Annotated in this window: 46 protein-coding genes, 3 pseudogenes and 1 riboswitch (1 of these 50 running past the window's edge); of the genes and pseudogenes, 8 read left to right on the top strand and 41 right to left on the bottom strand. The window is 35.6% G+C overall.

Annotated features, from left to right (window positions below; all coding sequences use genetic code 11):
- Nucleotides 1–125: 125 nt before the first annotated feature.
- Entirely contained in the window at nucleotides 126–830 is a 705-nt protein-coding gene (locus IAE51_RS02470) for a hypothetical protein (protein ID WP_058212106.1), read from the top strand.
- Between the two features lie 370 nt (nucleotides 831–1200).
- On the opposite strand, the gene mutY is transcribed toward IAE51_RS02470, so the two are convergent.
- The 6 genes and pseudogenes from mutY to mnmA all read right to left on the bottom strand — a co-directional run bounded on the left by mutY (nucleotide 1201) and on the right by mnmA (nucleotide 8881).
- Nucleotides 1201–2340 (bottom strand): A/G-specific adenine glycosylase, encoded by a 1140-nt coding sequence (gene mutY, locus IAE51_RS02475; RefSeq protein ID WP_200094671.1) that lies wholly within the window; start codon nucleotides 2338–2340, stop codon nucleotides 1201–1203.
- A gap of 235 nt (nucleotides 2341–2575) precedes the next feature.
- A pseudogene (gene uvrC / locus IAE51_RS02480) lies at nucleotides 2576–4510 on the bottom strand (excinuclease ABC subunit UvrC); the annotation flags it as partial.
- A gap of 94 nt (nucleotides 4511–4604) precedes the next feature.
- Nucleotides 4605–5318 carry a nicotinamide riboside transporter PnuC gene (gene pnuC / locus IAE51_RS02485; protein WP_012897492.1) on the bottom strand — a complete coding sequence of 238 codons (714 nt, stop codon included), beginning with the start codon at nucleotides 5316–5318 and terminating at the stop codon, nucleotides 4605–4607.
- Nucleotides 5319–5446: 128 nt separating this feature from the next.
- The gene (locus IAE51_RS02490; RefSeq protein WP_064973681.1) at nucleotides 5447–6163 is read right to left on the bottom strand and encodes a nucleoside phosphorylase; all 717 of its coding nucleotides are present in this window, start codon (nucleotides 6161–6163) and stop codon (nucleotides 5447–5449) included.
- Nucleotides 6164–6313: 150 nt separating this feature from the next.
- The gene (rpsA, locus tag IAE51_RS02495; protein WP_003132594.1) at nucleotides 6314–7540 is read right to left on the bottom strand and encodes a 30S ribosomal protein S1; all 1227 of its coding nucleotides are present in this window, start codon (nucleotides 7538–7540) and stop codon (nucleotides 6314–6316) included.
- 210 nt (nucleotides 7541–7750) lie between these two features.
- The gene (gene mnmA, locus IAE51_RS02500; RefSeq protein WP_003132592.1) at nucleotides 7751–8881 is read right to left on the bottom strand and encodes a tRNA 2-thiouridine(34) synthase MnmA; all 1131 of its coding nucleotides are present in this window, start codon (nucleotides 8879–8881) and stop codon (nucleotides 7751–7753) included.
- Nucleotides 8882–9156: 275 nt separating this feature from the next.
- Between mnmA and IAE51_RS02505 the strand changes: the two genes are divergently transcribed.
- From IAE51_RS02505 to IAE51_RS02515, 3 genes are all read left to right on the top strand, one after another.
- Complete coding sequence (locus IAE51_RS02505) at nucleotides 9157–9942, top strand: DUF4931 domain-containing protein (protein WP_029343656.1); 786 nt, start codon at nucleotides 9157–9159, stop codon at nucleotides 9940–9942.
- Nucleotides 9943–10012: 70 nt separating this feature from the next.
- On the top strand, nucleotides 10013–12664 hold the full coding sequence (locus tag IAE51_RS02510) for a YfhO family protein (RefSeq protein WP_014570486.1): 2652 nt from the start codon (nucleotides 10013–10015) through the stop codon (nucleotides 12662–12664).
- The gene (locus IAE51_RS02515) at nucleotides 12654–12797 is read left to right on the top strand and encodes a hypothetical protein (protein ID WP_003132587.1); all 144 of its coding nucleotides are present in this window, start codon (nucleotides 12654–12656) and stop codon (nucleotides 12795–12797) included. The genes IAE51_RS02510 and IAE51_RS02515 overlap by 11 nt, the downstream gene beginning before the upstream one ends.
- Before the next feature lie 53 nt (nucleotides 12798–12850).
- On the opposite strand, the gene IAE51_RS02520 is transcribed toward IAE51_RS02515, so the two are convergent.
- The 18 genes and pseudogenes from IAE51_RS02520 to IAE51_RS02605 all read right to left on the bottom strand — a co-directional run bounded on the left by IAE51_RS02520 (nucleotide 12851) and on the right by IAE51_RS02605 (nucleotide 34311).
- Entirely contained in the window at nucleotides 12851–15013 is a 2163-nt protein-coding gene (locus IAE51_RS02520) for a heavy metal translocating P-type ATPase (RefSeq protein WP_200094672.1), read from the bottom strand.
- Between the two features lie 185 nt (nucleotides 15014–15198).
- A complete protein-coding gene (locus IAE51_RS02525) occupies nucleotides 15199–15399 on the bottom strand; it encodes a heavy-metal-associated domain-containing protein (protein WP_021722979.1) in 201 nt (66 codons plus the stop codon).
- Nucleotides 15400–15414: 15 nt separating this feature from the next.
- Complete coding sequence (locus IAE51_RS02530; protein WP_003132584.1) at nucleotides 15415–15870, bottom strand: CopY/TcrY family copper transport repressor; 456 nt, start codon at nucleotides 15868–15870, stop codon at nucleotides 15415–15417.
- A gap of 121 nt (nucleotides 15871–15991) precedes the next feature.
- Nucleotides 15992–16855 (bottom strand): L-serine ammonia-lyase, iron-sulfur-dependent, subunit alpha, encoded by an 864-nt coding sequence (sdaAA, locus tag IAE51_RS02535; RefSeq protein ID WP_200094673.1) that lies wholly within the window; start codon nucleotides 16853–16855, stop codon nucleotides 15992–15994.
- Nucleotides 16856–16874: 19 nt separating this feature from the next.
- On the bottom strand, nucleotides 16875–17546 hold the full coding sequence (gene sdaAB, locus IAE51_RS02540; RefSeq protein ID WP_012897487.1) for an L-serine ammonia-lyase, iron-sulfur-dependent subunit beta: 672 nt from the start codon (nucleotides 17544–17546) through the stop codon (nucleotides 16875–16877).
- 113 nt (nucleotides 17547–17659) lie between these two features.
- Nucleotides 17660–19663: an NAD(P)/FAD-dependent oxidoreductase gene (locus IAE51_RS02545; RefSeq protein ID WP_015426135.1), complete on the bottom strand. Its 2004-nt coding sequence runs from the start codon at nucleotides 19661–19663 to the stop codon at nucleotides 17660–17662.
- 161 nt (nucleotides 19664–19824) lie between these two features.
- Nucleotides 19825–21066, bottom strand: a pseudogene (locus IAE51_RS02550) (NAD(P)/FAD-dependent oxidoreductase); the annotation flags it as partial.
- A 130-nt stretch (nucleotides 21067–21196) separates the two neighbouring features.
- The gene (locus tag IAE51_RS02555) at nucleotides 21197–21559 is read right to left on the bottom strand and encodes a hypothetical protein (RefSeq protein ID WP_003132576.1); all 363 of its coding nucleotides are present in this window, start codon (nucleotides 21557–21559) and stop codon (nucleotides 21197–21199) included.
- Nucleotides 21560–21718: 159 nt separating this feature from the next.
- Nucleotides 21719–22522, bottom strand: coding sequence for an alpha/beta fold hydrolase (locus IAE51_RS02560; RefSeq protein ID WP_129881521.1), 804 nt, complete (start codon nucleotides 22520–22522; stop codon nucleotides 21719–21721).
- 251 nt (nucleotides 22523–22773) lie between these two features.
- A complete protein-coding gene (locus IAE51_RS02565; RefSeq protein WP_012897484.1) occupies nucleotides 22774–24135 on the bottom strand; it encodes a glycoside hydrolase family 1 protein in 1362 nt (453 codons plus the stop codon).
- Nucleotides 24136–24219: 84 nt separating this feature from the next.
- Complete coding sequence (locus IAE51_RS02570) at nucleotides 24220–25638, bottom strand: PTS sugar transporter subunit IIC (RefSeq protein WP_010905577.1); 1419 nt, start codon at nucleotides 25636–25638, stop codon at nucleotides 24220–24222.
- A gap of 413 nt (nucleotides 25639–26051) precedes the next feature.
- On the bottom strand, nucleotides 26052–26807 hold the full coding sequence (locus IAE51_RS02575) for a MurR/RpiR family transcriptional regulator (RefSeq protein WP_058218006.1): 756 nt from the start codon (nucleotides 26805–26807) through the stop codon (nucleotides 26052–26054).
- Between the two features lie 265 nt (nucleotides 26808–27072).
- Complete coding sequence (gene leuS, locus IAE51_RS02580; protein ID WP_003132571.1) at nucleotides 27073–29562, bottom strand: leucine--tRNA ligase; 2490 nt, start codon at nucleotides 29560–29562, stop codon at nucleotides 27073–27075.
- Nucleotides 29563–29632: 70 nt separating this feature from the next.
- Nucleotides 29633–30304, bottom strand: a complete 672-nt coding sequence (locus IAE51_RS02585; protein ID WP_023188835.1) for a helix-turn-helix domain-containing protein — start codon at nucleotides 30302–30304, stop codon at nucleotides 29633–29635.
- 72 nt (nucleotides 30305–30376) lie between these two features.
- Nucleotides 30377–31351 carry a ribose-phosphate diphosphokinase gene (locus IAE51_RS02590; protein ID WP_011835531.1) on the bottom strand — a complete coding sequence of 325 codons (975 nt, stop codon included), beginning with the start codon at nucleotides 31349–31351 and terminating at the stop codon, nucleotides 30377–30379.
- A gap of 176 nt (nucleotides 31352–31527) precedes the next feature.
- Nucleotides 31528–32895 carry a signal recognition particle-docking protein FtsY gene (gene ftsY, locus IAE51_RS02595; RefSeq protein ID WP_200094674.1) on the bottom strand — a complete coding sequence of 456 codons (1368 nt, stop codon included), beginning with the start codon at nucleotides 32893–32895 and terminating at the stop codon, nucleotides 31528–31530.
- Between the two features lie 45 nt (nucleotides 32896–32940).
- On the bottom strand, nucleotides 32941–33492 hold the full coding sequence (locus IAE51_RS02600; protein ID WP_003132565.1) for a hypothetical protein: 552 nt from the start codon (nucleotides 33490–33492) through the stop codon (nucleotides 32941–32943).
- Nucleotides 33493–33501: 9 nt separating this feature from the next.
- Nucleotides 33502–34311, bottom strand: a complete 810-nt coding sequence (locus IAE51_RS02605) for a Cof-type HAD-IIB family hydrolase (RefSeq protein ID WP_011835534.1) — start codon at nucleotides 34309–34311, stop codon at nucleotides 33502–33504.
- 375 nt (nucleotides 34312–34686) lie between these two features.
- On the opposite strand from IAE51_RS02605, the gene IAE51_RS02610 reads away from it, so the two are divergent.
- A complete protein-coding gene (locus IAE51_RS02610; RefSeq protein ID WP_003132560.1) occupies nucleotides 34687–36027 on the top strand; it encodes an amino acid permease in 1341 nt (446 codons plus the stop codon).
- Nucleotides 36028–36076: 49 nt separating this feature from the next.
- On the opposite strand, the gene IAE51_RS02615 is transcribed toward IAE51_RS02610, so the two are convergent.
- The 17 genes and pseudogenes from IAE51_RS02615 to metG all read right to left on the bottom strand — a co-directional run.
- Nucleotides 36077–36838 (bottom strand): YibE/F family protein, encoded by a 762-nt coding sequence (locus tag IAE51_RS02615; protein WP_033900327.1) that lies wholly within the window; start codon nucleotides 36836–36838, stop codon nucleotides 36077–36079.
- On the bottom strand, nucleotides 36835–37953 hold the full coding sequence (locus tag IAE51_RS02620; RefSeq protein ID WP_015426122.1) for a YibE/F family protein: 1119 nt from the start codon (nucleotides 37951–37953) through the stop codon (nucleotides 36835–36837). Before IAE51_RS02620 ends, IAE51_RS02615 begins: the two co-directional genes overlap by 4 nt.
- 90 nt (nucleotides 37954–38043) lie before the next feature.
- Complete coding sequence (locus IAE51_RS02625; protein ID WP_200094675.1) at nucleotides 38044–38454, bottom strand: EbsA family protein; 411 nt, start codon at nucleotides 38452–38454, stop codon at nucleotides 38044–38046.
- A 90-nt stretch (nucleotides 38455–38544) separates the two neighbouring features.
- Nucleotides 38545–40713, bottom strand: coding sequence for an LTA synthase family protein (locus IAE51_RS02630; protein WP_012897477.1), 2169 nt, complete (start codon nucleotides 40711–40713; stop codon nucleotides 38545–38547).
- Nucleotides 40714–40954: 241 nt separating this feature from the next.
- Nucleotides 40955–44479, bottom strand: coding sequence for a chromosome segregation protein SMC (gene smc, locus IAE51_RS02635; protein WP_058206151.1), 3525 nt, complete (start codon nucleotides 44477–44479; stop codon nucleotides 40955–40957).
- Nucleotides 44469–45164 (bottom strand): ribonuclease III, encoded by a 696-nt coding sequence (gene rnc / locus IAE51_RS02640; RefSeq protein ID WP_010905569.1) that lies wholly within the window; start codon nucleotides 45162–45164, stop codon nucleotides 44469–44471. The genes smc and rnc overlap by 11 nt, the downstream gene beginning before the upstream one ends.
- Before the next feature lie 172 nt (nucleotides 45165–45336).
- A complete protein-coding gene (gene argF / locus IAE51_RS02645) occupies nucleotides 45337–46338 on the bottom strand; it encodes an ornithine carbamoyltransferase (protein ID WP_012897474.1) in 1002 nt (333 codons plus the stop codon).
- A 27-nt stretch (nucleotides 46339–46365) separates the two neighbouring features.
- The gene (gene argB / locus IAE51_RS02650; RefSeq protein ID WP_011835542.1) at nucleotides 46366–47217 is read right to left on the bottom strand and encodes an acetylglutamate kinase; all 852 of its coding nucleotides are present in this window, start codon (nucleotides 47215–47217) and stop codon (nucleotides 46366–46368) included.
- Complete coding sequence (locus IAE51_RS02655; protein ID WP_200094678.1) at nucleotides 47214–48347, bottom strand: acetylornithine transaminase; 1134 nt, start codon at nucleotides 48345–48347, stop codon at nucleotides 47214–47216. Before IAE51_RS02655 ends, argB begins: the two co-directional genes overlap by 4 nt.
- A 12-nt stretch (nucleotides 48348–48359) precedes the next feature.
- Complete coding sequence (argJ, locus tag IAE51_RS02660) at nucleotides 48360–49550, bottom strand: bifunctional glutamate N-acetyltransferase/amino-acid acetyltransferase ArgJ (protein ID WP_058212115.1); 1191 nt, start codon at nucleotides 49548–49550, stop codon at nucleotides 48360–48362.
- Nucleotides 49551–49561: 11 nt separating this feature from the next.
- Nucleotides 49562–50584, bottom strand: coding sequence for an N-acetyl-gamma-glutamyl-phosphate reductase (gene argC, locus IAE51_RS02665; RefSeq protein ID WP_058212116.1), 1023 nt, complete (start codon nucleotides 50582–50584; stop codon nucleotides 49562–49564).
- Nucleotides 50585–50723: 139 nt separating this feature from the next.
- Nucleotides 50724–51356 carry an NAD(P)-dependent oxidoreductase gene (locus IAE51_RS02670; RefSeq protein WP_058206147.1) on the bottom strand — a complete coding sequence of 211 codons (633 nt, stop codon included), beginning with the start codon at nucleotides 51354–51356 and terminating at the stop codon, nucleotides 50724–50726.
- Between the two features lie 103 nt (nucleotides 51357–51459).
- The gene (locus tag IAE51_RS02675; RefSeq protein ID WP_023188848.1) at nucleotides 51460–51969 is read right to left on the bottom strand and encodes a QueT transporter family protein; all 510 of its coding nucleotides are present in this window, start codon (nucleotides 51967–51969) and stop codon (nucleotides 51460–51462) included.
- A riboswitch (PreQ1 riboswitch) is annotated at nucleotides 51967–52072 on the bottom strand. It overlaps the preceding gene by 3 nt.
- Before the next feature lie 300 nt (nucleotides 52073–52372).
- On the bottom strand, nucleotides 52373–53104 hold the full coding sequence (locus IAE51_RS02680) for a 3-oxoacyl-ACP reductase (protein WP_109990742.1): 732 nt from the start codon (nucleotides 53102–53104) through the stop codon (nucleotides 52373–52375).
- A 16-nt stretch (nucleotides 53105–53120) separates the two neighbouring features.
- Nucleotides 53121–53360 (bottom strand): DUF2829 domain-containing protein, encoded by a 240-nt coding sequence (locus tag IAE51_RS02685; protein WP_011835550.1) that lies wholly within the window; start codon nucleotides 53358–53360, stop codon nucleotides 53121–53123.
- Between the two features lie 245 nt (nucleotides 53361–53605).
- Entirely contained in the window at nucleotides 53606–53740 is a 135-nt protein-coding gene (locus IAE51_RS12335) for a hypothetical protein (RefSeq protein WP_255528840.1), read from the bottom strand.
- Nucleotides 53741–53876: 136 nt separating this feature from the next.
- Nucleotides 53877–55874, bottom strand: a pseudogene (metG, locus tag IAE51_RS02690) (methionine--tRNA ligase); the annotation flags it as partial.
- Nucleotides 55875–56046: 172 nt separating this feature from the next.
- Between metG and IAE51_RS02695 the strand changes: the two are divergent.
- The 3 genes from IAE51_RS02695 to IAE51_RS02705 all read left to right on the top strand — a co-directional run.
- Nucleotides 56047–56904, top strand: a complete 858-nt coding sequence (locus IAE51_RS02695; protein ID WP_021722957.1) for an exodeoxyribonuclease III — start codon at nucleotides 56047–56049, stop codon at nucleotides 56902–56904.
- Nucleotides 56905–56986: 82 nt separating this feature from the next.
- Nucleotides 56987–57550 carry a GNAT family N-acetyltransferase gene (locus IAE51_RS02700; protein WP_050573391.1) on the top strand — a complete coding sequence of 188 codons (564 nt, stop codon included), beginning with the start codon at nucleotides 56987–56989 and terminating at the stop codon, nucleotides 57548–57550.
- A gap of 94 nt (nucleotides 57551–57644) precedes the next feature.
- A protein-coding gene (locus tag IAE51_RS02705; protein WP_017864323.1) for a DeoR/GlpR family DNA-binding transcription regulator crosses the window boundary here: on the top strand, nucleotides 57645–57671 show its 5' portion. 717 nt of this gene lie beyond the right edge of the window; the window shows 27 of its 744 coding nt (coding positions 1–27); the start codon lies at nucleotides 57645–57647; its stop codon lies off the right edge, out of view.

Consider the following 57671-nt stretch of genomic DNA (forward strand, 5'->3'; position numbering starts at 1 on the left):
ATAATTATTTTATTATCCACCACTTGTAAAATATTAAGCCATTCAATTATGAATGAAATCGTTCGCAAAATGAAAATAAATATATTATAATAGTTTTATTAAAATAAGAAGGAGAGTTTTACTCTATGAAAAAAATTATACTCTTAACAGCCTCCACTCTAGCACTAAGTTCAATATGTCCTCTGGCACTTTCACCTTTAGTCCAAGCAAACACTTTTTCTGGAGAAACAAGTTCTTCGCTAGTAAAAAATAAAAATAATGATTCTGAAATAGTTATATTAGATAAAGGAGAATTTAATTCTCCTATACTTCTTGACCCATATGACTTTTCACTTAATTCTATTGGATTTAATACGGGAAAAATTGTTTTTAATTATAATTCTACAAGTTTAACTGATCTGGATGAAACAACAGCTAAGTATTTTAATTTAAAGCTCCCAATAGAGTTTAATAATATTTCTAAAATAGATCACGGAGAGGCAATAAAAGAGGCAATTACAGCTTCTTATAAACTTCCTGGGCAAACAGATTATAAAAATATCTCTATGCAAGACATTGATACTACACACAGCGGACAAGTAAATTTTAAGCTCCCCACCTCTGCTATTATTTCGAAAGGGGAAGTTACGACTTTTAGAGTTCAGATAAATTTCGGAAAAATATTAGATAGTATGAACTTAGGAGAAGATTATGATTATACCCAACAAATCTCAAACGCAACAGGGAATTCTTACAACTTCAAAGGAGCCCTAACGTCTACAGATTATTTCACCTCTCTTCCTGAAAGCGCAGCTATTGGTTACACAGATGGAAATCAAGCAGTTCATTAATATCTATGAAAGATTGTCACTAGCATGATTTTTTAGATAACCTATCATCAATATACTATACTAATTGTTGATTTTGAAAAGGAAGAAATTTTTCAATGTCACCATTTGGATCAAATATCTAATATGCATCTCCAAAGCTCTGCTTCTGGTAATAGTTTTTATTTCAGGTAAGGTGTTCCAATTCGAATATTTTTGGTCTTCAAAAGAAGACCATTTTTTATGTTTTCACCTATTGAATTATAATTTTTTCTCAACCAAATCTCCGTTTTTATTTTTTTCTTCTCTCTTCTCAAAGTTACTCTCTTTAACCATTGTTTGTAGAATAAATTATCCCTATTCGCATATAAAATAGAATACTTGTACCAGTATTCTATTTTATATCTAAAATCTCAAACATCTTCACTTGTGGCCCAGCAAGTGGAATTTGTGAACGACTTACTTTTGGTTGGCCATTTTCTGTCAGTACTTTTGAATCAAAATGAACCCACATTTTGTCTTCTGATAATAATTCATCAGCAACTTCAAAGGTCTCTTCTGGTTTTAATTTAATGATTGCCAAATGCCATTTTTGATGAGAAAAAATGTGAGTAAAATTAGCTATATATTCCATTTTTGAAATACTTTCCGGAAGTTCTGGAATGACAATATTTTTACTGACAGAGCCGTCAGTAATCATTTTTTCAAAATCTGCTGCTGGTAATTCTGTCAGTGGAAATGTCCACATGTCTGCTAACAAACCTTTTGATGGACGCTTTTCTAAATAATATTCTCCTAATGAATTTTCTAAGGCAAAGGCTGTAAAATACAAATCTTTTTGTTTTATCTTTTTTGTTTTTACTGGATAATTTAATTGTTTTCCTGACGCTGCTGCTGCACAATAGTTTAGTAAGGGACAAGCTTCACATTTTGGACTCTTTGGGCTACAAACTAAAGAACCTAAATCCATCAGCGCCTGATTGAAATCACCTGGTCTTTTTTTACTGATGAGCTTTCTTAGGTAGCCATCAAAAATTTTCCTTGAACTACTTTTAGAAATATCACAATCTAATTCAAACAGCCTGCTGGTCACGCGCATTAGATTTCCATCAATTGCTGGCTCAGCGAGTCCAAAAGAAATTGAGGCAATTGCAGCGGCTGTATAAGGTCCAATTCCTTTTAATGATAATATATCGGCTAGATTGTCAGGAAATTTTCCATCATATTTATCAACAACTTCTTGCGCTGCGATTTTTAGATTACGAGCGCGAGAATAATAGCCCAAGCCTTCCCAAAGTTTTAGCAGTTCAGCATCATCAGCTTGAGCTAAAGTTTCAATCGTCGGATATTTTTTCATGAAACGTTCATAATATGGCATGACAGTTTCAACCTGTGTTTGTTGGGACATGATTTCTGAAATCCATATTTTGTAAGGTTCAGTTGTTTTTCGCCAAGGGAGTGGCTTTTTATTATCATCATACCAAGAAAGTAAATCTTGCTGAAATTCCTTTATTTGATTCTTAGACCAGTCCATCGATTCTCCAATTACTTTCTTAATTCCTAGTTTGTCAGTAAATATTTACTGACAGACTTGCAATAACTACTTTATTTTACTGACAGAATTTCTGTCAGTAATTTTTATGTTTTTTCAAGAATCAAAAGAACTGACAGATTTACTGACAATTCTTTTGATTACTTTATTTTTTACCTTCTAAAAGAGGAACATTATCCTTGAGTGATTCCCAATTTTCATTTTCTTGAATTGGTCCAGACAAAGTTGTTTTCACACGTTCTGCTACTTCATAAGGAATGCCAGCTTCTGCCACTTCTTGTACACTTGCCTCTTCAATTGCTTTCAAATTTTTGAAAGTTGTCAGTAACTTTTGTTTTCGTTTTGGACCAAGTCCAACAATACCGTCCAATTTACTTGAAAATGTATTTTTACCACGTAGTTGTCTATGGAATGTAATCGCAAAACGGTGAACCTCATCTTGAATTCTGGTCAGCAAAAAGAATTCTTGAGATTGTCTTGACAAGGGAACCACGTCTAAAGGGTCACCAAAAAGTAATTCTGACGTTTGGTGCTTATCATTTTTTTGCATCCCAGCAACCGGAATCGATAGCCCAAGCTCTTTTAAAACTTGCTTGGCAATGTTAACTTGACCAGCTCCACCATCCATTGCAATCAAATCAGGAAGAGCCGTTTCTTCTTTTAAAGCTCGCGAATAACGTCTCGTCATCACCTCGCGCATTGAAGCATAGTCATCCGCACCAACCACTGTTTTAATTTTATATTTCCGATAATCTTTTTTTGAAGGTTTTCCATCAATAAAAACAACCATTGCAGATACTGGTGAAGTCCCCATAATATTTGAATTATCAAAAGATTCAATTCTTACAGGTTTTGGTATTCCCAAAATTTTACCCAAGTTTTCAACTGCTTTAGTCGTTTTCAAAATATCACGTTCAGCCACATCAAATTTCAATTGTAATTGACTTTGAGCATTCTTAGTTGCCATATTAACCAATTGTTTTTTCTCACCACGGCTTGGTTGAACAATCTGTGTTTTAGCTAAAAGTGATGATAAACGTTTTTCGGCTGATAATTCTTTATCAAGTTTAACAATTGATTGCTCAACATCTTTTTGATCAGAAAATTTAAGCGTCTTGGCCGTAAAAACTTTTGCATCCACTTCTTTAGCTTGAGCTTTAGTTAATAAATTTCCCTCTTGGCTAGCTGCAACTACTGCTTCCACAGATTCCTTATCGATGTCTTGCGGAATAAAAATTTCCCTTGGCATCATATGATTATTATCTTGATAGAATTGTCCAATGTAAGTTAAAAAATCCTCTTCAGCATCATTATAGTAAGGAAACATATTCACATCACGCTGAATCAATTTTCCTTGGCGCACAAAAAATACTTGGACACACATCCAGCCTTTATCAACATAATATCCAAAAACATCGCGGTCTTTCAAATCTTGATTCATCACCCGTTGTTTTGTTCTTAAAGTTCCAATTGCCTTAATCACATCCCGATACTCAGCAGCTTGCTCAAATTCCATATTATCAGAAGAAATCATCATTTTTGCTTCAAGTTCTTTAACAATTTTTTTATCAGAACCTGTCAGAAATTCCTTCACTTCTTGAGTCATATCCTTATAAACTTGAGGATCAACATGATTAACTACTGGACATAAGCACTGATGAATATGAAAATAGAAACATACTTTTTTCTCGTGTAAGCCACATTTTCTAAATGGAAAAATTCGGTCTAAAAGGCGTTTAACTTCATTGGCAGCTTTGACATCTGGATAAGGTCCAAAATAAGTCGCACCATCTTTTTGAACTTTACGGACGACCAACAAACGAGGATATTTTTCATTTGTTATTTTTAGGAAAGGATAATATTTATCATCCTTAAGCATAATATTATATTTAGGCTTATAACGTTGAATGAGATTGATTTCCAAAACTAAAGATTCAATATTTGAACCTACAACAATCCATTCCAAATCTTCAATTTCAGAAACTAGTAATTCTGTCTTGGTATTATGAGAACCATGAAAATAAGAGCGCACTCGATTTTTAAGATTCTTTGCCTTTCCGACATAAATAACTGTCCCATTTTTATCTTTATGTAAATAACAGCCAGGACTATCTGGTAATAGTTCTAACTTTGCTTTTATCGTTTGATTCATATTGTTTATTATAGCAAAAAAATGTAGGAGCTGCTCTTCTTTTGGACGTTTATAAAACAAAAAATGACCCATTTACTTGAGTCATTTTCACTTGTTATTTAGTTCCGCCTTCATTATCAGCTTCACCACTTGCCCAAACTCGATTAGCGTAGATTGCATTGAAGAGCAGGGCTCCTTGTAAGGCAACCTGCGATAAATACATTCCTAACTGCCCTTGGGTGTTTACTCCCATAATAAATTGTACCGTTAAAATTGTCCAATAAATTACTGCTGCCGTGTTAACCACAATCCACAGCGACCAATTTTCTTTATATTTCAAAATATACAATACTTGTGCAATGAGTGGAATAATTAAATTTAGAGCATCAAAATAAGGAAGTTGCCCATTTAATAGGGCATCTATGCCCCAAACGACCAACCAAGCAATAAAAGCACCTAGAAAAATTAGACGACGAGTTTTTGGTCTAAATTCATGGATAGCATCATCCTGTCCCCAAAAAAACCACCCCACAGGTTGAGATAAGACATAAAAAATTCCCATAACAAAACTCATCCATGAGTGAGTCTGATAAGCAATTAAAGTCATCGCTAAGGTCTGAACTAAACCAAATGCAAAATTAATTTTACGGCCTTTCATCCCATAAATGAGACAAAGTACACCAAATACACCAGATATCATTCCAATGAAAGAATCAGGGGCAATGATATATACAATCACTTGTAAGAACAATAAAATTAAGATATATGTGATTTCAAATTTCTTCCAATTTGCAAAAAGTTGCTTAAAAAGCCAAGAATCTTTTGTCATTTTTTCTCCTTTTTATCCTAACGCTTAAAAGCAGTCAAGAATAACGCTTACCGCTTTATTAATTTAAAATATGATGGTAATTTCAGTTCTATTTTTCAACTTTAATCAATTTACAAGTAATATTTATATTAGCGATTTAAAATTTCTAGAGCAATCTCAATTGTCCGAAGCTCACCTTTATTAACTTTATCATTTCCTGAAACTAAATCATTGACTCCCGCTTGTAAATCTCCTCCGTAAGCAACAACATTATTCAAAATGGATAAAGTTTCTATTCCTCGTAAACGTCCGACTGTAAACAATGCACCAGATTCCATATCTTCGCCCACAATTCCAAATTTAGACCAATATGCTTGAGTTTCTTCATGATTATCCATATAAAAACCATCATGAGAACGAATAATTCCATAAAAACCATCAGAAGCAATTTCTTTTGCTTTATTTAACAAATCAGTAGATGGAACTGCTGGATATTGTTCGGGTACATACATTTTTGTCAAACCGTCATCTCGTACTGCTCCTTCTCCAATAATTGGACTTCCTAAATCGATCCCTAACTGCAAAGCACCCGCAGAACCTACTCTGATAATTCTCTTAACTCCAATATTATGAAGCTCTTCAATCGCAATAGCAGCTGACGGTGCACCTACACCTGTTGACAAAACTAATAGTTCCTTACCTTTATAAGTTCCACAGATTGAGCGAAATTCTCGATTGTATTTTAAATTTTTTACATCGGTCAAAAATTTTGCGACCTGATCTATTCGAGCTGGATCACCTACAATAATTGCATCAAGTCTAGCATCAGTCTTCTTTAATTGAATATGCGCTTGTCCTTCTTCCATTTTTCCCTCTCTTTTTAATAAACAAATAATCCTTAACTATTAAACAATTAAATTATAGCAAATATTTCAGACAATTCAAAGTCGATTTGACTGCCTTTATGTACAAAAAAAGACCCAGCGGGTCTTTTAGAGGATATTTTTGAATTTTTCTTACAAATCGTTAATATCGAAGTCTTCACCGAGGAAATCAGCAAGTGAGAAGCCTTCTTGTGTTTCAGGCAAATCGTATGAAGGTTTAGCTGCTTTACGTGGTGCGCGTGGTTTGCGATCACGTTTTTCACCGTCGTTGTCGTTGTTACGAGCTGGACGAGCTGGAGCTTCTTCAAGCGCTTTGATTGAAAGTGAGATACGTTCTTCAGCAGGTTTCACGTCAAGAACTTTTACGTTCACAACTTGACCAACTTTAAGAACATCTTTTGGATTTTCAACACGTTCCCATGAAATTTGTGAAACGTGAACAAGTCCTTCAACACCTGGATAAAGTTCAACAAAGGCACCGAAGTCTGTCAAACGTTTAACAGTTCCTTCAACAGTTGATCCAACTGGTGCTTTTTCTTCAACTTGTTCCCATGGTCCAGGTTGTGTAGCTTTAAGTGAAAGTGAAAGACGTCCAGCTTCTGGGTCGAGTTTCAAAATCTTAACGTTAACAACATCGCCAGGTTTTACTGCGTCTGATGGACGTTTGATACGGCTATGTGAAAGTTCAGAAACGTGAACCAATCCGTCAATACCACCAAGGTCAACGAATGCTCCGAAGTTAGTTACGCGTGAAACTGTACCTTCAACGATATCGCCTTCTTGAAGTTGTGCAAAAGCTTCTTTACGCATTTCGATTGCTTCAGCTTCAACAACTGCACGACGGCTAAGGATGAAGCGGTTTTCTGAAGCGTTAACTTCGATAATTTTAGCTTCGATTTCTTCGCCAACAAATTTCTTAGTATCTTTAACAAAGTAAGTGTCAATCATAGATGCAGGGATAAATCCACGAACACCGTTATAGTCTACTGAAAGTCCGCCTTTAACGTCTTTAGTAACTTTAACTGTTACGATTTCGCCTTCTTTGCCTTCCAATTGAGTCCAAGCTTTACGAGCTTCAAGACGTTTCAATGAAAGGAGATATACGTTTGCACCTTCGGCTTCTTTACCAACGATTTGTTTGATAACAAGCAAATCAAGAACATCTCCAGGTTTAACGAATGTATTGATATCAGCATCTTTATCGTTAGTGATTTCGCGAAGTGTAAGGACACCCTCAACACCAGTTCCTACGATGGCAACAGTTGCTTGCCCGTTTTCAACTGAAAGGATTTCACCCTTAACGACGTCACGTACTTTAACGTCTTCAACGCTGTTTAATAATGTTTCAAATTCGTTCATTTGTAAAAAAAATTCCTCCAACAATTTGGCTGGTACACAGCCTTACAAAACATTATACCATAAAAAATCGCTTAGGGAAAGCTTTTTTCTCGATTTATATTAAAAAAGTTATAAGTATTTTATTATGTACAGAAATATTATCGACAAGTTATGAAAACCGTTTCTTTTTTTGTTCAAAAAAACCTGTCAAAACTTTGACAGGTCAATATTTTATTGATATTGCATTACTTTTTGTGCTTTGTAGGCTACGTCAATCATCGCACCACCAAGACATTCTTCTCCATCATAGAAAACAACAGCTTGTCCGGGAGTAATTGCTCGAACAGGTTCGTCGAAATCAACGGTTACTTTATCACCATTAACGTGAATAGTTACTCCTGTATCTTCTTGGCGATAACGGAATTTTGCTGTACAGTGAAGGTCAAAAGTTTCTGGCATTTCTCTGGTAAAGCTCAAATCGCTTGCGTCAAGACTTGTTGAATAAAGGTGTTCATGATGGAAACCTTGTCCAACATAAAGGGTATTAGTAGTTAAGTCTTTACCAACAACAAACCATGGGTCACTTGTTAATTGACCGTGTTGTCCACCGATACCAAGACCACCACGTTGACCGATTGTATAATACATCAAACCGGCGTGATTTCCCATTTCGATACCGTCAAGTGTCATCATTTTACCTGGTTGAGCTGGTAAATATTCTCCAAGGAACTTTTTGAAATTCTTTTCACCAATGAAGCAGATTCCTGTTGAATCTTTCTTCTTAGCAGTTGCAAGTCCTGCTTTTTCAGCAATCTTACGTACTTCAGGCTTTTCCAAATGTCCCAATGGGAACATTGTTTTCTTGAGTTGTTCTTGGGTCAATTGACTTAAGAAATAAGTTTGGTCTTTGTTGTTGTCCGCACCACGTAACATATGAACGATACCATTTTCATCTGTACGAACTTGGGCATAATGACCTGTTGCGACGTAGTCTGCTCCTAATTCCATAGCATAATCTAGGAAAGCTTTAAATTTAATTTCCTTATTACACATGACATCAGGATTTGGGGTACGTCCAGCGCGATATTCAGCGAGGAAGTATTCAAAAACACGGTCCCAGTATTCTTTTTCAAAATTGACTGAGTAATAAGGAACGCCAATTTGATCAGCTACTGCAGCTACATCTTTGTAGTCTTCAGTGGCTGTACAGACACCATTTTCGTCGGTATCATCCCAGTTTTTCATGAAGACACCAATAACATCATAACCTTGTTCTTTAAGAAGCAAAGCTGTGACTGAGCTATCGACACCACCGGACATTCCGACAACGACACGTGTTTGTGCTGGACTCTTACCAGACATAAGTTGAGTATTTGTGTTATCCATTAATTTTTCACCATCTCTTTCTATTTTGATTTTGAAAAGAAATAAAATTGCTGACGAAAAAAACTAGACGATTTCGTCAGTAAATTTTTTCTTTTCAAGTTAGACAAAATATCAGTTGAAGGCTGACTTTTGTAAATGTTGCAGTTGAAGGCTGAACATTAATAGGTAACTGGAATATTATAACACATTGCCTAAGTAAAAACTAGCCTTTGAATAAAAAAAGTAGTCAAAAAAAGTGGTATAATGTCATAATGATTAAACATAGTGAAAATCCTTTAGTTTTCAATACAGCTATTGGAACAAAAAAACGTAATGAAACAGTTGTACCTAAGGAAGTTCTTTGTCCTTTTTGTGATGTGGAAAATCTGACAGGTATTTTAAAAACTTCTGACCATAAAATTTGGTTAAAAAATAAATTTCCAACACTTAAAAATTCAATGATGACTGTGATTATTGAGTCTGATGAACATCTAGGTGATATTTCTACTTATGGTGTGGAAGAAAATCGTGAGGTTTTTTCTTTTGCTTTTGAATGTTGGGATGAAATGATTCAATCTGGCAAATATCAATCCGTTTTGATGTTCAAAAATTTTGGTCCTCGCTCTGGCGGAACATTGCGCCACCCTCATTTGCAAGTCGTTGGCTTAGAAGAAACTGACGGTTATGCTCAAATTGCAAAAGAAAATTTTGAAGGAGTCGAAATCAGAAAGAATGGTCTGACTGTCACTTTGTCTACTCGACCTATTATGGGCTTTGTGGAATTTAATGTTATTATTTCTGAACTTGAAAATGTTGAAAAATTGGCTGACAATGTTCACGGGATTACCTCTTATTTAATGACAGACTATATGAATGGGCGTTGTGATTCTTATAATCTCTTTTTCCATCATTTCGATGATAAATATATTTGTAAAATTGTTCCTCGCTTTATTACTTCTCCTTATTTTATTGGTTATAAAATCCCGCAAGTCAATGGAATTGAAGCATTAGAAGAAATTGCTGACGAGATTAGAAATCGTTTAGATAAAAAGTACTGACAGGTTTGTCAGTATTTTTTTAATACACTTAATATAAGTTTGATTTTTGTATCTTTGGTATAATAGAAATATGAAATTTATCAAGAAAAATAAATGGGCACTTCTTGCAAGTTTTTTTATTCCATTATTATTAATGGTTATCGTTCTTGCAATGACTGGGATTTATTGGGGGAGTTCACGGTCAATTTTGGCTGGGGATGCATATCATCAGTATGTCGCCATTCATTCTCTCTATCGTAATATTTTACATTCGGGCGGTTCTTCTGGTTTCTTATATACTTTTACCAGTGGTCTCGGCCTCAATCTTTATGCTTTTTCGGCTTACTACATGGGAAGTTTTCTCATGCCACTTACATTTTTCTTTGATGTAAAATCAATGCCTGATGCTCTATATTTACTGACCATACTAAAATTTGGCTTGATTGGTCTATCAGCATTTGTCAGTTTCAAAAACATGTATCAAAAGCTTTCTAAATTGATTGTTTTGTCAATAAGTACAGCTTTTGCACTGATGAGTTTTTTGACCTCACAGCTTGAAATTACGATGTGGTTAGATGTTTTCATTCTCTTGCCTCTAATTATTTGGGGACTTCATCGCTTAATGGATGAACGAAAACGCTGGCTTTATTTCGTTAGTTTATTGATTCTATTTATCCAAAATTATTATTTTGGCTTTATGGTGGCTATTTTCTTAGTGCTCTATTTCTTGGCACGGATGACTTACGAAAAATGGTCTTGGACAAAAGTGCTTGATTTTGTGGTTTCTTCTGCTTTAGCTGGTCTGTCCAGCCTAATCATGCTCTTACCCATGTATCTTGATTTGAAGTCTAATAATTCCGATGCTCTTTCAACTTTGTCAGGTGTCTTTACAGAAAATTCTCATCTTTTTGACCTTTTCGCTAAGAATTTTGTTGGCACTTATGATACTACTCAATTCAATGCCATTCCAATGATTTATGTTGGAATGATGCCTTTAGCTTTGGCTATTCTCTTCTTTTTCACTAAAAGTATTCGTCTCAGAAGTAAATTTGCCTTTCTAGGAATCATTGCTTTCTTTGTTGCTTCATTTTATCTTCAAGCTTTAGATTTACTATGGCAAGGGATGCATTCACCAAATATGTTCTTGCACCGCTATGCTTTCTTATTTAGTTTGCTTCTTGTTTTAATGGCTTTGGAAACTCTATCTCGCTGGGAGGAAATAAAGACTTGGCATATTTTGACTATTAGTCTTTTTCTAATTACAGGTTTTCTTGCTACTTTAATTTTTGGACACTATAAATATGTAATGACTTCTCAAGTTATGTTGACTTTCTTGTTTGGTCTTGCTTATTTAATCTTGTCTATTAATTCTGTTAGGAAATGGATTTCAGCTCATCTATTTGTCATTATTCTCTTTGTTTTCATGACTGTTGAAGCTGGTGTTAATGCCCTTTATCAGGTTCAAGGAATACAAAAAGAGTGGAATTTTGCTAGTCGTGATTACTATAATACCCAAGTGAATTCTATAGAACCGATCGCCAATAAGGTGAATGAACTTACTGGTTCTGGTTTTGCCAGAATGGATAACACTGTTCCTGATACAGCAAATGATGGCATGAAGTACAATTTTAATGCACTTTCCCAATTTTCATCTGTTCGTAACAGCAACGCCAGTTCAATCATGCGTCAATTAGGTTTTCACACTGACAGTACTTATTTGAATTTACGTTATCCTGGGAATACATTACTGATGGATTCGATTTTTGGAATTAAATATAATATAAGCCAAGCTCAACCTCCAAAATTTGGATTTTCACCAGTTTCCAATGCTCTCAGTAATTTGAGCAAAAACTCAAATGCGATGGGTCTTGGTGTCTTCGTTCCCAATGGATTTGAAGATGCTAAATTCACTGATAAAGCTCAAGCTAGCAGCTTTATTAATAATCAAACAGCTTTAGTTAACGCTTTGACAAAATCGAAAACTACATTCTTTACTCCATTTTACACGACCAGTGAAGAAACTGCTGATAAAATCACGGGTGCTGGCAATTCTGTTACTCTGACTCGGCCAAAAACTTCTACAGCTACTGATGTTTCAGTCACCTACGGAATTACCGTGGCGGCAAATAGTCAAATTTATTTATCTGTTCCCAATATTACTTATCTAAATAGTAATGCTGAGAATACATTGATTACTATTTCTGATGTTTCCAATCCAAAAATGACACGTTCTCTCAATAGTTATTACGTTGGCACAAATGATACTGGCTCCTTCTTGAATTTAGGAAGTTTCAGTAAGGAAACTAAGCTAAAAGTGACCTTAGCATTTCCTGAAAATTCACAAGTTACTTTTGATACCACTTCATTCTGGCGTCTGGACACTGAAGCTTATCAAAAAGAAATGGCACTTCTACAATCTCGTAGTCCTAAAACAGAAATGATTAAAAACGGGGTTCGCATGACTTATAGAGAAAAAGAAAAGGGCGATATTTTCTTGACAATCCCTTATGATAAAGGCTGGTCAGCAAAAGTTGATGGAAAAAAAGTGGCTGTCAGTAAAGCTCAATCTGGTTTTATGAAAGTTAGCGTTCCTGCTGGCAGTCATCGTCTTGAACTAAAATTCTTCCCTAATGGACTAAAAGAAGGAATCATTTGCTTTATTTTAGGAATTCTGTTATTTATTGGTTACAACTATTTTACTAATAAACCTAAAAAATCTGGAGGAACAAAAAATGAAAGCTAAATCAATTATCCCCTTTACGCTCGGAATCCTAGTTGCTGTCAGCATCCCTGTTTCCTATTCTTTAAAGACCAAACATTTTGAAGTCAATTTCAAAAAAGGTGGCTTGCTTGACCCAGAATTGTATAAAAAATAAGGCAGATTGTCTTTAAAAAATTCTGTCAGTAAATTCTAAACAAAAAACGTTGATTATTCAACGTTTTTTATTTTTGTTTTTGTCAAAAGTAAGGAATTCAAAATAACAGAAACTGATGATAAACTCATTGCCGCTGCAGCGAGCATTGGATTGAGTAATCCAAAAGCTGCAAGCGGAATGCCAATGACATTATAAACGAAAGCCCAAAAATAATTTTGCTTAATTTTGGAAATTGTTTTTTTAGCTACTTCAAAGAAAGTGGAAATTTTATGAAGCTGACCGCTAGTAACAGTCACATCACCAGCTTCCATAGCTATATCTGACCCAGTTGCCATTGCCAGCCCGACGGTTGCTGACGCTAAAGCAATAGCATCATTGATTCCATCACCAACCATCATTGAATTTGAGCTATTTTGCACAATTTCTGCTTTTTCTTCAGGTCTTAAACCACTTTTAACTTCATCTAAATGAACAAGTTTTTGAATTTTTGCTGCCGAATTTTGATTATCTCCTGTCAACATAACAGTCTTTAGACCACGTTTTTGCAAGGTCTGAATTGTCTTAAGCGCATCATCTTTGAGACTTGAACTAAAAACAGCCATCGCTAATAATTTTTCTTTATTTGCCAAATAAATGACCGTATCATCTGTTTCTGGGACTGACAGATTTAAGTCTGTCATTAATTTATCATTGCCCGCAAAATATTCCTGACCATTAATTTTAGCAGAAAGTCCACGTCCCGCAAGTTCTGATAAATCTGTCAGTTCATATAAATCACCTTGAAATCTAAGAGATTTAGCCAAGGGGTGATTAGAGTGAGCTTCTAGACTAGCCAATAATTTAAACTCAACACTTGCTAGTTTTTCTTCAATAGAATTAAAGCTGTCAGTAACTTTTTCACTTTCTGTCAGCAATTTAAAATCTGTCAGTTCAAATTCACCTGTTGTAATTGTCCCAGTTTTATCAAAAAATACTGTTTTAACTAATCCGGCAAGTTCCAAAGCATTGGCATTTTTAATCAACAAACCATTTTTAGCAGCCAAACCAGTCCCAGAAATAATGGCAGTTGGTGTAGCTAAACCAAGCGCACAAGGACAAGCAATGACCAAAACAGCTACTGAATGCATGATTGCTGTCAGTAAAATTCCGCTGACAGCCCAAGTCGCAATGAAAGTTATCAGAGCAATAACTAACACAACTGGCACAAAAATCCCTGAAATCTTGTCAGCTAATTTTTGAATGTTTGGTTTTGAGCCTTGTGCTTCACTCATCATTTCAACCATTCTTGAAATTGTTGAATCATTTAAATCATGAACAACAACCGCTTTAACTTCACCATCTAAATTAATTGTTCCTTCAAAAATGACTTCATCATCCATTTTTACAACAGGTAAGGCTTCACCTGTCAAAATCGATTCATCAAAAGATGCTTTGCCAGAAAGAATCATCGCATCCAAAGGCACTTTCTCTCCTGGCAAAATGCGAATCACTTGTCCCATTTGAACTTCTTCAATCGCTAAATCAGTCGATTCCGTATGAACAAAAGTTGCTCGACTAGACATTAATCCAGTAATTGCTTGCGTTGTTTTCTCTTTTGCATTATGTTCTAAAAGTTTACCCATGACCACCAAAGTGATAATTACCATCGATGATTCAAAATTCAAAGCATTCGCTTGGCTCATAAAAACAGCCAAAATCAAACTCGAAAAGTATGCAACCGAAGTTCCTAAAGCCACTAAAACATCCATATTTGCCGATTTATTTCGCAAAGCATGATAAGCGCCAACATAAAAGCGCCAACCAATAATGAATTGTACTGGAGTTGCCAAAATCAATTGTACGATTGGTTCATGTAAAAACATGACCCAATTTGCATGTACTCCGAAGATATCAGCAAACATTGCAACTACTAAAGGTAAAGTCAAAATTAAAGCAATCCAAAAAGACAAAGCCAAATTTCTTGCTTTTTTTGCAGCTTGACGTGCAATTTTTTCCTGATGAGCTTTGTCATTAACAATGGCTCCATAACCCGCTTTTTCCACTAAGTTAATAATTTCTTGGTCAGAAATATTATCGTCAGCAACAATTTTGGCTTTCTCAGTCGCCAAATTTACCGTTGCTTCCATAATTTTATCTGACTGATTCAATGTTTTTGAAACTGTATTTACACAATTTGCACAGGTCATTCCTGTAATTACAAATGATTGACTCCGCATTTTTACCTCTTCTATATTTTATCTCTAAATATAGTTTACAACTGTAAACGAAAAAAGTCAAGAAAAAATCATCTTCATTTGGGGAATGAAGATGACCTGTTATTATTTAGTAAAACAATATTTGGGGTTTGCTTTACCAATTTCATTCTAGCAAATTTAAATTCAATTCACAAACGAAGTGTTTTTTAAATTACTTTATAACCAGCCTCTGCAACGGCAACAGCCATTTTATCCATATCTGCTGGGGCAGAAAATTTAACTAGTGCTTCATTTTTTTTCAAAGAGACTTTCGCTTTTTCAACACCCTCAATAGCTTCCAAAGCATTTGTCACATGCATTACACAGTGGTCACAAGTCATTCCCTCAATTTTTAAAGTTTCTTTCATTTTATATTCTCCTTTTTAAGCAGAAATCTGCTCATGTTCATGTTTGCAAGCACAAAGTCCACTTGTTTCTAAGCAATTACAATGTTTTTGTCCTACCACTTCTTTGGCATTAAGTGATTCTTGCAAAAGTTCAATATCCTTTGCCGTCAAAGTCGATTTTTCAATCATCTCTTGCAAAACATTGACATGTTTCGTTTCACAAACTTTTTGGATCAGACCATCGGCCATTAAATTAATAGCCGTACATTCTTCCATCAATGGACGATAAACAAATTTTCTTCCTTCTTTTTCGGTAGAAAGCATTTCTTTTTTTACCAGTCGACCAAGTAAAGTCTTAACAGTGGCCAATGACCATTCTAATTCTTGGGGGATTTGCGCATAAATTTCATCAACTCGCGCTTCTCCCAGAGACCAAATTACACGCATAACGATTAATTCGGCATTTGATACATTAAATTCTACTTCGTTCATTTTTTCTCCTTTCCCCATTCATTTTCATAAGATAAGTTTACACGTGTAAACACTAAAAGTCAAGTATTCAACCTAAAAAAATAAAATTCGAATTTTATCATTCGAATTTTTAAGTTTAATCTTAACCAAATAATTCTTCCATAATTTTACGTCCAGTGGGTGTTTGGGCCAAGCCACCCTCAGCTGTTTCTCTAAAAGCAGCTGGTAGAGAACGTCCCACATTATACATGGTATTGACCACCTCGTCAACTGGAATCACTGTTTTAACCCCAGCCAAAGCCATATCAGCTGAAATCATTGCTTGTGACGCCCCCATTGCATTACGGTGAACACAAGGGATTTCAACCAAACCAGCAACAGGGTCACAAATTAAGCCTAACATGTTTTGCAAGACAATAGCAATCGCATAGCCTGCTTGTTCTGCAGAACCACCAGCAGCTAAAACGAGTGCAGCTGATGCCATTGCCGAAGCAGAACCGACCTCTGCTTGGCAACCACCCTCTGCTCCAGAAATCGTTGCATTATTTGCAATCGCAAGTCCAAAGGCTCCTGCTACAAATAAAAATTCCACTTGCTGTTCATGACTCAAGTCTAAAGTTTTAATAGCCGAAGTTAAAACACCTGGCAAACAGCCGGCTGATCCGGCAGTTGGTGTCGCACAAATGAGCCCCATTTGTGCATTCACTTCATTGACGGCAACCGCATCACGAGCTGCTCCTAAGATGAGCTCACCCGAAAGTGCTTTGCCTGATTTAATATAATCATCCATCAATTTTGCATCGCCACCAGTAAGACCTGTAAGTGATTTTTTACCAGCAAGCCCCTTTTTAACAGAATCAAGCATCGTTTCTAGGTTATGTTCCATCATTTCCCAAATTTGTCCACGATTTCGTCCAGTTTGTTCCATTTCAATGGCAATCATTAACTCTGTGACCGAAGAATAATTTTTAGAATCCTCGATCAATTCTTCTATATTTTTAAACATATTTATTCCTATACTGCTTTTAATTAAAGAAATTAACGGCGTGCAAACGAGGAATAAGTTTCATTTCCTCAATTACTTCCTTAACATTTGGTGTATCAACTTCTAAAATCATAATCGCTTTTTCACCCTTAGCTTCTCTGGTTACATTCATTTGTGCGATATTAATTTGATGTTCTGAAAGGACACTAGAAACTCTAGCAATCATCCCTGGAACGTCTTCATGAATGACCACAAATGTCGGAACACCAGCCGAAATTGCGATATCAAATCCATTCAATTCTGTCACTTGAATCATTCCACCACCGATTGAAATTCCAGTCACGGTCATTGTTCGATCCCCTTTTTTGGCGATTAAACGTGCGGTATTGGGATGTTCTGCTTTTTCTTCTGGATGTGGAACATAAGAAATTTCCATTCCTTGTTCAAAAGCAAGCTGAGGCGCCATTGGCAGACGTTCATCATCTGTATCCATTCCTAAAACACCTGCAACAAGAGCAACATCTGTTCCATGACCCCGATAGGTTTTAGCAAAAGATTCATAAAGATGAATCTCCAATTTTTCTGGAAGTTCACCGAAAATAGAACGTACAATTTTACCAATTCGAGCAGCACCAGCTGTGTGCGAGCTTGAAGGTCCAATCATCACTGGACCAATGATGTCAAAGACACTTTTATATCTTAAATTATCCATTTAAACCTCAGTTCTTACAAAGATAGTTTTTAAACTATCTTTTATCTTCAAATATCATAACATAATTTTCAAGCTTTTTCAGGCAAAAAAAAATAGCTCCGCAGAGCTATTTTCTATTGACGTCCTTTGTAAATTGAACGCGATTGACCATACCATATTTTGGTTAGCCATCTTTGAATCCAAGGTTGAACCCATTTATCTAAACCAAATGAACGACCTGAACCATTCATAAGTGCAATTGCCACTGGAATAAACCAAATGTTAACCCAGTAGAACATTCCTGAAAGTGAGAACATAACAGTCAATGCGGCTGTTGCTGCTGCTGCAATCCAAGTGAACAATCCAAAAATAAGGGCAAGTGCAAGGAAGATTTCAACAATTGACATGAATTTTTGCATGAACAATGCGACTTCACGATTTGGAATCATAAACTTAAAGATAGGTTCCATCCAATGTGGCACTTTGTCAAAAACAGTCATTGGGTCAGAACCGTAAGCGTATGAGAGACCCCATTCAGTTGCTTTATGAGCAGCTTCGCCACCACCACTTGAAGCGGCCGTTGTTGCTGCGCCTGTAGCACCTGCGGCTGCATCGGCTACACTAGAACTTGATGAAGCAGCTGTTGAAGCGCCTGCGGCTGCGTCAGCTGCTTTTGGTGCTTCTTGCAACCATGAGAATGGGAATTTAAGGTCATTTGTAAACCAAGATCCTTTACCAAACCAAGTCGTTGGGTTGAAGTATTGACCATCACCGACAATTTTCTTAATTGCTTCGGTAAACCAAACCACACCATAGAAAATACGAAGTGGAACAGCCCAAAGTACATTTCCTTGACGTGAAGTATGACCACGCATAAAGTTACGATTATCTTTTACGCGGAAGACTTCATCCAAGGCATAACGCCAGAAATAATGTGCTGAACGAATTTGTAAAGTATAGATAAAGTAAACAATATTCTTCATCAACATTGCCCAGAAACCAGTTAGACGCATGCTACCGATTTTGGCAACTCCCCAAGTTGAACCAATTGAAACCATTGTTCCTTGGTATTTACTTTCATGTTTATGTTTGCTTCCACCATTGATGTCTGCAAGAATATTTGCCGCTGCTGTGTGTGCTGTTTGTTCCGCAGCTTCAACGATTTGTGGTGTTGGACGACCAGTATCTGGTTCAATATATCCTGAAACGTCACCAGCAACGTAAATCCCTTTTCCTTCAAAACCAACAGCTTCCATGTATTCATTTGCTTGAAGACGATGTCCACGTTCTGTTTCATTAAGGTCTGTTTTTGCAGCTGTATTTCCTTGAACACCAGTTGTCCAGATTAATGTGTGAGTTGGAAGTTCTTTGGCAACTTTTTCTTCGTCACGCCCACCAACATTCACTTTGATATGATCTTTTGCTACTTCAACAATACCGTGATTTGTTAAAACGTGAACATTTTTCTTTTCAAGATATGCATGAGCTTTATCTGCTTGTTTACGGTCTAAAGTATTAAGGATTGTTGGCATCATTTCAACAACGTTGATTGTGATTTCTTCTTCAGGTATTTTCCAATCTGTTGAAACTTTTTTACGCCAATCAATCAATTCACCTGCCATTTCAATCCCAGTAAATCCTGATCCGGCAACTGAAATTGTTAAAAGAGCACGGCGTTTTTCATCATCAACTTCTGTTGATGCATATTGGACGATTTTTTCCAAATGACGTTTGATTCGCATTGCATCTTCAAGTGACCAAAGTGTAAACCCGTGTTCTTTAACACCAGGAACTCCAAAGTCATTTGGTTCGCCACCAAGGGCAACAATGACATAATCATAGCTATAACGACCATGTTTTGTGATTACTTGTTTGTTTTCTTTGTCAAGACTGACGACAGAGTCAGTGACAAGACTAACGTTTTTACGTTTTCCTAAAAGCTTTTGGAAATCATATTGTACAGTTGTGAATGGAACACGTCCTGCTGCAACTTCGTGAAGTTGAGTCATGGTTGTGTGGTAACTATGTTTGTCAATCAGTGTGATGTCAGCATCTGCTTTGAGCTTTTTAGAAAGCTCACGCGTCGCATGTACTCCTGCAACACCACCACCGATGACTACGATTTGTTTCTTAGTCATTTAGAATGGTTCTCCTACTAGTAATATAATAATAACGTCAGGCACTATTATATCCTTTTTAGAGCAATTTGTAAACTGTTACACAAGAAAAACTTTTCCAAATTTTTTCATGGAAAAGTTTTATATTTATATTTTATTTTAACTTAAATTGCCCCTTTGTGGAAAAGTTGGTCATTGATATATTTGAAGAAATAATGACCAGAACGAATTTCAAAGGTATAAACAAGATAAACCATGTGTTTCATGAATGTTGCTGAAAAACCACTTAATTTTGTTTTTCCAACTGTCCCAACCGCATAGCCTGAACCAATAGAAACCAGTGTTCCACGATAATTTCCAACAAATTTGGTTTTTTCGCCACCTTTAATATCTGCAATGATATTTTTAGCGGCCGTGCTTCCTGTTTGTTCTGCTGCTTCTACAATTTGAGGAGTTGGTCGACCATTTTCGGGAACAATATAACCTGATACATCTCCTGCAACATAGATGCCATGATTTTCTTCGCCAATCGCTTCCATGTATTCATTTGCTTGAAGACGATGACCACGTTCTGTTTCGGAAAGTTGACAAGCTTCTGCTTCTGTATTTCCTTGTACCCCTGTTGTCCAAATTAAGGTATTTCCTGGAATTTCTTTAACAACTTTTTCCTCGTCACGCCCACCAACATTAACAGTGATATGATCTTGTGCTACAGCTGTAATTCCATGATTTACAAGGACATTGATGTTTTTATTTTGAAGGTAAACGAGTGCTTTATCTGCTAAACTACGGTCTAAAATATTCATAATTGTTGGCATCATTTCAACAATATTGATTGTAAATTCAGATTCTGGAATGCCGTATTTTTTAGATGCTTTTTTACGCCAATCAATCAATTCTCCGGCCATTTCAATTCCAGTGAATCCTGAACCAGCCACGCTAAAGGTTAACAATTTTTTGCGTTTTTCTGAATCAGCTTCTTTAGCTGCTGCTTGAACCATTTCTTTCAAATGTGCTTTTATTTTCAAAGCATCTTCAAGTGACCAAAGTGTGAAGCCATATTCGTTAACACCTGGTACACCAAAATCATTGGGTTCTCCACCCATTGAAACGACTAAATAATCATAGTCATAGCTATTTTTATCTGTAATCACTTTTTTGTTAGCTTTATCAAGTTCAACAAGTGACTCTTTTACCACTTTAACGTTATTAAATTTTCCAATTGTTCGATTCAAATGATATTGAACAGCATCTGCCTCAACACGACTCGCTGCAACTTCATGAAGTTGGGTCATTGAAGTTTGAAAATCATGTTTATCTATAACTGTAATTTCTGCATCATTTTTCAAATTTTTTGCAAGTAAGCGTGTGGCTGAAACTCCAGCAAATCCAGCACCTACAATAACGATTTTTTTCTTAGCCATTTCTCTTGGCCTCCTACTAATAATAATTCCAAAAAATATTATACCTCTTATCGAAATAAATATACATTTTTCTGTTTATAAATTTACTTTCTGTAATTTTTAAAATAAAAAACCGCAGTATACGGCTTTTTTAAATAATTGAATAATTTTTTAAGACTTGCCCCTCAGATACACCTAAACATTTCATGAAAGGAAGTATATAATCAATATCTTCAATATTTTTCTTTTGCATCAGTGAAATTCGGCTAATGCCTTGACTAACTTCTACTGTGACTTTATGGTCGTCGTTAATAAAAAGGTGAATACTATCACATGCTCCTTGATGAATACTGACGCCTAAAATTTTTCCTTTTTGAACTTCACAGGTTTGAGCGCCATGGAGATAGCTATCTACTACTAATTTCATTACGGTTGTTTCAATTTTAAAATGCTTTGGTTTTTGCTGATCATCAGTTTTTGAATCTTGGGCAAGTTCCATGTTATTATTTTTCATGGTTTAGCTCCTTTCCATTTCTTAATTCTATTTTATCAAGTTTTATTATGAGAAAAAAATGATATGAAAATAAAATTTATTTAATACTTTTAAGACTATAATACTGCCTTTCTTACTAGTTTAAATTTTACTGACGGTCAGCAAAAAAGACTGACCACATCAGTCTTTTTTTATTTTGTTGAGAAAAACAATGACTGCTTGGTTGAATTTCTCAATTTCTTCCAAATGTAAGATATGCCCACATCCTTCAAAAATTTGAACTTCTGAATTTGGATTGTTTTGTAATTCACGCGCTGCTTGAGCATGAATTGCTGGAAAAATCGGAGATTTCTCGCCGGCAAAAAATAAATGTGGTTTTTTTTCTTGCCCAAGCTCAGGACGCCAATCTTGCAAAATAACATTTTGCAGTAAAGGACGATAGCGTTTGAAATCAAAAGGTTTCATTCCATGTCCCAGTGTTCGTTTTACACTATCTGACAACTTTTTTTGTGTCAACCGAGTTTTTGGAAAATCATCAATAAATACTGACAGCTCTGTCAGTGTTTTCCCATATTGACCATTGAGCCAATCTGCCGATTTGAAGAAAGTTGGGGCCTGATCTTCTGTAATTATTGCTGATACATTTTCGTCAGTAAATAATTCTTCATAAGCCATAATTGTTGCCGCACCCATCGAATGGCCAATTAAGACAACATTTTTTAATTGTAAATAGTCAATTAATTCTTTTAGGTCCATTGCCAAACGGTGTAAAGTCAAGCCATAATCAACTTGTTGTGAATCTCCATGTGAGCGATGATCATAAGTAATCACCCGATAACCAGCATTTACAAATATTTCTATTTGGGCAAACCATGTAACTTCACTGGACGAATAGCCACCAATTAGAATCAGAGGTTGATTTAACTGATTGCCATAATCATGAAAATTTATTTTTACTAAATCATTTGTTGTAAAAAAAGACATTTTTGTTTCCTCTCAAGCTTTTTCCAATGTTTTCATTGTAACAAAAATTCTGTCAGCACTGACCAATTATGATTTCTAGTAACTGATTATTCTTCAGCCAGATAAAAATACTGACAATAAGTAAAAAAATTCTGTCAGTAAAATTTTTTAATGATGAATTTAAAAACTGACAGCCTAGCTATCAGTTTAATTAAGAGATATGAGTAAATCATAAGTTTTCTATCATTATTTCATTTTTATCACTGATTATTCTAATCCAAATGATCACCATTTGAAGCAAATACATTTTTAAACCAATGAAATGATTTTTTTGGAATACGTTTATGACTTTTTGGATCCACATAAACAGCACCGTAACGTTTATCAATAGCACCAGATGAAGCAGGAATATCAATCAATCCCCAACCAAGATAACCCATAACTTCTACCCCGTCAGTAAATATTGCCTTTTTCATGGCTTCAAGATGTTTCTGATGATAAGAAATTCTCAAGTCATCAGCAATTTTTGTTTTCCCATCCCAGATTTCTGACTGACCAATGCCATTTTCAATAGGAAAAACAGGCAATCCAAATTCATTATATAATCTACTTAGAATTCTTCTAAAGCCTTCTGGGTCAATGGACCAATCCCATTGATTATGTTCAAGCAACGGATTTAATTTCATTCCTTTAGTCAAATAAGAATTTGGTGCATCATTTTCTGTCAGCTGACTTGCATCAAGTAAAATTGAGCGATAATAAGAAAAAGAAATAAAGTCAGAAATTCCATTTTTTAAAATTTCTTCATCTCCTTTTTGAAAATCCATTTGGATGTTCTGATTTTTAACATAGGTCATAACCTCATGCGAATAATGACCAAAAGCATAAACATCACAGAGATTTCGATTATAAAATTCATCAAATTTTCTAAGATATAAATTATCTTTTGGTGAAAAAGTTGCGGGATATATTTCCGTAGTCGCCAACATTCCTCCTATTTTTGCTTCAAAATTTTCATGCAAAAATTGGGTTAATTCGCAATGAGCAAGCATGGTGTGATGAAAAACAGTATACATATCAGAGAGTGTCAGCTCTTTTTTCAAAACTCCCGAATAATGCTCAAAACCGTCAGCAAAATAAAGATTATGCTCATTAAAAACAATCCAATATTTGACTTTGTCAGCAAATCTTTTCATCATTTCTTGCCCAAATCTTACAAATGCTTCTTTCACTTTTCGACTCAAAAAACCATTGTACTTTTCAGCCAGATTTAATGGCATATCGAAATGATAGAGACATATCATAGGCTCAATTCCACGAGCAAGCAAATCATCAATCAGACGATTATAAAAGGCAATTCCTTCCTCATTAAATTCACCATCGCCGTCAGGAACAATTCGTGACCAAGAAATTTGGAAACGATACATATTCATATTCATTTCTTTCATAAGATCTAGATCTTGGGAATAATGATGATAATTATCATTTGTTACTTGCCAATCTTTGGCAGAACGTCCAGCGGTATTCACATCATAGACAGAGGGCCCTTTTCCTCCTTCATTCCAGCCGCCTTCGGTTTGCATTGACGAAGTTGAATTCCCCCAGAAAAAATCTTTTGGCATTTTATTTTCCATTTTGTCCCCTTTTATCTTTAATTTTATAAAAAGAAATCCCGAAGAAAAAGTTTCTCCGGAGTTTCTAATCTCCTTATTCAATTACTAAGCAATAACTTCTTCAACTTCAGCATTTGCTTCTTGTTCTAACAACATTTTGTCATATTTTTTAGCAAATGGAAGATAAATCAAAATTGATTCTAAAAGCGCAATAACTTGCAGCACTGCATATTGCCAGCCTCCGATTAAAAAGCCAGAAATAATTGGTGGAGTGGTCCAAGGCGCGGCAACACCATTCATTGGCGGAACAATGTGAAAATAAATCGCTCCGTAAACCGTAGCCGAAACGACTACTGGAACAAGAAAGAATGGCAGAGCAAGGACTGGATTTAAAACAAGTGGCAATCCAAATAAGAAAGGTTCATTGATATTAAATAAACCTGGGACTAACTCTACTTTACCAATTGACTTCATCTGTTCTGAACGAGCAAAGAAAATCGTAAAGATAATTAATCCAAAAGTAATTCCTGACCCCGAAAGATTAATAAAGTTATTATAGAATTCATTGGTCACAATATGAGCACCATTAGCTAAACTCAATTTGTGAGATTGATAAAGGGATGCATTGGCAAAGGTATTTGGAATCAGAAAGGCAGAGGTAATTGCTCCCATGATAATTCCACCATGAACCCCAAAGAACCAGAAGAATGGAACTAAGAGTGAGATAATAATAATTCCACCAAATGAGCCGCCTAAACCTTGTAGAGGGACAGATAACCAATGATAAATAAAGGTTACTGCATCGGTATGACCAATCTTATCAAATAAAGCATAGACAACCGTAGCAGCGACGACAATTACTCCTGTTGGAATCATTGAAGTGAATTGATTAGCAACATTTGATGGGACTTGTTCAGGAAGTGTAATCTTCCAGCCTGCTTTCATCATTGCTGAATAAGCCCAGCCTGATAGAATACCAATAATAATGGCCGCAATCATTCCTTGACCACCGTTCCAAGTTAAATTGAGCACTCCTGTCACTGGATTATTTAGAAAGACTTGCATGGCATGAGGAAGCTTTTCAAAAGCAGCCGTTGCTTGTGTTCCTGTGAGATTCCCAATGCCTGAGGCTTCTTTCCCAGTAGCTAGTGCCGCTGTGATTGGATTTGCAATACTTAGAGATTGAACAATGAAAAATGCAGAGAGAGAAGTTAATCCTCCTTGTAAAGCAACATCACCAAATCCAGCTTCTTTGACATAAGAATAGCCAATACCGACTGCTGCCCAAATCGCTAAAATACCGAATGATACGTTAAATGCTTGGGTAAAAATTGCTGACCAGCCATTGTCTGATAACCATTTTGCCACAGGTGGAATTGGAATATTCGCCAGAATTAAGAAAATTGACCCAACAATGATAAATGGCATGGCAAAAAGCATTCCATTTTTCAAAGCAGTCATCGCTCGTGTATTCACGAATTTCATAATTGGCGGTAAGACTTTATTATTTATGAAGCCGTTCATAAATAAACCTCCTTTAAGATGTGAGTCCGACGGTTCTGAAATGAGGAAATTGTCTTTTGTGCTGATGTTTTGCCCCACCAACAAGTGCTTTAGCACTTAGCTGGAATGCTCAACGTATTTTATCTATCTACGCAGCAAGCTGCTACACAATCCATTCGCTCTAAGCGACTATCTTTGCTGATTTCATCAGCTACGCTGTCCGTTTTCTCTACTTGCTAAAGCAAGTGATAAAAAGGCAAAGTCGCAAGGCGAATCGCATTTTCACTTATTTCAAGAAGGTCGAACTCAATTTGTTAAGACAGTTCAGATACTTTGAAGACTATACTCTTTTAATTAAACCGCTTACAATACAATAATACCCCTTACAATTTTTTTTGCAAGGGGCTTTTCTATCTTTGTTACCTGTTACAGGATTAGTTACATTTATCAGCTTTTTCCATTGCCTGATGAGCTAGTATTTCAATAAAAGCAATGACTGGGAGCTGAGAAGTCAAATTTTCAAGTGGGTCATAGGCGGAATATTCCGTTTGGAATCCATAAGTTAAATTTATATTTGAAAGTTTGGATAAGGTCGTTTCTGGATGATTTGTAATTGAAATAATCTTTGCTGGCGCTTCCTCTCTTAGCTTGACAACTCGTTCAATAATCTTATCTGTTTCACCCGAAGCGGATAAGACAACGCTTAAAACGTCTGGTGCACCTTTGCCCTTAACGGCCTGATAGGGATCAGAAATGGCATAAGATTCTAAGCCAATATTTGTAAAATAGCGGGCACCATATTCAGCTAAAGCTCCTGAAGAACCTACTCCAATAAAAATAATATAACGAGCTTCTCGAATTAATTTGACAGCTTCTTCTAATTTTCTTCCCGCTTCCTTAGAGGTTATTTTTCGTAAAAATAGGTCGAGTTGCAATAAATTTTCATAGTAATTAACTGGAATTTCTGTCAGTTGATTTTGGTTTTTAAGATAATATTTTAGTTCTACCCAGCCCTCAAAACCAAGTTTTCTGGTCATGCGCATAACTGTTGCTGTGGAAACATGGACAGCTTGTGCAAGCTGTCTGACTGACATTTTATCAATACTTGATAAATTAGATAAGATGAAATTAAATGTCGCAGTTTCTAGTTCATTGAGCGTTCGAACTTGTTCGGGCAAGAAATCAATCATTTTTACTGACCCAACCTTTCTTATGTTGTTGATTATTTATTTGTTATCCTGAGCGAACTCATCAGTATCGATTTTTATTTAATAAATAAATTACTGACAGAATTTTGAGGGTCAACTCTAAACTCTTCTGTGACTTCCAAAATAAAATAAGCCAGTCGACAAATTGTCAACCAGCTTATTTTACTTTTTATTCTTTAGCTCTCGTTTTTTTTACTGACAGCTAATTATTATAAGATTTAACTGATAAATGTTCAGATTGTCATCTTTATTTTACAACAATATTAACTAATTTATTTGGAACAGCAATTACTTTGACCACGTTTTTACCTTCAAGAGCCTCAGCAACTGATTCACGACCAATTTTTTCAAGTTCTTCACGCGCTAAATCTTTAGCAATTTTAATTTTTGCTTTTAATTTACCATTAATTTGAACAACAATTTCAACTTCTGATTCAATTAATTTGCTTTCGTCAAATGTTGGCCAAGCAACATAAGAAATTCCAGCTTCATTACCTAATTTTACCCAAAGTTCTTCAGCAATATGTGGTGCAAATGGCGCCAAAAGTTGGACAAAGCCATTAGCGTATTCTAACGGTAAAGCTTTTGCTTTATTAACTGCATTAACAAAAATCATTAATTGGGAAATTGCAGTGTTAAAGTACATCAAGTCCAAACGCTCAGTAACATTTTTCACTGTTTCATTGTAAACTTTGTCCAATTCTCCATTATTTTCAGCTTTAATCTCTGAATTTTCAATCATTCGAACAGCTCGGTCTAGGAATTTACGAGCCCCTTCAAGGCCTTCTTCTGACCATGGAATACTTGCATCAAGTGGACCCATGAACATTTCATAAACACGTAAAGTATCAGCTCCATAATGTTCAACAACATCATCAGGATTAACAACATTTTTAAGAGATTTAGACATTTTAGCTGGAGCTTGTTCAAGGGCTTCACCTGTTTCCATATGGTAAAAGCCACCATCACGTTTTTCAACCTTATCAGTTGCAACCAAGGCCCCACGATGATCACGATAAGAGGTTCCGAGAATCATTCCTTGGTTAAAGAGTTTTTGGAAAGGTTCTTTAGTTGGAACAACTCCTAAATCATAAAGCACTTTATGCCAGAAACGAGCGTAAAGTAAGTGAAGAACAGCATGTTCAGCCCCTCCCACATAGATATCAACTGGCAACCATTCTTTGAGAAGTTCTGGGTCTGCCAAAGCTTCGCTATTATTTGGGTCAATATAGCGAAGGTAATACCAACTTGAACCTGCCCATTGTGGCATTGTATTAGTTTCACGGCGACCTTTTAGGCCATCTGCGCGTGTGACTTCCAACCAATCTGTCAAGTTAGCCAAAGGAGACTCACCAGTTCCTGACGGTTTGATATCAGAGGTTACTGGTAAAACAAGAGGAAGTTCATCTTCTGAGAGCGCTGTTGATGTCCCATCTTCCCAATGAATAATTGGAATTGGTTCACCCCAATAACGTTGACGACTAAAGAGCCAGTCACGCAAGCGGTAAGTGATTTTCTTTTTCCCAATTTTCTTTTCTTCTAAAAATTCAATGGCTTTTTCAATCGCTTGTGCCTTGTCAAGTCCATTCAAAAATTCTGAATTAATATGAGGGCCATCTTCTGTATAAACAGCTTCTTCTACATTTCCACCTTCAACAACAGGCAAAATTTCAAGTCCATAGACCTTAGCAAATTCCCAGTCACGTTCGTCGTGAGCAGGAACTGCCATAACAGCACCATGTCCATAAGAAGCAAGAACATAATCTGCAACCCAAATTGGCATTTTACGGCCATTAATTGGGTTAATCGCGTAAGCTCCGGTAAATGCTCCAGTTTTTTCTTTAGAAAGGTCTGTACGGGCTAAATCAGATTTCAAGCTCGCTTTGCGACGGTATTCAGCAACAGCTTCTTTTTGCTCAGGTGTCGTAATAGCATCAACTAAATCATGTTCAGGTGCAAGCACAGCATAAGTTGCCCCAAAAAGGGTATCAGGACGAGTCGTAAAGACTTCAAATGATTTGTCGGTTCCTGCAACTTCAAAAGTCACATCTGCTCCTACTGATTTCCCAATCCAATTCCGTTGCATTTCTTTGATTGATTCAGGCCAATCGACTTCTTCAAGGTCTTCAAGTAAACGTTCCGCATAAGCTGTAATTTTAAGCATCCATTGGCGCATTGGTTTACGAACAACAGGATAACCCCCGCGTTCAGAAGTTCCGTCTGGAAGCACTTCTTCATTGGCAATAGCCGTTCCAAGTTCTTCAACCCAGTTAACAGCTACTTCTGCTTCATAAGCTAACCCTTTTTCATAAAGTTTAGTAAAAATCCACTGTGTCCATTTATAAAAATTTGGGTCAGTTGTATTAACTTCACGTTCCCAGTCATAACTAAAACCTAAGCTATTGATTTGACGTTTAAAGTTAGCAATATTTTCAGCTGTAAATTCTGCTGGGTCATTTCCTGTATCCATTGCATATTGTTCAGCAGGTAAACCAAAGGCATCCCAGCCCATTGGATGAAGAACATTGAACCCTTGAGCGCGTTTGTAACGGCTCAAGATATCAGTTGCAGTATAACCTTCTGGGTGTCCAACGTGAAGTCCTGCACCAGATGGATAAGGGAACATGTCTAGAGCATAAAATTTTGGTTTATTTTTATCTGTTCCTGTACGGAAAGTTTTGTTATCCGCCCAGTATTTTTGCCATTTGGCTTCTATTTCTTGATGATTGTATTCCATATTAAAGATTTGAGTTCAATTTTATTAAACTCAGTTCCTTTCTCATAATATTGCTAATGTAAATTGTCTTTTATAATAAATTATAAGCGAGAGTTAGGTCACTTCCCGAAAGCTGTAAGCCATATTTTTGCTCATATTTTTTGATTTTATTAATCAGCGTATTTCGATGAACATAAAGTATTTTTGCTGCTTTCGTTTGATTGCTACTTGCTTTATACATTGCTTCAACTAGTTTTTGGTCTTCAGGATTTTCTAATAAATCTTTACGGATTTCTTGTAAAATTCTATTTTCTGATAGATTTAGACTTTCTGATAAAATGTATTCACTAAAAGTTTGCTGACTTTCAAAAATTTTGTATTCTTCAGAGTATGCTTCAGAGAGTTTATTTTTCTCGACAAAACGGCCAACATAAGCCGTCACCTCTTCACCCATATCTTGCGAAAGCGTTTGAAAAATATCAAAAAGTTCTGAGTTTGTGGGACTATCAGTTGAAAATGCTTCTATCACAATTTTTTCTTCCCCAATGCTTTTTACAAAATCAGGTAAAAGTAGCTTTAAAGTATTTTCCAATTCTTCAAAATTATTTCCTGAAAATTGTAAAATACGATAGCGGCCATTAGGAAGTTTATCAGTCTTCAATTTTCTGTCAGTAAAAATCAATTCTGTCAGTAACTTTTCTCGCTCTGTCAGTTGACTGGGGTCAACTTTCTCGTAAAGTTTTCTAATTTTTTCTAGTTCCATTTTTTAAAAAAGCGACCTCTGGTCGCTTGAAGTCTTATCCTAAATCCACTTTGAATTTCAACAATTACTAGTTTAGATTTGTTCTGAAGGAAGATGTAATTCAAAGAGTGGTGACAATGGACGGCGTTCGTGAATACGAATAATCGCATCAGCAAGCAAGTGAGCAATTGAAAGTTGAACAATTTTTTCACTTTGACGTTCTTCTGGCATTTCAATAGTATCCAAAACAACGAGTTTAGTAATTGCTGAATTATTAATTCTCTCGATAGCTGGTCCTGAAAGTACGGCATGAGTACATGAAGCGTAGACTTCTGTTGCACCAAGTTCTTTAAGGGCATTGGCCGCTAAAGTAATTGTTCCAGCCGTATCAATCATGTCATCAATCAAGATACATTTTTTCCCTTGAACATCACCGATGATATTCATAATTTCTGCCACATTGGCACGAGGACGACGTTTATCAATGATAGCAAGTGGTGCTTTCAAGAAGTTTGCTAACTTGCGCGCACGTCCTACTCCACCATGGTCAGGCGAAACGACAACGATATCATCACCAGCAGAAACCAATTGACGACGGAAATATTCAGCAATCAATGGTGAACCCATAAGGTGGTCAACTGGAATGTTGAAGAATCCTTGAATTTGTGGTGCGTGAAGGTCGAAAGTAATTAAACGGTCGGCACCAGCAATTTGAAGCATGTTTGCTACGAGTTTTGATGTGATTGGTTCACGAGCACGAGCTTTACGATCTTGACGAGCATAACCATAGTAAGGTAAGACAATGTTAATTGATGCAGCAGAGGCACGACGCAATGCATCCATCATAATCAAGAGTTCCATCAAGTTATCATTGACAGGGTCACTTGTTGATTGAAGGATAAACACATGATCACCACGAACTGATTCGTCAATATGAACGACAGTTTCGCCATCCGAATGTGCACCAACACTTACTTTTCCAAGCTCAATTCCAATTTCTTTAGCCACTTTTTGGGCTAATTCGTGGTTAGAAGAGAGCGAAAACAACTTCAAATTTGAATACGACATGAAGAGCCTTTCTTTAATTCCTACAGAACATAGCAGTTCTATTTTATGTAATTCTATTTTACATTAAATTCTCAATTTTTTCAAACGCTCATCGGCTTTATTTTAATGGAACCGTTGACAAGTAAAAAAGCATTGCCCAAACTGAACAAAACTTTTTTTACTTCTTATTTTATATTTTATAAAAGCTCTTTGAAAAGCCCTCTGACGAAAAATTCTTCATCAAAATCTTGTAAATCATTAAGCTTTTCACCTAAACCAATCAATTTAACTGGAATTTTAAGACTTTGAACGATTGACAAGACAATCCCACCTTTTGCCGAACCGTCAAGTTTAGTCAGAGCAATTCCTGTAATTGGAGTAACTGCTGAAAATTCTTTGGCTTGTTGAATGGCATTTTGGCCTGTTGTTGCATCAAGTGCCAAAATCGTTTCATGCGGAGCATCTGGAATTTCTCGTTTAATCACTTTACCAATTTTTTCCAGCTCTTTCATCAAATTATCTTTATTTTGCAAACGTCCTGCAGTATCCACAAGTAAAATATCATAATTTTCAGCTTTAGCTTTTGCGAGAGCGTCAAAAACGACTGCCGCTGGATCTGAACCAGCTGGTTTTGTGACTACTTCAACGCCTGAACGATTTCCCCATTCAACTAATTGGTCAATAGCACCTGCCCGGAAAGTATCCGCAGCTGCTAAGAGTACTTTTTTGCCTTCATTTTTATAACGAGCAGCTAATTTACCAATGGTCGTTGTTTTACCAACACCATTTACCCCAACAAAAAGGAAAACACTTAATCCATCCGTTTGGATATCCAATTTTGTCGGTAATTTTTCACCGTCAAACTTATCAACAATTTTTTCAATAATCAATTGACGCAAGTCATCTGTTGATTTAGCATTAACTAATTTTGCTTCCTTGCGCAGTTCTTCAGTCACTTCCATTGCCAAATCCACACCGACATCTGACATAATTAAAGTTTCTTCAAGTTCTTCAAAGAATTCTTCATCAACTGTCCGGAAGTTAGCAAAAAGTTCATTAAAGCCGTCAGAAAAAGTCTTACGAGTTAAAGTTAATGACTGTTCATATTTTTTCTCAGTTTCCTCACGTGATTGAGTGAAAATATTAGCCAGAGCATCAATATCAATGACAATCTCTTCTTCCTCATCTTCGTCAGTAACTTTTTTCTCAGTCACTTCTGTAGTTTCAGAGATTACTTTTTCGTCAGTAATTTTTTCTAATTTTTCATCATTTTCTGGTTTAACAATTTTTTCGTCAGTAACTTCTACTTCAACCTTTTCAGAAATAATAGGTTCATTTTCACTGACAGGTTCATCCGTAATTTTTGGCTCAACATCGATCATTTTACTGACAGACTCGTCAGTAACTTTTTCTACTTTTGCTGGCTCTTCAGTTACCTCAGGCCGTTTAGCAGTTTCATTCTTGACTGCTTCAGTGATTTCACTAGATTGATTTTCACTGACAGGCACATCATGATTAGTTTCCTCTTGTTTCTTCTTTCCGAAGAGTCGGTCAAAAAGTCCCATTTTTTCTCCTTTTGATGATAAAGTTCATTCATATAATGAAAGATTTTAATTTAATTTTTTTCTTAAAAATGCAAGCCCTAAAACAAGGACACCAACGGCTGAAAAATCGATTACCTTTGAAAGCAAAACGAAAGCCGTGGTCTCTACAAAAAAGGCTAATAAAATGACTGACAAAGCATGAAAAATAAAAACCAAGCCCATAAAAAGAGTCATTATTAACATTTTTCTGTGATTTTCACCCTCGCTAGCAAGCTCTAAAAGCGGTCGATTTAGAAGGACTGACAGTAAAAAAATCGTTCCAATAGCAGCCGTTAAAATCGGGTGCCAGAGCTTGAAAGCAAGATTATTTCCATGCGTCAGATAAACAGCTAAGAGTGAAATTAAAAAACCAATAATTGCCACTAAAGAAACAGGATTTAACTCTTTTTTTCTAATTAAAGACCAGAGCATATGAACAACTGGAAAGGCTGTTGCAATTCCTAAAGCTAAAGTGTCTGAATTCCCAAGCATTTTTAAAAACAAATAGGCAATAACTGGTAAAATAATCGCAAAAATTAAACTCGGCAAATACTTTTTTAGTTGAACTTCATCTTTCATTATTAGTCCTTAGAGTACATATTTTTCAATAATATGAGCAACAGCGTGTTGGTCATTAGTTAAATCAGAAATAATTCTTGCTTCTTCTTTAACTGCTGGGACAGCATTTGCCATAGCAACACCATATCCTGCCCAAGAAATCATTGATAAATCGTTTGCTTCATCTCCCATGGCCATTACATTTTCTGGTTTTAAGTTTAACTGATTAATCAATTGTGTCAAACCATAAGCTTTATTAATTCCTTTTGGCATAAATTCTAAAAGCTTCGCTTGAGTTTTAAAAATCTCAAATTGGTCAAAATAAGATTCAGGAATTTTATCAAGACTAGCGTCCAACAATTCTTTTTCTGTACAAGAAACAATCTTATTATAAACCACATCAAGTGGAACTTGATCAAAATCAACTTTGATAAAAGTTAAAAGCTTATTTAAAGTGTCATATTGCGAGTCAATTTTACTTTTCGTCATATAAACTTTTTCTTCACTCAAAACATCGCAAGGAATGCCAAGATTTGAAGTCAATTCTTTAATTTCTAAAATTTCATCATGTGAAAAACTTTTTTTAGATAAGATTTGACCCGTATTTCTTTGGACCAGACCACCATTAAAGGTAATTGAAAAATCTTCAAAATCAAGCATTTCTAAGGTTTTGAGAAAGGGTTGAATTGCAATCAAAGGACGCCCCGTTGTTAAAACAACATGGACCCCTTTTTGTCTTGCTGCATTAATAGCCAGACGATTTTCTTTTGAAATTTCTTTTGAAGAGTTGAGTAAGGTCCCATCCAAATCTAGGGCAATGAGTTTAATTTCTTTATTCATTGTTTAATTATAGCACACTGTATCAGTCAGGTTCAATAATGCTCACTAAAGTCAGATTGAGAATTAAACATTTACTAATATTTTTAGATTATTCATAAAAATGTTTGACAAATCTAAATCTTTTGATTACACTTAGAATAATTAAAAAAACGAGGTCCAATAAATGACTTATTTACAAGCTTCTCTTAACTTGTTGTTGAAGGAGGGCTCACACTAGCTAATTTAAGCTAAATGTGTGAGTCCTCTTTGACGTTTGTCATTAACGAGGACGAAGAGACGTCCTCAGGACGTCTTTTTTAATGTTTTATTATCAATTTATTAGTCAATAAAAGAGAGACGTCTCTGCTTATTGATTTAGAAAGCTAGGAATTATCGTTGGAAACTAATCAATCCTTAAAGAAAAAAATGGCCGCACGCCATATTACTATGATTGCTCTTGGTGGAGCAATTGGTGCTGGTCTTTTCAAAGGAAGCTCATCAGCCATTGCTGCCGCTGGTCCCTCTGTCTTAATCGCTTATTTTATCGGAGGAATCGTTCTTTATTTTGTAATGAAGAGTTTAGAAAAGCTTGTTCTAAGTTCAAAAGATCCACACGGCTTGTCCGGACTTGTTCAGCCTTATCTGGGTAATCATACGGCTGATTTTACGGACTGGGTTTATTGGTCAATGTGGATGATTAATATCATTGCTGAGGCTGTTGCTGCTGCAAGTTTTTTGCAACTCTGGTTTGCTAATGTTCCCACTTGGGTTTTTGTCTTGATTATTGCCCTTTTAACTTCCCTTATTAACTTATTCTCAGTTGCTCTCTTTGCTGAGACAGAATACTGGTTGGCATTTATTAAAATTAGTGTTGTTATTTTGTTGATTATTTTTGGTGTTTTTCTTGTGGCAAAACAAATTTTTGATACTAATCTAGTGACTACTTTCTCTGGAATGACCGCTCATGGTGGCTTTGCTCCTCATGGCTTTAAAGGGGTCATTAATTCTTTACTAATTGTTATCTATTCATATGGTGGTTCTGAATTAATTGCTATTACAGTTAGTGAAACAGAAGATCCTAAAAGAGCCATTCCTAAAGCCATCCGCGGTGTAATCGGTCGAATTATTTCATTTTATATTATTCCGATGTTCTTACTTCTTGTAATTTATAATTGGCAAACGTTGGCTACTTCTTCAATGAGCCCTTTTGTGATGGTCTTTAATAAAATGCATATTCCTTTTGCTGGCGATATTGTCAACTTGATTATCATTCTTGCCCTCTTCTCATCAATTAATTCTGGAATCTATGCTTCATCTCGCCTTTTGTATTTCCGTTTAAAAAATCGTCAAGGTAAAATGGCTCAAAGAATGGCTCATTTAAATAAACATCACGTTCCTCAAAGAGCAGTCATTTTCTGTTCAGGTACACTTTATATCGGTGTTGTTCTTTCTTATTTTGTCGGTGATCGTTTGTTTAATTACTTGGCTGGTTCCCTTTCTTACACTGTTTTAGCCGTTTGGATTTTAATTAGTCTCGCTGGTTTTGGTCTCTCTCTTAAAACAAAATCATTATCCGGTAGAACAATGAGTCTCTTAGCACTGATTGCTCTCTTTCTCATTCTGATTGGTATTTTATTTACTAATCCAATTGGTGTGACTGTCTTCACAGCAATTCTTTATTTCATCATCTTTATCAGTTATCGAAAAAAGAATGATTCTGTCAGTAATTTAAACTAATAAAAAAGACTTGATAATTAATCAAGTCTTTTTGTTTTTACTGACAGAATTATCTGTCAGTATTTTTTTGCTCAAAAGATTTTTGAACAAAATAACCAGAAAGCCAAATTGCAAATAGAATCCCTAACATTCCTAAAAGCATGGTGGCAACTTCGGCCATCAGTAATTTTGAATTAAAAATATCCGCCAAGCGATAGTTTAAACGTACAAACCAGAGAATTAGACCGACAGTTGCCCCCAAAACTCCAAAAAAGAGGGTATTGACAGCTGTTCCCAAAATTTGTTGAGATATAATTTCTCTTTGATTTTTAAATTGGTCAAGACTCATGTTTTCGTCCTGCTCAACAACTTCCGAAAGGCTAGCTGCTAAAGCCATCGCTGATTCTGCTACCGCTCCAAGCATGGAAATAACCATGACTACAATGGCTACATTTGAAAAATTAAGCCCCACATTTAATGACAGATTTTCCAATTCATCAACATCTTCTGTAGCAAATCCCTGAAATTGACCAAAATGTTGAATGATTAAAGCAAGAATGAGCAAAGATAAAACAACAATAATACTCGTTTTAAAAGCAATCAACGTGACTTCACTTTCATCAGCAGACATAAAGATAGCTATTGCCAAAATAATTACTGACAGAACTATCAGAACTGCTATTGCATTAAATCCCCAAGAAATTAAAGTAATTAACACAAAAATGGCAATAAAATTAAAGGTCAAACCAATTAAATTTCGTAAGCCATCTTTTTTGGCAACGATAAGCATCAATACAATCAGTAAAATTAATAGGATCAAGAGTGCATTCATAAAGAACTCTCCTTTCCTTGATGACTTCTAGTCAAAGCAAAACTTGTGAAAACAGCGGTAATTGGCACAGCTAACACGATTCCAATGGCCGAAATAATTGTTTGTAATAACCCAAGATTAAGACCAACCGTTGCAATATAAGACCAAGAATTTCCATTTCTCAATAATAAAAGCGTCATCGGCAAAGTTTCCGCCATGAAAATCATGAACAAAACATTTGTCAAAGTTCCAATGAGCTCTTGCCCAATTGAAATTCCTGATTTAATGTAATCTTTTCTGACCATATTTATTTTGTTCAATTTATTTTGTCTAGCCATACCAAAAAGCCCTGCAACAATATCACCTGTACCATCCATGATTGCCCCTAAAACTGAAATCATTGTCCCAACAAAGAAAAACTCTGATGGATTTTGGGTGACATAGTCCAAATATTCAAAATGAATACCCGAATTCCCTGTCATTTTTAGAACGAATAAAACAATTGAAAAAGTTAAAGCAGTGGTTAATACGGTAGTTATAAAAGTATAGAGCATCTGTTTTGTCGGTCCCAAGACAAATAAAAGGGAGGAAGCTGCAAAAATTACTGACAGAATCCCAAATAGCAAAATGACAGGTGGATTAAATTCAACGTTAAGGGCGATGACAATCACAAAGTAAAGAAGGTTTAAGACCAGAGATAAGAAAAGAAAAATTGAAGCCCTAAATCGTTCAAAACTAATGACAAAACCAATAAATAAAACGAGTAGTCCAACAATTAGTGCATCCCTTTTTAAGGTCACAATTTGATAATTTCCCGATATTTTCTTTAAGATTACTTGCTGACCAACACGATAAATTTGTCCTGTTGTTTGAGAGAGAGTTGTTGTGTTTTTTAAATTTAAATTGCCAGGCTCTGCTCCTTTTGCATTGAGGACTTTTATTGACAATTCTTGCGTGACTTGACGGTCTTTATTTTGAAAATCATCACTCACTTCGTGACTACTTACCGTTTTGGCAACCGTAATTTTGCCAACTGGCGCCTCGTACAAAAATTGGTCATGACTCACAAGAAAAAATGCAACAATAGCAAAGATTATGGGAAGTAGCATTTTCTTGAATATCCATTTTATATTCATAACTTTCCTTTTTTCATCGACTAAAACAATGAATTTTAGTCCTATTTTTTTATGACAAATCAAAAGACGACAAAACTGCCGTCTTTTTTATTAGGCTTTTAAATCACTGACTTTATCAGAATGTTCTATCGTATCATGCAAAGTTGCTAAAGCTTCTTTAGACTTTCCAAAAGTGAAGAATTGATAACGTTTGCCAGCATAAGAAAATCCAAAACCAAATTTAGTTATTTTTACGGCTGTGATATATTTCAATTCAATTGTTTTCATTCGCACTCGGGGGAAAGTTGTAAAGTGAAGCTCGTCATCAGCAATGAAGAAACGGTGTGGCCAAATCAAAGTGATAAAGATAATATATGAAACAATCGCCAAAATAGTCAAAAACCAGTTGCCTTCTTTATTAAATTCATAAAAAAGTGTTCGCTCAAAGCTTAAAATGATGATGCCCCAGAGCAAAACTAATCGATGATTAAGTGACACTGGCAGAAAATATCCTGTTTTCATTGGTTCCTCTCTTAATATAAAGTGCTGACCAGCCTCAAAATTAGATTAACTCATTTTGAAACATTTTGTCAGTAACTTATCTTATTTTTATTAATCTTTCACCTTTGGTGAATCTTGTCCTTTTTCAACTTCTGGAATTTCAACCGAATAATCTGGTAAAGTTGATTTTCCTTGATTTTGACTAAGTAAACTATTTGATCTAGCTGCTAAATCTTCATTTTCTTTCTTCAGTCTCTTCTCGGTTGCCTTGACCGTATAGTTGTAATCTTTAGGGTCAACAGCTTTAAAGCCTTCTGGCGTATAGAACCTGAGGAGATTTTGATTATTTAATTTATCAGATGCTTTTAAGAGATCAGAAACTTTTTGCTTGGTTTCTTTAACATATTGTTCTTGCTGAGCATTAAGTTTTTCAATCTGCAAGCCCGTTTGAGTATCATAATAGTTTCCATTCAAACTTGGTTGAGTAATGGTTGGAGTAACAAATCCACCATTTCTTAGAGCAACAAAATCTTGACGACCAGAAGCAAACATATCTTGACCAAACTGTACATATTTTTTCGTATCAATCCCAAGTAAATGCTCAAGCGTTGGCATAACATCAAGTTGACCAACATAAGTATTGATAATATGACCATTTGTTTGTCCAGGAATATCTACCATGAATGGTGTTCTTTGTAACATTGTACTATCGTAACTATTGAAAGTATCAGCATTATAGCCAACATAAGGCGCAAATGCCTTATTATCACTACCAGAAATTCCGTAGTGGTCACCATATAACACAATAATTGATTTATCGTATAAGCCAGATTTCTTCAAATAATCATAAAATTGTTGAACTGCTTGGTCTAAGTAATGAGCCGTTTCAAAGTAACCGTCAACTAATTTATTCCCTGAATCAACAGTTGCAAAGTTCGGATCTTTGTCTTCATCATCCATTGTATATGTTAAGTGATTTGTAACTGTCAAATACTTAACATAGAAAGGTTGTTGCATTTGTTCAAGCAATGGTACAGAATCACGGAAGAGTAATTTATCTTTAATTCCCCAAGGACTCATATTTGATGCGGAATTATCAAAGAAACTTTGGTCAAAGAAGTTTTGGTAACCCATTTGTTTGTATGTATTCAATCGATTATAGAAAGCACCAACGTTCCCATGAACCACAGCTGAACTATAACCATCGGTTTGATTCAAGATAGCCGGCATTGCTTGGAAAGTTTGAGTTGAACCATATTTGGCAAAAAGTGAGCCAGCTGGTAAACCAAATGTTGATGTTTCCAATAGATTTTCGGCATCAGAAGTTTTTCCTTGTCCAACCTGATTGAAGAAATTACTGAATGAGTAAGTCGAATTTGAATGATAGATTGAATTTAGGAAAGGCGTAACAACATGTTCTTTTCCGTCTGTTCCTTTAATTTTCAAATCAATCAATGCTTGTTGGAAAGATTCCAAGTGAATCTCAATAACATTGCGGTTTTTAGCAATTCCATACATTTTCAAGTTCGGTGCTAAATAACGATTTGAAGCAATGTATTTTTGAATTTCTTGCAAGCTTTCTTTGCTGGCATCTTTCCGTTGCGTATTTGCTAAATTCGTATAATAACCGTCTGTTAACATCCATGGGCCTAAGCCAAGATATCGAACAATATAAGTTTTATCTGATTGGGCCTTACGCAAAATCAATTGGTGTTTATTAAAATCTCCAAACCAGAAATTCAAACCAAACAAAGCCAAGCCCATTGAAAGATAAGTAAATGCTCTTTTCGCACCAACCGGTCGTTGGTCGAATTTCATTTTTTTAGCAATCAATAAAACAATAATGACTACAAGGTCAATCCAATAAACCCAGTCCATCAAATGAACAGGCACCGAGCCAAAATCAAAACCATGTTGGAACATTCCGGCCCCACCAGTCATCGTATCAATCGTGATGAAATCGGTGAATTCTCGATAATAGAGAATATTAAGATAGAGCAAAAAGTTTGCAGCTATCGTTAAGACCAGTGTCGCTAAATAGAAAAGCGAAGTTCTTCTAATAAAGAGTAAAACAGCAAAACAAATAGCTGTAAAACCAATTGGGTTAATAATCATCAGCAATAATTCTGCTGGACCAACTCCGCGAAGATTAAAAACTCCAAAGTAGGCAATCATCGATTTTACCCATACAAAAAATACAATAAAACTAAGCAAACCAACACGTGTGTTGAAAGCAGATAGTAATTTTTTCAATTTATTATCCCCAGAAAATATACTCATTCTTCCTTAATTTAAAGAAAAACTGCAGTCAATTCATTAATATAAAACTTATTAATGAATACGAAAAACGCCAATTTCATTATTTTTTTAATTAATGAAATTTTTTAAATTCATGTTTTTGTTGCTTAAATTATACGACTTTCCTTATTTTTAGGCAAATCATATACCAAGCCATAAATTAGGCAGTCCTTCAAAAATCAATTTATAGTGTAGCATTTATAGATTAAAACTATCTTAAATTTCAATTAATAGCCGAATCAAGTTTCACCGAAATCATCTTAGAAACCCCAGCATCAGCCATTGTAACGCCATACATTGAACCTGCTGCCGCCATAGTTCCACGACGGTGTGTTACAACAATAAATTGATTACTATTATCAAAGTGATTCATGTAATCACCAAAACGTTTAACATTGGCTTCATCAAGTGCCGCTTCAACCTCATCAAGAACCACGAAAGGTACTGTTCGTACTCTTAAGATTGCAAAAATTAAAGCTAAAGCTGTCAGCGCTTTTTCTCCACCACTCATCAAATTTAAACTTGATAATTTTTTACCTGGCGGTTGTACTTTAATTTCAACCCCAGCTTCTAAAAGGTTGTCGCTTGTTAATTCTAAATCAGCAAGCCCACCAACAAACATTTGAGCAAAGGTCGTTTTGAAACTTTCACGAATCGCATCAAAACTTGTTTTAAACCGAATTTTAACTTCATCATTCATGTCATCGATTGTACTCAATAAAAGATTTTTAGCTTCTAATAAATCATCTTTTTGACTTGAAAGGAAAGTAAAGCGTTCATTGACTTCATCAAATTGAGCAATGGCATCCAAGTTAATTGGTCCTAATGCCTTGATTTGACGTTCTAGATTTTTGAGTTTTTGCTCAGCCTCCGCTAAATCATCCACTATTTTTGCAGTGGCTTGCGCCTCTTCAAAACTGATTTGATGTTCACTATTCAACGTTTCTTGAAGTGTCATCAATTGTCCTTCGATTTGTTCCAATTGCATTTCATAACGCGTTTTTTTCGTGTTAAGTTCTTGTGTTTGCTGGATAAAATCTTGATTGTGATGTTCTAAATCTTCCATTTGAGCCGCTAAATCTTCACGTTCAAATTTTAAACTAACCATTCGGACATTAATTTGACTCAAGCGTTCTTCTACTTCTGTCAGTTGTTTTGAGAAATTATTTCTTTCTGTTTCATCAAATTGGACAGGGTTTAAAAGTGCTGTCAGTTGATTTTTTTCTTCTGTCAAGGCTGACAAGTCTGTCAGTAAACGTTTTTCATCTGCTTTGGTGAATTTCAATTCACTGGCCACTTCTGATTGACGAAGTTGAGCCTGATTTAAAGCACTTGTTTTCTCTGATTGCAAGGCTTTATGCGCTTGACTATTCGTTTTAACTTCTTCAAGTTGCTTTTCAATTTCAGCTTTTCGCTCTGTAATTTTTGCAAGAACTTCTACTTTATGTTCATTTTCTTTAGTTAATTCAAGCAAATTACCTGTTGCTTCTTGATTTGCTGACAGATTAGTTAATTGTTCTAGCGCAACTTTTTGTTCTGTTAATTGTTCAATTTTCAAATTCAAAGATTGTTCAACAAAACGTTTTTCTTCCCCTTGAGTTTTCAAAAGTTCAATTTCTTTTAGCAATTCTTGACGAGCACTTTGGGCTTTTTGAACTTCTTTTTCTGAAATTTTTAACTGCTCTTCTGATGACTTAATTTGTTTTTCTAAATTACTTATTTCAACAGAAGTAAAAGTTGTTGAATTACGTTTCCCAGCTCCCCCTGCATAAGAACCACCAGGGTTAATCTGTGTTCCGTCAAGCGTAACAATCCGAACATTATAATTCATTGCTCGAGCGATAGCAGTTGCATTTTCTCCAGAATCAACAATCACCGTTGTTCCTAAAAGTGAGCTCATCGCCTTATGCAACCGACTTTCAAAGCTTACAAGATTGATTGCTAAATCAACAAATCCTGTCATATTTTGAATACGATTTAAACCATTAAAGTCTCGTCCTTTAATCGTTGTCAACGGTAGAAAAGTCGCCCGTCCTAATCTTTTTTCACGTAGAAAAGCAATTGCTCTTTTAGCCGCATTTTCGTCTTCTGTGACTACATTTTGGCTCCCGCCACCTAGAGCAATATCAATGGCTGTTGTATATTTAGGATCGAAGGTCAATAAATCAGAAACAACCCCAATCACGCCACCAATTTGTGCAGCATTTTGCATCACGGCACGGACACCAGCAAATAAATTACTATGACTCTCACGGATGTTTTGCAAGGAAGTCAAACGGGCCTTATGTTGGTTAAGTTCTTGCAGATAATCATACATTTTATTTTGGGCTAAACGTTCTAATTCTGCCTGTTTTTTCTCTGCTTGATTTCCTTCTTCAAATTTCGCTAAAAGGGTCTCGATTTCTTTTTTAACAGTATTTAAATTTTCCTGTGCTTCAGATAAATCTTGACTGATTTTTTCAAATTTAGTCAAATTTTCTCTGACAGACTCATCCTGTTCAGATTGTCTACGGCTCAAATCTGTAATTTCAGCTTTATTTCTAACGATTTCATTTGAGATTTGGGCTTCTTCTTCAACTAATTGAACAAATTCATCACGTAACCGTTCCATGACCACTTCTGGTGATTCAGATAAGGTCGCTAAATCTGCTGACAGCTCTGTCAGTAATTTATCTAAGTCATTTTTTTCTGTCAGTAAAAGTTCTGATTTTTTTTGAACTTCTGTCAAATTTTGTTGAGTGATTTCTAAACGACTTTTTAAGTTTTCTAAACGTTCTTCGCGTTCCGCAGCTGATTTCTCTGATGAATCTTTTTGAACATCAAATAATTCGATTTTTCTTGTTAAATCTGATTTTAGATTAGAAAAATTAAGTTGGTCAGCTTGCAATTTTTCTTGCTCGGCTTCTACTTTTTGGCGTTCTGTACGTAATTGACTGACTTGCTCATCGTAAACTTTTTTACGAGTTGATAAACTCGCTAATTCCTGTGCCACTTGCGCCAAATCAAGTTCTGTTTGATCATATTTGGCTTTTTTAGATTCCAACTGACCAACCAGTACAGAAAGTGACAAGTCTGAACGTTCTGCTTCTAGTTCTTGAAAACGGAGTGCAGTATCTCTTTGCGATTGTAAGGGCACGAGCTGACTATTTAATTCAAAAATGATATCTTCTAAACGGTCAAGATTATCTTGGGTTGAATTTAATTTTGATTCAGTTTCATTCCGTCGATTTTTGTATTTTAAAACACCTGCTGCTTCTTCAAAAATGGCACGTCTTTCTTCCGGTTTAGAATTAAAAACAGATTCAATTCGTCCTTGGGAAATAATCGATAAAGAGTCACGACCAAGCCCAGTATCTGTGAATAAATCATGAATATCACGCAAACGACATTTACGACCATTCATCAAAAATTCGGAATCACCATTTCGATATAAACGTCGGGTAATAACAACTTCTTCATTCTCATCTTGTCCTTGCAGGTAATGATCAGAGTTGTCAAAATGAGCAATAACCTCAGCATAATTAAGAGCACGTCTTTTTTCAGTTCCAGCAAAAATAACATCGGGCATTTTCCCACCACGAAGTGCTTTAGCCGATTGCTCGCCCAAAACCCAGCGCAATGCTTCAACAATATTTGATTTCCCAGAACCATTTGGACCGACAACTGCGGTTATCCCTTTATCAAATTCAACTTTAGTCTTATCGGCAAAAGATTTGAAGCCGACAATTTCCATTTTTTTAAGATACATGGTTTTGCCCTTTTATTGCATTTTCTGCTGCTTTTTGTTCTGCAACTTTTTTAGATTTTCCAAGCCCTCGTCCGAGTTCTTTACCATTGTTAAAAACCGCGGCCACAAAGGAACGGTCATGAGCTGGCCCTTCTTCTTTCAGAATCTTGTAGCTAATCGTTGTTTCTCCACCAATTTGTAACACTTCTTGAAGTTCTGTTTTATAGTCAATCACTTTAACATAGTCATCATTTTTAACGTGAGGAATGACTACATGTTGGATAAATTTACGAACTTCATCCATTCCTTGGTCAATAAAAAGCGCACCTAAAAAAGCCTCAAAAAGGTTCTCTAGTGTTGTTTCGCGGTCACGACCGCCCATTTTTTCTTCACCATGACCTAATCGCAAGAACTCACCAAAACCGCATGAGCGTGAAAAATTAGCAAGTGATTCTGTCCGAACAATGCTTGAGCGCATTTTGGAAAGTTCTCCCTCTAATTTCTCAGGATAAGTCCGATAAAGATAATCAGAAATAACCAAAGATAGGGCAACGTCTCCCAAAAATTCCAAACGTTCATTGTTTGCAATCTTTGGGAGCCGTTCTTCATTTGTAAATGAAGAGTGTGTAAAAGCTGTTTTTAATAAATCTTCATCATTGAAGACTAATCCGTAATCATTTTTTAATTTTTTTTGAAGCTTGAGCATAAAAATCTCCTTCACTTAAAACTTCTCTTAATTTTTAGTTTTATCCCTTATTATACCAAAAAAAACCTTTTTTGTATGCCTTTCCCTGTGGAACGGGACTTTTGCGCCATAAAAAAGAGAAAAAACATTAAATCTGGGCTATTCCCCCTTAATTAACGCTTTTTCTCTTTTTTTATATTTTAGGAATAAATAAATCCCCTAAAGTAGCCGCCATGACTGCTTTTATGGTATGCATTCGATTTTCAGCTTGTTCAAAAACGACCGAATTCTTTGAATTAAAAACTTCATCAGTAACCTCTAATTCATTAAGGTTATAATTTTCCTTAATTTCTTTCATCACTTCCGTGTTTAAATCATGAAAGCTGGGTAAACAATGCATAAAAATAAAGTTTTTATTAATAATTTTTTCAACAACTTTTTGATTAATTTGATAGGATTTCAATAATTTAATTCGCTTGGCTGTTTGAGCTTCCTCACCCATACTGACCCAAACATCAGTATAAACAATATCAGCATTTTCAAGTCCATTTAAATCTGTTCGGATACTTATTTTACTGCGACTTTTCATGGCATATTTACGTGCCAGTTTTTGTATTTCTAAAGCGGGTTGCAAGGACTCGGGCGAAATAATTGTGATATTTACGCCTAAAATTGCTCCAGTCACTAATAGAGAATTTGCCACATTATTTCGTCCATCACCAACATAAGCGAGGGTTAAATCTTGTAAATGGCCAAAATGCTCCTTGATTGTCATAAAATCTGCCAGCATCTGTGTCGGATGCCAATCATCAGTCAATCCATTCCAAACGGGTCTACCTGAATCCTTGGCTAGAATTTCCACATCACTTTGCTTAAACCCACGAAACTCAATGCCATCAAACATTGAACCCAAAACTTTCGCCGTATCTGAAATAGATTCTTTTTTGCCCAACTGAATATCATTTGGCCCTAAAAATTCAGGATGTGCTCCCAAATCTACAGCGGCCGTTGTAAAAGCTGCTCTTGTTCTTGTAGATGTTTTTTCAAAAATAAGGGCAATATTTTTATCTAATAAATATTTATGTTGAATATGTTCTTTTTTTAACTTTTTAAGATGAATTGCAAAATCAATCAGATATAACAATTCATCTTTACTAAAATCTATTTCTTTTAAAAAACTTCTTCCTTGAAACATTCTCTCTCCTCTTATTTGCTTAAATTATCAATGATTTATCATTGTCCCTTGCCCTTTGTCAGTAAATAATTCCAATAACAAGGCGTGCGGAACACGGCCATCTAATAAAACAGCCTGACCCAATCCTTCAAACATGGCATATTTAATGGCTTCAATCTTTGGAATCATTCCGTCAGTGATTTTTTTCTCTTTGACTAACTTTTCTAGATTGGTCAGATTGATTTCATCAATAAATGACTCCTCGTCAGGAAAATTGCCATATAAGCCACGAACATCGCTTAATAAAATAAATTGTTCAGCACTCAATGCACCGGCAATTCGACTGGCTGCGGTATCAGCATTAACATTATAAATTTCACCATCAAGACCAATGCCAGCCGAAGCAATGACGGGAACAGCATCCGTTTGATTGATACGCTCAATGATCTCCGGATGAATCGCTGTAATTTCTCCAACATAGCCTAAATCTTCAGAAATAGGTTTGGCTTCTATCAATTTACCATCAATTCCTGAAACGCCAATCGCATTGCCACCTAAACGAATGATATCTTGAACCAAACTTTTATTTACTTTTCCAGCTAAAGCTGTCAGTGCTAATTGAGCTGTTTTCTTATCTGTCACGCGCAAACCTTGAACAAATTGGCTTTTTTGCTCATATTTTTCAAGTAATTCACCAATCGCAGGTCCACCGCCATGAACCAAAACTACTTTAATTCCCACCGTTTTAAGTAATAAAATATCTTTTAGAATACTTTCTTTCACTTTTTCATCAATCATCGCATTGCCACCATATTTAATGACAACCGTTTGGTCACGATATTTCAGAAAATATTTGAGACTTTCGGTCAAAGTCTGAGCTGTGTTTTGTGAATCTCTCATAAAATTTTCTCCAATAGCTCTGCTCCTTTTTGCAGTTCTTCTTTCGTCATGACAAGCGGTGGGAGTAAGCGAATGACATCATGACCAGCTGACAAGGCTAAGAGACCATTTTCACGCAGTAAAGCAAGAACTTCTGGAACTTTTTTCTCGTCAGTTAATTGAATTCCAATCATCAATCCCAAACCTCTGATGGACTTAACCGTCGCTTTTACTGACAGATTTTCTGTCAGTAATTTTAAGAAAAAAATGCCTTTGACAGTCACTTTTTCTAAAAACTCACTGTCAATTTCTTTTAAAACTTCATTAGCCGAAGCCATGGCTAAAGGATTCCCACCAAATGTTGAGCCATGCTTTCCTGCTGAAAAATAACTGGCATATTTATTCTTAGCGAGCATCGCACCTGTAGGAATCCCATTCGCCAATGCTTTTGCCAAAGTAAAAATATCCGGCTCAAAATCAAAATGTTCAAAAGCAAATAATTTTCCAGTTCGACCAATTCCAGTTTGAACTTCATCAATAATCAGTAAAATTCCTTTTTGCTGACAAGTTTTTAGAGCTTCAGCAAAATCTGGAGAAATTGGTAAAACGCCACCCTCACCCTGAATAATTTCAAAAATAATCGCGCCAATTTTTTCTTTTTCAAGGATTTGCTCAAGTGCTACCACATCATTAAAAGGACTAGCCACAAAATTTGGTAATAAAGGCGAAAATCCTGCTTGGATTTTTTCTTGCATGGTTGCACTCATAGCACCAAAAGTACGACCATGAAAGCCATCTGTAAACGCCAAAATTTTCTGATCTTTTTTGATGAGATGAGTTAATTTTAAAGCTGCTTCATTAGCTTCAGTCCCAGAATTACAAAAAAAAGCTTTATAAGAATGATTCTGACTTAACTTTTCAGCCACATCTTCTTGCAAAGGATTTTGATAAAGATTTGAAAGATGAGACAGGCTGTCTAATTGAGCTTTCACCGCCACTTTTCCCTTTTCAAAACTATATCCTAAATTCATGACCCCAATCCCACTTGTGAAATCTAAATACTTATTTCCCCTGTCATCAAATAAATATTGATTTTCTCCTTTGATTAAGCTAAACGGTAGGCGACCATAATTTTCAAATAAATTTGTCATTTTTTCTCCTTCTTAACTTGTATATAAAGCATTAATTTCGACATATTTATAAGTCAAATCACAGCCCCAAGCCTGACCCAAGCCACTTCCAGCATTCAAGTCAGCAATAATTTCAATTTTATCTTCTTTTAATTTCTCAGAAAGAAAAGCTGCATCAAAGTCAACTGGTGTTGAATGATAAAGCACAAGTTCATCTTGGAGTTTTAATTCAATATCAGAAACTTCAAAATTAGCCACCTGACCAATTGACGAAATAATCCGCCCCCAGTTAGGGTCTGCACCAAAAATTGCCGTTTTAACTAAACTTGAACCCACAATTTTTTTGGCAATAAATCGCGCTGCTAAATTATTTGGCGCTCCTTTGACGGTCACTTCAATCAGTTTAGTTGCACCTTCACCATCAGCGGCGATTTGTTTGGCTAAGGACTGACAAACCTTTGCCAGCATTTCTTTAAACAAAAGATAGTCTGAACTTCCTTCTAAAATTTCATTATTTTTAGCTTGGCCATTTGCCATCAACAAAACAGTATCGTTCGTTGAAGTATCTCCATCCACTGTAATCTGATTAAATGTCGTTTCAATAATTTCTGATAATGTTTTTTGTAGTAAAGCTTGAGCAATTTTTGCATCCGTCGTAATAAAAGCAAGCATGGTTGCCATATTTGGATGAATCATCCCCGATCCCTTACAAACCCCGGCCATATTCACGATTTGACCCCCAATTTCAGCTTCAAAGTTAATTGTTTTAGTTTGGGTATCTGTTGTTAAAATGGCTTTGGCAAAATATGCTGCTGTCCCTTCATTTTTGGATAACTTTGAAATCCCTGTGGCAATTTTTTCCATCGGAAGCTGTACTCCAATGACCCCTGTTGAGCAAACCGCCACTTCCTCAGCTTTGAGTTCAAATTTTTCAGCAAGCAATTTTTGTGTTTTTAAAGCATTTGCATAACCCTGCTCGCCTGTTACTGCATTGGCAACCGCCGAATTACAAATAATGGCCCGTGCTTGTCCTTTTTTGACAATTTGACGGTCAATCAATACTGGCGCTGCACAAACTTTATTGGTTGTAAAAACGCCAGCAATCGCAGCTGGAACTTGACTTAGTATTAACCCTAAATCTAAGTTTTTATATTTTAATTGTGCATGAACAGCATCTGCCAAAAATCCCTTTGGACTTGCAATTGTCCCTTTTATTTCTTTCATTTCTTCCTCTTCTAAAGACTTGGCATAAATTTCAAGCCTAAACTTTCATCGTAGCCAAATAACTGATTAAAATTTTGTACTGCTTGTCCGGCAGCACCTTTCATAAGATTGTCAATCACCGAAACAACTGACAAAACATTTGTCACTGGATTATAAGCTAATCCAATATCGCAAAAATTGGTCCCAATCACATCTGAGAGTTGGGGCATTTGTCGTCGAATTCTGACAAAGTTTTTTGTCGCATAGACCTGTTCATAAGCATTTTTTATCGTTTCAAAATCAAAATCAGCTGCAACTTTTGCATAGCTACTAACAAAAATCCCTCGACTCACAGGAATTAAAGAAGTTGAAAATTGCAAGGCTTGAAAATTTGAATTCCAAATCTTCAATTTTTGAGCAATTTCTGGAATATGTTGATGACTATTGATTTTATACATGGACATATTATCGACAACATTCACAAAATGGCTCGCGTCAGACAGACCTTTTCCGGCTCCAGAAAGTCCTGACTTGGCATCCACAATGATTGAGTCTAAATCAATCATCTTATTTTTAACTAACGGATAAAGTGCAAGTAGTGTGGCTGTTGCATAGCAACCTGGATTCGCGATATAGTTTGCTTTTGCTTGACCAATGTCTGCCAGATTATATTGAGCGCTTAATAAATATTCATTTTTTAAATTTGTATTTTTATACCATTTATTGTATATTTCTAAATCAGCTAATCGAAAATCTCCTGATAAATCAATGACAGGAAAATTATTATCAATAAAAGTTAAAGCTAATTTTTGACTAACACCCGCTGAGGTTGCAAAGAAAACCACATCACATTCTGCCATAATTTCTTCTTCATTAAATTCACTGATAGTCAAGTCAGTCAAGCCTTCAAGTTGCGGAAAGCACTCTGATAATTTTTCTCCATAATGACTTGTTGCATATATTTTTGTTACTTCTACTTCTGGATGATAATAGAAAATTCGGAACAGTTCTAAGCCGCTATAACCTCTAATTCCGACAATTGCTACTTTTTTCATATTTACACACTTCCTATGTATTTTTATACACTATACTACTCTATTTTTTATTTGTCAAGAACTTTATGTATTATTATACTTTTTTAAACAAAAAAAGAGAAAGAAATTAATTTCTTTCTCTTTGATAATTCATTAATTTTTAGTTTTCATAAATTCCGATATGCTCATGTTGATGGCTACCATCTTCAATCATATTAAGCACAGCCTCGGCATAATCAGCATATGAAATTCGACTTTTACCCGCTTTATTATGTTCTAAAACATCGCCGGTAATTGTATAATTATTTGTTTGTGCTCCTTCTGGGTCAAAAAATTCTGCAGGAGAGAAGAAGGTCACATTAAGTTTTGAAGCTTCATAAATCAAGCTTGCTTTTGCCATTTCTAAAAGAGTTGGATAGTAAGGTAAATCGGTTGGTGTCACATCAAGCAAGCGTTTTTCGTGACTTTCATCAAGATAGAGAGAGCTTGCTCCCCCAACAACAATTAAACGACTATCTATATTTTCAAGAAGTTTTATCATCACATGGGCTACTTTTGAATAATCTTCCTCATGACCTGCCGGTGCCCGATGCGCTAAAACGATTGCATCGAATCCTGTTAAGTCTTCAGAAGTTAATTCAAAAATATCTTTTTCAAGAATAGTAGTCACTTCAACTTTTAATCGTGCTTTATTTCTAACAATGGCAGTCACTTCATGACCGCGCCCAAATGCTTTTTGAGCGATTAAACTTCCTGCCTTACCAGAAGCAGCAATTACAGCGATTTTTTTCATAAAAAGCTCTCCAATCTCTTATTTATTTTAATTATAACAAATTAAGTAATTCTGACTTCTAAAAATGGTTCAAAAAAAACAGCCTGAGCTGCTTTTCATTTATTTAACGACTCAAATCAACTCTTTTACCTAATTTATCCATGACAAATGCCCCGATAAATAAGCTGGCAAATTCACCTAGAGCTAATGTCCCCCAGGTCAGCAAAAATGGTGTTCCTGCGACAAATTTTAATTCAAGAGCAATGGTGAACATACTTATCGAAAAGAAAATTGCAAAAAAGAAAAATGCTTTATTTAACTGACCATTCCAAAAATAATCTTTTTTAAAGCGGTCAAACAAAAGGACACCAAGACTTAAGAATACTAAAGTTGACAAACCACCGACAATCACATCTACCCAAGTGAAAGATAAAAAGTTTGAAATCATACAACCAATTGTCACCGCAATAATATATTTTTTATTGAAGAAGGCTGTAAAATTCAACATTTCTGACACTCGAAATTGAATAGGTCCGTAAGAAATTGCGCTCAAACCTGGTGTCATCGTTAGAATAACATACAGGGCCGCAACAATTGCGATTGTAACAATATCATAAGTTTTTGATTTTTTCAAAAGGTTCTCCTTTGGCGACAAAATTCGCCTATAATATGCTTGAGCAAAGGGATGAAGGCTCAAGGGTTAACTCACTATTGAGCAACGTTTTTATTTTAGCAGATTTTTTGCGAAATGAAAAGGATTGACAAATATTTGCTTTCATCTAATTATTATTGGGGAATTATTTTCACTAACGAAGGAATCATTCTTTGTACTCGATAGAAATTCTAACAGGAGCATCGGAATATCCTGCCAACAAAAAAGCAAAAAAATTACTGACAGAAATTTTTTCACAGAAAACAAGCAATTGAACAACTTGTCAGTAAAATCAACAAGTCTGTCAGTACTTTTGTAGTTAATACAGACTTTCCCACAATAAATAAAAGACTTACCAACATGCTGATAAGTCTTTCAATATCTTTTATTTGATTGTCCAGCCACCATCAATCGGGACAATTGCTCCCGACATATAAGAGGCTTGTGGACTTGCTAGAAAGAGGGTCAAATCAGCCACTTCGCGAGGACTAGCCCATCGTTTAGCTGGTGTCTCATCGGCTACCCATTGGGCCATCTGACCATTATTTTCAGTAAAATCAGCCGCATTCATCGGTGTATTGATGGCACCTGGAGCAATGGCTGCTACTTGAATCCCGTGTTGTGCTTCATCCAAAGCTAACTGTTTTGTCAACCCAACAATGGCATGTTTACTGGCCGTATAAGCGACGCCACCACCACCGGCAATCAAGCCAGCAACCGAAGCCATATTGATAATTACTCCTGATTTTTGAGCTTTCATTTTTGGCAAGAATGCTGAAATCATCAAATACATCGAATTGAGATTCGTTGATAAAATTCGTTGCCATTCTGCAAAGTCAGTTTCTTCCAAAGTTTTATAAGCATCCAAAACGCCCGCTGTATTGAGTAAAACATCAATACTTCCCACTTCGTCAGCTAATTTTTCAACTGATTGAGCATCGGAAACATCAAGAATTTTTACTGACAGTTTTTTTGAATTAATGATAGATTCGTCAGTAAATTCTTGTAAGTCCACAGCAACAACCTCTGCGCCTTCGGCTAAAAATACTTTTGTTTGAGCCAAGCCAATACCACTGGCAGCACCTGTAATTAGCACTTTTTTCCCAGAAAATTTCATTTTGTAGCCTATCTATCTATTCAACCAAGGCCCAATCATCGGCCAAAACGTCGCAAGGCGTTGGGGCCCACATTGAAAAACCTTCACCCTCTCCCGAGACATTAATCAAGAAATAAGGGGTAACTTCCAACTTCTCACCAGATTCTAAAACAATCGAATCATAGAGTTTAACATAATTTTCGGCACCAGACCAGCCTTGTGTTCTGACTACTTTTTTCCCAGCTTTAAGTAAAGCTAATGCTTCTTCAAAAGTCATTTTTTCCTCCATATTGTTTAAAACATACTGAATTTATTATAACAAAGTTCGAGAGGTTTTTGATAAATGAAAACCAGTTTTAACTATCCGATAGATTCAACTAATAAATAGTCCTCAAAAATTATACGCTATTTGTTCCCTTTAAAATTTTGTGCTATAATAAGTTCAACAAAGTGCAACACGCGAAAAAAACGGTCTGCTCTAACAGACCGCGTGTTCAAACTTGGTTATGGTGGGACTAATTGCTAATTGCGATTAGTTTTTTTAATTTCAAGCCAGAGCCTGACTAGATTAATTACGAAGTTCAAAACTTCGATAATCATCCCAAGTTCCGCTAGCACGAAATCCTCTCCATAACCAAGGAAACACTTTGTCTTCATAGGCACCTTCTCCATCTAGAATTTGTCAGGGCGCATGAAACCAAGTGAACACTAAGAGCTTTCTCTCCTGATATACTATACGTAAAAAAACGTGAAAGATAACAAATCTTTCACATTTTTTATTGTCTAATTAATTTTACCCAATCAATGAACCAGCAGGAACATCATCATCAACGGTCAAGACACGCAATTTTCCATCAAATTCGGCTGACAAAATCATTCCTTGTGAAACGTATTTTTTCATCATTTTACGTGGTTTCAAATTGGCTACGATTTGTAATTTTTTACCTACTAATTCTTGTTCATTTGGATAGAATTGTGCAATTCCTGACAAGATTTGACGTGGTTCAGAATCACCAGCATCCAATTTAAATCTCAACAATTTATCAGAACCTTCAACAGGTTCTACTTCAAGCACTTCGGCAACTTTTAGTTCAATTTTTTCAAAATCATCAAATTTAATTTGTGGTAAAGTTAAATTCAATTCAACTTCTTCAGGGACCCACTCTTTTTCTGGCAATACGCCACCAGCCATTTGTAATTTAATATAAGCAACCTCTTCTTCCACATCAAGACGTGGGAAAATAGGTTGACCTTTTGCTACTACAGGATGAGTAAATGAATAGCCAAAAGAAAGATTTTCAAGTGAAAATGATCTTTCATCCATTCCCAATTGCTCAAAGATTTTACCTGATGTTGCACGCATAAATGGTTGTAAAAGTGCACCTGCAATCCGTAAATTTTCTGCCAAATGATACAAAACATTATTCAATTTTGCTTTGTCGTCTTCTGATTTTGCAAGGACCCAAGGTGCTGTTTCATCAATATATTTATTTGTTCTTGAAATCAATGTCCAAACATCAGCCAAAGCTACGTTGAATTCAAATTTATCCATTGCTTTATGGAAATGACTGATTGTTTCTTCAACCACTTCTTCCAAACTTGCATCAAATTCAGTCGAAACTCCAGTTGCTTCGATTTTTCCGTCATTATATTTGTTAATCATTGAAACAGTACGATTCAACAAATTCCCCAAATCATTGGCCAAATCAAAATTAATACGTCCAACAAAGTCTTCTGGAGTGAAAATTCCATCTTGTCCAAAAGAAATCGCACGCATCAAATAATAACGAACCGCATCAAGGCCATAACGTTCAATCAACATCTCAGGATAAACAACATTTCCTTTTGATTTAGACATTTTTCCGTCTTTCATCAAGAGCCATCCATGAGCGAAAACTTGTTTTGGTGGTTCAATTCCTAATGCTTTACAGAAAATTGGCCAATAAATCGTGTGGAAACGAACAATTTCTTTTCCGACCATATTTACCCCAGGCCAGAATTTTTTATAAAGTGAGTCGTCATCACCATAAAATCCTAGAGCTGTCACGTAGTTAAAGAGCGCATCCAACCAAACATAAACCACATGTTTTGGATTTGATTTTACTGGAATACCCCAAGTGAAAGTTGTCCGAGAAACTGCCAAATCTTCCAATCCTGGTTTGATGAAATTATTAATCATTTCATTTTTACGAATTGCCGGCTCAATAAATGTAGGGTTAGCTTCATAAAACTCAAGAAGCCAATCTGCATATTTGCCCATACGGAAGAAATAAGATTCTTCTTCAACCCATTCCACTTCATGACCAGAGGGAGCAATCCCACCAGTCACATTACCCGCTTCATCTTTAAAAACTTCTTCCAATTGTGTTTCAGTGAAAAATTCTTCATCAGAAACAGAATACCAACCCGCATATTTACCCAAGTAAATATCATCTTGTTCAAGTAATTTTTCAAAGATTTTTTGAACGGCTTCTTCATGATAAGTGTCTGTAGTACGGATAAATTTATCATAAGAAATATCCAATTTTTTCCATAATTCTTGAACATCAGCCGCCATTGGGTCCAAGTATTCTTTAGGAGTCATTCCCAATTCTTCGGCTTTTCGTTGAATTTTCATTCCGTGTTCATCAAGCCCTGTTAAATAAAAAGTATCATAGCCCATCAAACGTTTGTAACGAGCAAGCACGTCGCAAGCAATAGTTGTGTAAGAACTACCAAGGTGCAACTTACCTGATGGATAATAAATTGGGGTTGTAATGTAAAAAGTTTTGTTTTCTGTCATATTTTCCTCTTTCCGAGCAAATGAGGCTCGATATTTGAGAAGATTCTCATCTAAATATTATACCAAAAAACCTCTAAAATCGCATTGTCTGATTAAGTTTGTTATAATTATCATAGAAAAGTTAAGAATTCCTTTAAGTCACAGCTCTTTGGAAATTCTTTTAAAAAATAAAGGAACGATTATGAACTATAAATTTATCTCATGGAATATTGACTCACTCAATGCTGCATTGACTGGAACCTCAGAACGTGCTGCCCTTTCTCTTGCTGTTGTTAAAAATCTCGCTCAAGCACAACCAGACGTTTTAGCCATTCAAGAAACCAAACTTCCTTCTACTGGCCCTAAAAAAGCTCATTTGGAAGTTTTGGAAGAACTGTTTAAAGGTTATAAAATCGTCTGGCGTTCATCAGTAGAACCTGCTCGAAAAGGATATTCTGGAACAATGATTCTTTATAAAGAAACTCTACCAGAACCAGTCATCACTTTTCCTGAAATTGATGCTCCTGAACCTATGGATGCCGAAGGTCGAATCATCACCCTTGAATTTCCTGATTTCTTTGTCACTACGGTTTATACACCAAATGCGCAAGAAGGCCTGACACGACTTGATTTACGTGGAATTTGGGATGATAACTATCGTAACTATCTCACAAGCCTTGATGCTCAAAAACCTGTCTTTGCTTGTGGAGATTTCAATGCGGCCTATACAGAAATTGACTTAGCCAATCCCCGTGGTAATCACAACTCAGCTGGATTTACTGACCAAGAACGTGAAAAATTTGGTCAACTTTTAGAGGCTGGATTCACTGATACCTTTCGTCAACTCCATGGTCAGGTTGAGAAATTTTATGAAGAAGGACGTAGTATTTATACTTGGTTTGCCCAACGTGCAAAAACTTCAAAACTAAATAATTCAGGTTGGAGAATTGACTACTGGCTGGTTTCCAATCGTCTTGCCCAAGCAGTTAAAGTTTCTGAACCCCTTGATTCTGGTGAACGTTTAGACCACGTCCCCATTCTCTTAGAATTTGAACTCTAAAATAAAAGAACCTTAAAGGTTCTTTTTTATTGTCAATAAAACAAATAGAGACTATAATTGAGTAAAAATAGTTGAGGAGAACATGTTTATGGTTAATATAAATTTAGTTTTAGCAGAGCATCAGACCTTACAAACTGAACGCTTGATTCTTAGAAAATTACAACTTGAGGATGCCCAAGAAATGTTTAACTATGCTTCTAATCCTGAAGTTGCTCGTTTTACTAGCTTTGAACCACATGATTCCATAGAAACAACTAAAGCCACAATTGCCAAGTTTTTTCTGCCTAACAGCCTCTATCATTGGGGGATTGTTGAAAAAACTTCAGGTCAGCTCATTGGTGAAATTTTTCTTAATCCTATCAATAAAAAAACAGTCGAACTGGGTTGGATTTTAAATCAAGACCATTGGGGAAAAGGGATTATGCCAGAAGCTGCTGAATGTCTTTTGGCGCTTTCTTTCGATAAATTAGAAGTTAAAGTTATTCAAGCTAAACATTTTACAGAAAATGCAAAGTCTGGACGGGTCATGGAGAAGTTAGGAATGAAACACTTAGGAAAGGTTTATTCTTACTTTCCTAAGTTTGAAAATCCTCTTCTTACAGACTATTGGGCAATTACTAGAGATGAGTATGACTTACTTCATTGACTTACGAACGAAAGGTTTTCTAATAAAAAGGTTTATTTTTTTAGATTTTTGTGGTAGTCTTAAAATATAAAAAAAGATGACGAAAGGCTACTAAATGTCCCGTTCTGACGAAATCATTCGC

The organism is Lactococcus sp. S64 (assembly GCF_016516525.1).
In the GTDB taxonomy this organism is placed as follows: domain Bacteria; phylum Bacillota; class Bacilli; order Lactobacillales; family Streptococcaceae; genus Lactococcus; species Lactococcus lactis.

What these genes read in the sequence shown, in the direction of transcription:
- IAE51_RS02470 (WP_058212106.1), top strand. Translation starts at nt 126, where the DNA reads ATGAAAAAAATTATACTCTTAACAGCCTCCACTCTAGCACTAAGTTCA.
- mutY (WP_200094671.1), bottom strand. Translation starts at nt 2,340, where the DNA reads ATGGACTGGTCTAAGAATCAAATAAAGGAATTTCAGCAAGATTTACTT.
- pnuC (WP_012897492.1), bottom strand. Translation starts at nt 5,318, where the DNA reads ATGACAAAAGATTCTTGGCTTTTTAAGCAACTTTTTGCAAATTGGAAG.
- IAE51_RS02490 (WP_064973681.1), bottom strand. Translation starts at nt 6,163, where the DNA reads ATGGAAGAAGGACAAGCGCATATTCAATTAAAGAAGACTGATGCTAGA.
- rpsA (WP_003132594.1), bottom strand. Translation starts at nt 7,540, where the DNA reads ATGAACGAATTTGAAACATTATTAAACAGCGTTGAAGACGTTAAAGTA.
- mnmA (WP_003132592.1), bottom strand. Translation starts at nt 8,881, where the DNA reads ATGTCTGGTAAGAGTCCAGCACAAACACGTGTCGTTGTCGGAATGTCC.
- IAE51_RS02505 (WP_029343656.1), top strand. Translation starts at nt 9,157, where the DNA reads ATGATTAAACATAGTGAAAATCCTTTAGTTTTCAATACAGCTATTGGA.
- IAE51_RS02510 (WP_014570486.1), top strand. Translation starts at nt 10,013, where the DNA reads ATGAAATTTATCAAGAAAAATAAATGGGCACTTCTTGCAAGTTTTTTT.
- IAE51_RS02515 (WP_003132587.1), top strand. Translation starts at nt 12,654, where the DNA reads ATGAAAGCTAAATCAATTATCCCCTTTACGCTCGGAATCCTAGTTGCT.
- IAE51_RS02520 (WP_200094672.1), bottom strand. Translation starts at nt 15,013, where the DNA reads ATGCGGAGTCAATCATTTGTAATTACAGGAATGACCTGTGCAAATTGT.
- IAE51_RS02525 (WP_021722979.1), bottom strand. Translation starts at nt 15,399, where the DNA reads ATGAAAGAAACTTTAAAAATTGAGGGAATGACTTGTGACCACTGTGTA.
- IAE51_RS02530 (WP_003132584.1), bottom strand. Translation starts at nt 15,870, where the DNA reads ATGAACGAAGTAGAATTTAATGTATCAAATGCCGAATTAATCGTTATG.
- sdaAA (WP_200094673.1), bottom strand. Translation starts at nt 16,855, where the DNA reads ATGTTTAAAAATATAGAAGAATTGATCGAGGATTCTAAAAATTATTCT.
- sdaAB (WP_012897487.1), bottom strand. Translation starts at nt 17,546, where the DNA reads ATGGATAATTTAAGATATAAAAGTGTCTTTGACATCATTGGTCCAGTG.
- IAE51_RS02545 (WP_015426135.1), bottom strand. Translation starts at nt 19,663, where the DNA reads ATGACTAAGAAACAAATCGTAGTCATCGGTGGTGGTGTTGCAGGAGTA.
- IAE51_RS02555 (WP_003132576.1), bottom strand. Translation starts at nt 21,559, where the DNA reads ATGAAAAATAATAACATGGAACTTGCCCAAGATTCAAAAACTGATGAT.
- IAE51_RS02560 (WP_129881521.1), bottom strand. Translation starts at nt 22,522, where the DNA reads ATGTCTTTTTTTACAACAAATGATTTAGTAAAAATAAATTTTCATGAT.
- IAE51_RS02565 (WP_012897484.1), bottom strand. Translation starts at nt 24,135, where the DNA reads ATGGAAAATAAAATGCCAAAAGATTTTTTCTGGGGGAATTCAACTTCG.
- IAE51_RS02570 (WP_010905577.1), bottom strand. Translation starts at nt 25,638, where the DNA reads ATGAACGGCTTCATAAATAATAAAGTCTTACCGCCAATTATGAAATTC.
- IAE51_RS02575 (WP_058218006.1), bottom strand. Translation starts at nt 26,807, where the DNA reads ATGATTGATTTCTTGCCCGAACAAGTTCGAACGCTCAATGAACTAGAA.
- leuS (WP_003132571.1), bottom strand. Translation starts at nt 29,562, where the DNA reads ATGGAATACAATCATCAAGAAATAGAAGCCAAATGGCAAAAATACTGG.
- IAE51_RS02585 (WP_023188835.1), bottom strand. Translation starts at nt 30,304, where the DNA reads ATGGAACTAGAAAAAATTAGAAAACTTTACGAGAAAGTTGACCCCAGT.
- IAE51_RS02590 (WP_011835531.1), bottom strand. Translation starts at nt 31,351, where the DNA reads ATGTCGTATTCAAATTTGAAGTTGTTTTCGCTCTCTTCTAACCACGAA.
- ftsY (WP_200094674.1), bottom strand. Translation starts at nt 32,895, where the DNA reads ATGGGACTTTTTGACCGACTCTTCGGAAAGAAGAAACAAGAGGAAACT.
- IAE51_RS02600 (WP_003132565.1), bottom strand. Translation starts at nt 33,492, where the DNA reads ATGAAAGATGAAGTTCAACTAAAAAAGTATTTGCCGAGTTTAATTTTT.
- IAE51_RS02605 (WP_011835534.1), bottom strand. Translation starts at nt 34,311, where the DNA reads ATGAATAAAGAAATTAAACTCATTGCCCTAGATTTGGATGGGACCTTA.
- IAE51_RS02615 (WP_033900327.1), bottom strand. Translation starts at nt 36,838, where the DNA reads ATGAATGCACTCTTGATCCTATTAATTTTACTGATTGTATTGATGCTT.
- IAE51_RS02620 (WP_015426122.1), bottom strand. Translation starts at nt 37,953, where the DNA reads ATGAATATAAAATGGATATTCAAGAAAATGCTACTTCCCATAATCTTT.
- IAE51_RS02625 (WP_200094675.1), bottom strand. Translation starts at nt 38,454, where the DNA reads ATGAAAACAGGATATTTTCTGCCAGTGTCACTTAATCATCGATTAGTT.
- IAE51_RS02630 (WP_012897477.1), bottom strand. Translation starts at nt 40,713, where the DNA reads ATGAGTATATTTTCTGGGGATAATAAATTGAAAAAATTACTATCTGCT.
- smc (WP_058206151.1), bottom strand. Translation starts at nt 44,479, where the DNA reads ATGTATCTTAAAAAAATGGAAATTGTCGGCTTCAAATCTTTTGCCGAT.
- rnc (WP_010905569.1), bottom strand. Translation starts at nt 45,164, where the DNA reads ATGCTCAAGCTTCAAAAAAAATTAAAAAATGATTACGGATTAGTCTTC.
- argF (WP_012897474.1), bottom strand. Translation starts at nt 46,338, where the DNA reads ATGTTTCAAGGAAGAAGTTTTTTAAAAGAAATAGATTTTAGTAAAGAT.
- argB (WP_011835542.1), bottom strand. Translation starts at nt 47,217, where the DNA reads ATGAGAGATTCACAAAACACAGCTCAGACTTTGACCGAAAGTCTCAAA.
- IAE51_RS02655 (WP_200094678.1), bottom strand. Translation starts at nt 48,347, where the DNA reads ATGACAAATTTATTTGAAAATTATGGTCGCCTACCGTTTAGCTTAATC.
- argJ (WP_058212115.1), bottom strand. Translation starts at nt 49,550, where the DNA reads ATGAAAGAAATAAAAGGGACAATTGCAAGTCCAAAGGGATTTTTGGCA.
- argC (WP_058212116.1), bottom strand. Translation starts at nt 50,584, where the DNA reads ATGAAAAAAGTAGCAATTGTCGGAATTAGAGGTTATAGCGGCTTAGAA.
- IAE51_RS02670 (WP_058206147.1), bottom strand. Translation starts at nt 51,356, where the DNA reads ATGAAAAAAATCGCTGTAATTGCTGCTTCTGGTAAGGCAGGAAGTTTA.
- IAE51_RS02680 (WP_109990742.1), bottom strand. Translation starts at nt 53,104, where the DNA reads ATGAAATTTTCTGGGAAAAAAGTGCTAATTACAGGTGCTGCCAGTGGT.
- IAE51_RS02685 (WP_011835550.1), bottom strand. Translation starts at nt 53,360, where the DNA reads ATGACTTTTGAAGAAGCATTAGCTTTACTTAAAGCTGGGAAAAAAGTA.
- IAE51_RS12335 (WP_255528840.1), bottom strand. Translation starts at nt 53,740, where the DNA reads ATGAAGACAAAGTGTTTCCTTGGTTATGGAGAGGATTTCGTGCTAGCG.
- IAE51_RS02695 (WP_021722957.1), top strand. Translation starts at nt 56,047, where the DNA reads ATGAACTATAAATTTATCTCATGGAATATTGACTCACTCAATGCTGCA.
- IAE51_RS02700 (WP_050573391.1), top strand. Translation starts at nt 56,987, where the DNA reads ATGTTTATGGTTAATATAAATTTAGTTTTAGCAGAGCATCAGACCTTA.